This is a genomic window from Vibrio kyushuensis, from assembly GCF_050337325.1.
GTDB classification, from domain to species: Bacteria; Pseudomonadota; Gammaproteobacteria; order Enterobacterales; family Vibrionaceae; genus Vibrio; species Vibrio kyushuensis.
In genome coordinates this window covers 1-57671 of sequence record NZ_JAKJSV010000007.1, presented here as the reverse complement: position 1 = coordinate 57671, position 57671 = coordinate 1, and the positions used below count along the sequence as shown (strand labels likewise).

General features: G+C 43.0%; 52 protein-coding genes and 1 tRNA gene (1 of these 53 running past the window's edge). 21 read left to right on the top strand and 32 right to left on the bottom strand.

Translation table 11 applies throughout. From position 1 onward, the window contains the following. Positions 1 to 293, bottom strand: the 5' portion of a protein-coding gene (proC, locus tag L4D20_RS15895; protein ID WP_428802592.1) for a pyrroline-5-carboxylate reductase. Its footprint begins 526 nt before the window's first position; the window shows 293 of its 819 coding nt (coding positions 1–293); the start codon lies at positions 291 to 293; its stop codon lies beyond the left edge, outside the window. 50 nt (positions 294 to 343) lie between these two features. After that, complete coding sequence (locus tag L4D20_RS15890; protein WP_428802591.1) at positions 344 to 1054, bottom strand: YggS family pyridoxal phosphate-dependent enzyme; 711 nt, start codon at positions 1052 to 1054, stop codon at positions 344 to 346. A gap of 23 nt (positions 1055 to 1077) precedes the next feature. Between L4D20_RS15890 and L4D20_RS15885 the strand changes: the two genes are divergently transcribed. Then, positions 1078 to 2115: a type IV pilus twitching motility protein PilT gene (locus L4D20_RS15885; RefSeq protein WP_428802590.1), complete on the top strand. Its 1038-nt coding sequence runs from the start codon at positions 1078 to 1080 to the stop codon at positions 2113 to 2115. Positions 2116 to 2165: 50 nt separating this feature from the next. Next, positions 2166 to 3272, top strand: a complete 1107-nt coding sequence (locus L4D20_RS15880) for a PilT/PilU family type 4a pilus ATPase (RefSeq protein WP_428802589.1) — start codon at positions 2166 to 2168, stop codon at positions 3270 to 3272. A 122-nt stretch (positions 3273 to 3394) separates the two neighbouring features. Here the strand turns inward: L4D20_RS15880 and ruvX are convergent, their stop codons facing one another. The 7 genes from ruvX to metK all read right to left on the bottom strand — a co-directional run bounded on the left by ruvX (position 3395) and on the right by metK (position 9245). After that, positions 3395 to 3820, bottom strand: coding sequence for a Holliday junction resolvase RuvX (gene ruvX / locus L4D20_RS15875; RefSeq protein WP_428802588.1), 426 nt, complete (start codon positions 3818 to 3820; stop codon positions 3395 to 3397). Between the two features lie 72 nt (positions 3821 to 3892). Continuing rightward, positions 3893 to 4456, bottom strand: coding sequence for a YqgE/AlgH family protein (locus tag L4D20_RS15870; RefSeq protein ID WP_428802587.1), 564 nt, complete (start codon positions 4454 to 4456; stop codon positions 3893 to 3895). 48 nt (positions 4457 to 4504) lie between these two features. After that, positions 4505 to 5452, bottom strand: coding sequence for a glutathione synthase (gene gshB / locus L4D20_RS15865; protein ID WP_428802586.1), 948 nt, complete (start codon positions 5450 to 5452; stop codon positions 4505 to 4507). A gap of 13 nt (positions 5453 to 5465) precedes the next feature. Beyond that, on the bottom strand, positions 5466 to 6197 hold the full coding sequence (gene rsmE / locus L4D20_RS15860; protein ID WP_428802585.1) for a 16S rRNA (uracil(1498)-N(3))-methyltransferase: 732 nt from the start codon (positions 6195 to 6197) through the stop codon (positions 5466 to 5468). Positions 6198 to 6306: 109 nt separating this feature from the next. After that, positions 6307 to 6798 carry a SprT family zinc-dependent metalloprotease gene (locus L4D20_RS15855; protein WP_428802879.1) on the bottom strand — a complete coding sequence of 164 codons (492 nt, stop codon included), beginning with the start codon at positions 6796 to 6798 and terminating at the stop codon, positions 6307 to 6309. A gap of 128 nt (positions 6799 to 6926) precedes the next feature. Then, positions 6927 to 7724 carry a DUF2189 domain-containing protein gene (locus tag L4D20_RS15850; protein WP_428802584.1) on the bottom strand — a complete coding sequence of 266 codons (798 nt, stop codon included), beginning with the start codon at positions 7722 to 7724 and terminating at the stop codon, positions 6927 to 6929. A gap of 366 nt (positions 7725 to 8090) precedes the next feature. Continuing rightward, positions 8091 to 9245, bottom strand: a complete 1155-nt coding sequence (gene metK, locus L4D20_RS15845; protein WP_428802583.1) for a methionine adenosyltransferase — start codon at positions 9243 to 9245, stop codon at positions 8091 to 8093. Positions 9246 to 9587: 342 nt separating this feature from the next. Here metK and tkt point away from each other — a divergent pair, with 342 nt between their 5' ends. Both tkt and L4D20_RS15835 read left to right on the top strand, forming a co-directional pair. After that, positions 9588 to 11582, top strand: a complete 1995-nt coding sequence (tkt, locus tag L4D20_RS15840) for a transketolase (RefSeq protein WP_428802582.1) — start codon at positions 9588 to 9590, stop codon at positions 11580 to 11582. Between the two features lie 130 nt (positions 11583 to 11712). After that, the gene (locus L4D20_RS15835) at positions 11713 to 12552 is read left to right on the top strand and encodes a glycosyl hydrolase 2 galactose-binding domain-containing protein (protein ID WP_428802581.1); all 840 of its coding nucleotides are present in this window, start codon (positions 11713 to 11715) and stop codon (positions 12550 to 12552) included. Between the two features lie 7 nt (positions 12553 to 12559). On the opposite strand, the gene L4D20_RS15830 is transcribed toward L4D20_RS15835, so the two are convergent. The 5 genes from L4D20_RS15830 to argR form a co-directional block, all read right to left on the bottom strand. Further along, on the bottom strand, positions 12560 to 12961 hold the full coding sequence (locus L4D20_RS15830) for a DUF2061 domain-containing protein (protein WP_428802580.1): 402 nt from the start codon (positions 12959 to 12961) through the stop codon (positions 12560 to 12562). Between the two features lie 205 nt (positions 12962 to 13166). Then, positions 13167 to 13604 (bottom strand): universal stress protein, encoded by a 438-nt coding sequence (locus L4D20_RS15825; RefSeq protein WP_428802579.1) that lies wholly within the window; start codon positions 13602 to 13604, stop codon positions 13167 to 13169. Positions 13605 to 13721: 117 nt separating this feature from the next. Continuing rightward, positions 13722 to 16301, bottom strand: coding sequence for a TRAP transporter permease (locus tag L4D20_RS15820; RefSeq protein WP_428802578.1), 2580 nt, complete (start codon positions 16299 to 16301; stop codon positions 13722 to 13724). Between the two features lie 217 nt (positions 16302 to 16518). After that, positions 16519 to 17487 (bottom strand): TAXI family TRAP transporter solute-binding subunit, encoded by a 969-nt coding sequence (locus L4D20_RS15815; RefSeq protein ID WP_428802577.1) that lies wholly within the window; start codon positions 17485 to 17487, stop codon positions 16519 to 16521. Positions 17488 to 17816: 329 nt separating this feature from the next. Then, entirely contained in the window at positions 17817 to 18287 is a 471-nt protein-coding gene (gene argR / locus L4D20_RS15810; RefSeq protein WP_428802576.1) for a transcriptional regulator ArgR, read from the bottom strand. Positions 18288 to 18612: 325 nt separating this feature from the next. On the opposite strand from argR, the gene mdh reads away from it, so the two are divergent. Further along, a complete protein-coding gene (gene mdh / locus L4D20_RS15805) occupies positions 18613 to 19548 on the top strand; it encodes a malate dehydrogenase (RefSeq protein ID WP_428802575.1) in 936 nt (311 codons plus the stop codon). Positions 19549 to 19747: 199 nt separating this feature from the next. Here mdh and ispB read toward each other — a convergent pair whose 3' ends face one another. Continuing rightward, the gene (gene ispB, locus L4D20_RS15800; protein WP_428802574.1) at positions 19748 to 20719 is read right to left on the bottom strand and encodes an octaprenyl diphosphate synthase; all 972 of its coding nucleotides are present in this window, start codon (positions 20717 to 20719) and stop codon (positions 19748 to 19750) included. 268 nt (positions 20720 to 20987) lie between these two features. Between ispB and rplU the strand changes: the two genes are divergently transcribed. From rplU to folA, 6 genes are all read left to right on the top strand, one after another. Continuing rightward, positions 20988 to 21299 (top strand): 50S ribosomal protein L21, encoded by a 312-nt coding sequence (rplU, locus tag L4D20_RS15795; RefSeq protein ID WP_428802573.1) that lies wholly within the window; start codon positions 20988 to 20990, stop codon positions 21297 to 21299. A 19-nt stretch (positions 21300 to 21318) separates the two neighbouring features. After that, a complete protein-coding gene (gene rpmA / locus L4D20_RS15790; RefSeq protein ID WP_102404997.1) occupies positions 21319 to 21576 on the top strand; it encodes a 50S ribosomal protein L27 in 258 nt (85 codons plus the stop codon). A 241-nt stretch (positions 21577 to 21817) separates the two neighbouring features. Further along, complete coding sequence (cgtA, locus tag L4D20_RS15785; protein ID WP_428802572.1) at positions 21818 to 22993, top strand: Obg family GTPase CgtA; 1176 nt, start codon at positions 21818 to 21820, stop codon at positions 22991 to 22993. 145 nt (positions 22994 to 23138) lie between these two features. Next, positions 23139 to 23906, top strand: a complete 768-nt coding sequence (locus tag L4D20_RS15780; protein WP_428802571.1) for a threonine/serine exporter family protein — start codon at positions 23139 to 23141, stop codon at positions 23904 to 23906. Beyond that, a complete protein-coding gene (locus tag L4D20_RS15775) occupies positions 23888 to 24370 on the top strand; it encodes a threonine/serine exporter family protein (protein ID WP_428802570.1) in 483 nt (160 codons plus the stop codon). Before L4D20_RS15780 ends, L4D20_RS15775 begins: the two co-directional genes overlap by 19 nt. 21 nt (positions 24371 to 24391) lie before the next feature. Then, the gene (folA, locus tag L4D20_RS15770; protein WP_428802569.1) at positions 24392 to 24871 is read left to right on the top strand and encodes a type 3 dihydrofolate reductase; all 480 of its coding nucleotides are present in this window, start codon (positions 24392 to 24394) and stop codon (positions 24869 to 24871) included. Between the two features lie 72 nt (positions 24872 to 24943). Here the strand turns inward: folA and apaH are convergent, their stop codons facing one another. The 6 genes from apaH to lptD form a co-directional block, all read right to left on the bottom strand. Beyond that, complete coding sequence (gene apaH, locus L4D20_RS15765; protein ID WP_428802568.1) at positions 24944 to 25762, bottom strand: bis(5'-nucleosyl)-tetraphosphatase (symmetrical) ApaH; 819 nt, start codon at positions 25760 to 25762, stop codon at positions 24944 to 24946. A gap of 9 nt (positions 25763 to 25771) precedes the next feature. After that, positions 25772 to 26152, bottom strand: coding sequence for a Co2+/Mg2+ efflux protein ApaG (gene apaG, locus L4D20_RS15760; RefSeq protein ID WP_428802567.1), 381 nt, complete (start codon positions 26150 to 26152; stop codon positions 25772 to 25774). 101 nt (positions 26153 to 26253) lie between these two features. Beyond that, a complete protein-coding gene (gene rsmA, locus L4D20_RS15755) occupies positions 26254 to 27057 on the bottom strand; it encodes a 16S rRNA (adenine(1518)-N(6)/adenine(1519)-N(6))-dimethyltransferase RsmA (protein WP_428802566.1) in 804 nt (267 codons plus the stop codon). Positions 27058 to 27086: 29 nt separating this feature from the next. Continuing rightward, positions 27087 to 28079, bottom strand: coding sequence for a 4-hydroxythreonine-4-phosphate dehydrogenase PdxA (pdxA, locus tag L4D20_RS15750; protein ID WP_428802565.1), 993 nt, complete (start codon positions 28077 to 28079; stop codon positions 27087 to 27089). Next, on the bottom strand, positions 28069 to 29364 hold the full coding sequence (gene surA, locus L4D20_RS15745; protein ID WP_428802564.1) for a peptidylprolyl isomerase SurA: 1296 nt from the start codon (positions 29362 to 29364) through the stop codon (positions 28069 to 28071). Before surA ends, pdxA begins: the two co-directional genes overlap by 11 nt. Positions 29365 to 29428: 64 nt before the next feature. Continuing rightward, positions 29429 to 31792 (bottom strand): LPS assembly protein LptD, encoded by a 2364-nt coding sequence (gene lptD, locus L4D20_RS15740; RefSeq protein ID WP_428802563.1) that lies wholly within the window; start codon positions 31790 to 31792, stop codon positions 29429 to 29431. A 144-nt stretch (positions 31793 to 31936) separates the two neighbouring features. Between lptD and djlA the strand changes: the two genes are divergently transcribed. Then, positions 31937 to 32776 carry a co-chaperone DjlA gene (gene djlA / locus L4D20_RS15735; protein ID WP_428802562.1) on the top strand — a complete coding sequence of 280 codons (840 nt, stop codon included), beginning with the start codon at positions 31937 to 31939 and terminating at the stop codon, positions 32774 to 32776. A 112-nt stretch (positions 32777 to 32888) separates the two neighbouring features. Here the strand turns inward: djlA and L4D20_RS15730 are convergent, their stop codons facing one another. The 5 genes from L4D20_RS15730 to L4D20_RS15710 all read right to left on the bottom strand — a co-directional run bounded on the left by L4D20_RS15730 (position 32889) and on the right by L4D20_RS15710 (position 37680). Beyond that, positions 32889 to 33278: a RidA family protein gene (locus L4D20_RS15730; protein WP_428802561.1), complete on the bottom strand. Its 390-nt coding sequence runs from the start codon at positions 33276 to 33278 to the stop codon at positions 32889 to 32891. A gap of 182 nt (positions 33279 to 33460) precedes the next feature. Next, positions 33461 to 33922, bottom strand: a complete 462-nt coding sequence (gene pyrI, locus L4D20_RS15725) for an aspartate carbamoyltransferase regulatory subunit (protein WP_428802560.1) — start codon at positions 33920 to 33922, stop codon at positions 33461 to 33463. Positions 33923 to 33942: 20 nt separating this feature from the next. Continuing rightward, positions 33943 to 34872 carry an aspartate carbamoyltransferase gene (gene pyrB / locus L4D20_RS15720; protein ID WP_428802559.1) on the bottom strand — a complete coding sequence of 310 codons (930 nt, stop codon included), beginning with the start codon at positions 34870 to 34872 and terminating at the stop codon, positions 33943 to 33945. 269 nt (positions 34873 to 35141) lie between these two features. Next, complete coding sequence (gene argF, locus L4D20_RS15715; protein WP_428802558.1) at positions 35142 to 36146, bottom strand: ornithine carbamoyltransferase; 1005 nt, start codon at positions 36144 to 36146, stop codon at positions 35142 to 35144. A gap of 157 nt (positions 36147 to 36303) precedes the next feature. Next, entirely contained in the window at positions 36304 to 37680 is a 1377-nt protein-coding gene (locus tag L4D20_RS15710) for a PhoH family protein (RefSeq protein ID WP_428802557.1), read from the bottom strand. A 447-nt stretch (positions 37681 to 38127) separates the two neighbouring features. Between L4D20_RS15710 and rapA the strand changes: the two genes are divergently transcribed. Further along, a complete protein-coding gene (rapA, locus tag L4D20_RS15705; RefSeq protein ID WP_428802556.1) occupies positions 38128 to 41034 on the top strand; it encodes an RNA polymerase-associated protein RapA in 2907 nt (968 codons plus the stop codon). Positions 41035 to 41125: 91 nt separating this feature from the next. Here the strand turns inward: rapA and L4D20_RS15700 are convergent, their stop codons facing one another. Further along, the gene (locus tag L4D20_RS15700) at positions 41126 to 42403 is read right to left on the bottom strand and encodes an NRAMP family divalent metal transporter (protein ID WP_428802555.1); all 1278 of its coding nucleotides are present in this window, start codon (positions 42401 to 42403) and stop codon (positions 41126 to 41128) included. 192 nt (positions 42404 to 42595) lie between these two features. Here L4D20_RS15700 and rluA point away from each other — a divergent pair, with 192 nt between their 5' ends. Continuing rightward, a complete protein-coding gene (rluA, locus tag L4D20_RS15695) occupies positions 42596 to 43333 on the top strand; it encodes a bifunctional tRNA pseudouridine(32) synthase/23S rRNA pseudouridine(746) synthase RluA (RefSeq protein ID WP_428802554.1) in 738 nt (245 codons plus the stop codon). Positions 43334 to 43384: 51 nt separating this feature from the next. Continuing rightward, entirely contained in the window at positions 43385 to 44362 is a 978-nt protein-coding gene (locus tag L4D20_RS15690; protein WP_428802553.1) for a D-2-hydroxyacid dehydrogenase, read from the top strand. 61 nt (positions 44363 to 44423) lie between these two features. On the opposite strand, the gene L4D20_RS15685 is transcribed toward L4D20_RS15690, so the two are convergent. The 4 genes from L4D20_RS15685 to pepA all read right to left on the bottom strand — a co-directional run bounded on the left by L4D20_RS15685 (position 44424) and on the right by pepA (position 50918). Then, positions 44424 to 45605: a dicarboxylate/amino acid:cation symporter gene (locus L4D20_RS15685; RefSeq protein WP_428802552.1), complete on the bottom strand. Its 1182-nt coding sequence runs from the start codon at positions 45603 to 45605 to the stop codon at positions 44424 to 44426. A 291-nt stretch (positions 45606 to 45896) separates the two neighbouring features. Then, the gene (locus L4D20_RS15680; protein WP_428802551.1) at positions 45897 to 48770 is read right to left on the bottom strand and encodes a valine--tRNA ligase; all 2874 of its coding nucleotides are present in this window, start codon (positions 48768 to 48770) and stop codon (positions 45897 to 45899) included. A 108-nt stretch (positions 48771 to 48878) separates the two neighbouring features. Beyond that, positions 48879 to 49328 carry a DNA polymerase III subunit chi gene (locus tag L4D20_RS15675; protein WP_428802550.1) on the bottom strand — a complete coding sequence of 150 codons (450 nt, stop codon included), beginning with the start codon at positions 49326 to 49328 and terminating at the stop codon, positions 48879 to 48881. A gap of 81 nt (positions 49329 to 49409) precedes the next feature. After that, complete coding sequence (pepA, locus tag L4D20_RS15670) at positions 49410 to 50918, bottom strand: leucyl aminopeptidase (protein WP_428802549.1); 1509 nt, start codon at positions 50916 to 50918, stop codon at positions 49410 to 49412. Positions 50919 to 51109: 191 nt separating this feature from the next. Between pepA and lptF the strand changes: the two genes are divergently transcribed. Both lptF and lptG read left to right on the top strand, forming a co-directional pair. After that, positions 51110 to 52222 (top strand): LPS export ABC transporter permease LptF, encoded by a 1113-nt coding sequence (gene lptF / locus L4D20_RS15665; RefSeq protein ID WP_428802548.1) that lies wholly within the window; start codon positions 51110 to 51112, stop codon positions 52220 to 52222. Then, entirely contained in the window at positions 52215 to 53285 is a 1071-nt protein-coding gene (gene lptG, locus L4D20_RS15660; RefSeq protein ID WP_428802547.1) for an LPS export ABC transporter permease LptG, read from the top strand. The genes lptF and lptG overlap by 8 nt, the downstream gene beginning before the upstream one ends. A 68-nt stretch (positions 53286 to 53353) precedes the next feature. Here lptG and L4D20_RS15655 read toward each other — a convergent pair whose 3' ends face one another. Then, positions 53354 to 53830 (bottom strand): RDD family protein, encoded by a 477-nt coding sequence (locus L4D20_RS15655; protein ID WP_428802546.1) that lies wholly within the window; start codon positions 53828 to 53830, stop codon positions 53354 to 53356. Positions 53831 to 54021: 191 nt separating this feature from the next. Here L4D20_RS15655 and L4D20_RS15650 point away from each other — a divergent pair. From L4D20_RS15650 to L4D20_RS15635, 4 genes are all read left to right on the top strand, one after another. After that, positions 54022 to 54106, top strand: a tRNA-Leu gene (locus L4D20_RS15650). A 419-nt stretch (positions 54107 to 54525) separates the two neighbouring features. Next, positions 54526 to 55221: a VC0807 family protein gene (locus L4D20_RS15645; protein WP_428802545.1), complete on the top strand. Its 696-nt coding sequence runs from the start codon at positions 54526 to 54528 to the stop codon at positions 55219 to 55221. Between the two features lie 266 nt (positions 55222 to 55487). After that, positions 55488 to 55895 (top strand): VOC family protein, encoded by a 408-nt coding sequence (locus tag L4D20_RS15640; RefSeq protein WP_428802544.1) that lies wholly within the window; start codon positions 55488 to 55490, stop codon positions 55893 to 55895. Positions 55896 to 56003: 108 nt separating this feature from the next. Beyond that, positions 56004 to 57257 (top strand): HD-GYP domain-containing protein, encoded by a 1254-nt coding sequence (locus L4D20_RS15635; protein ID WP_428802543.1) that lies wholly within the window; start codon positions 56004 to 56006, stop codon positions 57255 to 57257. Positions 57258 to 57671: the final 414 nt, after the last annotated feature.

Below are 57671 nucleotides of genomic sequence, written 5' to 3'. Positions count from 1 at the left end.
GCGGCAATAGAGATAACCAACTTGTCACTGTAATCAACAGTGCGAAGATCTTGGCTAACTGACGCCATTAGCTGAGGTTTAACTGCCATTACAACGACATCGGCATCTTGCACAGCACTTAAGTTATCAGATTGCGTATTGATGCCATATTGCTCGCTCAGGAAATCAAGTTTAGGTTGGCTTGGATTTGTCGCCGTGATTAGCGCTGCTGGGTAGCCACTTGCTACAAGGCCCGCAATAATTGAGCGCGTCATATTTCCTGCGCCGATGAAGGCTATTTTCTTCTGTTCCATTTCATTCAACCTAAATTATGTGAGCGTTATTTAGTTTACGTTTAATCGTGCTAAGACTTGTTTGAGTAGTCTCGTGCGCCAAAGATAGCAGTTCCAATCCGTACCATCGTACTGCCGGCATGAATTGCTGCATCCATATCACCACTCATGCCCATAGAAAGAGTATCGATGTGGTCATATTTTTCAGCCAACTGCTGTTTCAATGTGGCCAGCTTTTCAAACTCCGCTAATTGAGACTGATAGTCGGGTACATTGGCTGGAATCGACATCACTCCTCTTAATGTGAGGTTTGGTAGCGATGAAATCAACTCAGCTAACGCAAAAACTTCATCACTATTAATACCCGATTTACTTTGTTCACCACTGGTGTTGACTTGAATAAGTACTTGAAGTGAACCCATACTTTCAGGTCTTTGATCATTGAGCCGCTGCGCAGTCTTAGTTCGATCAATGGTATGAACCCAATCAAAGTGTTCAGCAACAAGGCGTGTTTTATTGGACTGAATTGGGCCGATAAAATGCCACTCTAAATCAAGTTCAGAGTGAGTTTGGTTAAAATGTTTAACCTTATCGACGCCTTCTTGCACGTAATTTTCGCCAAAAGTGCGTTGTCCACACTTAGCAGCATCGAGAATTGCTTCTATAGGCTTAGTCTTGCTCACTGCTAAAAGTTGCACGGACTCTCGAGGTCGTCCACACTTTTGTTGTGCGCTTTCAATCTGTGAGGTGATATGTTCAATATTTTGTTGAATACTACTCATGGCTACTTTACTAAGGAAATTTAATGGATATCGCAGAGTTACTGGATTTTAGTGTAAAGCATAATGCTTCAGATCTACACCTTTCTGCAGGAGTACCTCCAATGGTACGTATAGATGGTGAAGTAAGAAAGCTTGGTGTGCCTGCTTTTAGTCATGCGGATGTACATCGACTCGTTTTTGAGATCATGAACGATTCTCAGCGCAGTGAATTTGAAGAGAAGCTTGAAGTGGATTTTTCCTTTGAATTGCCAAACGTAGGGCGCTTTCGTGTTAATGCCTTTAACCAGTCGCGTGGTAGTTCAGCTGTTTTTCGTACCATCCCTGTACATATCCCAACGTTAGAACAGATTGAAGCGCCAGAGATCTTTGAGAAAATATCCAACTATGAGAAAGGTTTGGTGCTTGTCACTGGTCCTACAGGTTCAGGTAAATCGACAACTCTGGCAGCAATGGTTGACTACATTAATCGTAATCACAATAAGCATATTTTGACTATTGAAGATCCGATTGAGTTTGTTCATGAGAATAATAAGTGTTTGATAAACCAACGTGAAGTTCACCGAGATACGCATAGTTTTAAAAACGCATTGCGAAGTGCTCTGCGAGAAGATCCCGATGTAATCTTAGTGGGTGAGCTTCGAGATCAAGAGACGATCAGTCTTGCGCTGACAGCAGCAGAAACAGGACACTTAGTCTTTGGTACGCTCCATACTAGCTCCGCGGCTAAAACGGTAGATAGAATTATTGATGTGTTCCCTGGTAGTGATAAAGACATGGTGCGCTCTATGTTGTCTGAATCGATGCGAGCGGTGATAGCACAGAAGCTGCTAAAGCGTGTTGGTGGCGGCCGAGTGGCGTGTCATGAAATTATGCTAGCAACACCGGCAATACGTAACCTGATTCGAGAAGACAAGGTTGCCCAAATGTATTCGATTATTCAAACGGGCGCGGCTCACGGCATGCAGACCATGGAACAAAATGCCAAGCAGCTCATTGCTAAGGGTGCAGTTGACCCTGAAGAAGTACAAAAGAAAATTGAAGTAGAAACGTCGCTATTTTAATGAGAGTGAACGGCGATCAGTGCTTAAATCAAAATTAATGAGAACCTAAAATGGAATTGAACCAGTGTTTGCAAGGCATGATCAACGAGAAGGCATCGGATGTATACATTACCGTTGGTGCACCTATTCTATTTCGTGTTGATGGTGAGTTAAGAGCGCAAGGTGATAAGCTTAATGAAGAGCAAGTAAAGCAGCTGTTAACATCGATGATGGATGCAGATCGCGCTCTAGAGTATAAGCAGACTAAAGAAGCCAATTTCGCCATTGTGCGTGATATTGGGCGTTTTAGAGTGAGTGCTTTTTATCAGCGTGAGCTTCCGGGTGCGGTTATTCGCCGCATTGAAACCAATATCCCAAGCTTTGATGATCTTAAGCTGCCTGATGTTCTGCAAAATCTCTCGATTGCTAAACGAGGTTTGGTGTTGGTGGTTGGAGCGACAGGCTCAGGTAAATCGACCACCATGGCCGCGATGACGGGTTATCGAAACAACCACCGTACGGGTCATATCCTTACGGTTGAAGATCCGATCGAGTTTGTTCATGAACACAACCGCTGCATCGTGACTCAGCGAGAAGTTGGGCTTGATACGGAAAGTTATGAAGTAGCATTGAAGAACTCATTGCGCCAAGCGCCTGATATGATTTTGATTGGTGAAATTCGTAGTAGAGAAACCATGGAATACGCCATGACGTTTGCTGAAACAGGGCATCTATGTATGGCGACACTTCATGCGAACAATGCAAACCAAGCGTTAGAACGTATTTTGCACCTTGTTCCTAAAGAGCAAAAAGAGCAGTTCCTGTTTGATCTTTCTATGAACCTGAAGGGCGTGATCGGCCAACAGCTCATTCGTGATAAGAATGGTCAAGGGCGTCATGGGGTGTTTGAAGTGCTATTGAATAGCCCAAGAGTTTCGGATCTTATTCGCCGTGGTGATCTTCATGAATTAAAAGCAACCATGGGTAAGTCGAAAGAGATTGGTATGCAGACATTTGATCAAGCGCTTTATCAATTGGTGATCGACGATAAGATCAGTGAGCAAGATGCGATGCACAGTGCGGATTCAGCGAACGATCTAAGGTTGATGCTGAAAACTCAGCGTGGGGAGAGTTTTGATTCCGGTAAGTTAAGTAACGTTAAAATCGATATGGACTAATTCCCTTTGCACTAGAGTCTGAAACTCCAATTACTTTGGGGCTATATTCTGGAATTGAGATAATTTCTGCAATAAAAAAGCTTGGTATCAACCAAGCTTTTTTATTGATTGAGAATAATCGGCTATTCACTCCATTGGGTTTCAAACCAACTTTCTAAGATAACCACGGCTGATTGGCAATCGACATTGCCTTTACTCAGTGCTTTATAACCACCCATGCTAAACAGATCAGAGCGAGCTTCAGTGGTTGAAAGCCTTTCATCATGAAGTTCAACTGGAACCCCATAGCGGCCAAACAGTCGATTGGCAAACTTCTTCGCTCTAGGCGTAATCGTCGCTAAATCTTTTCCATGTAGGTCTGTTGGTAAACCTACAATGATTAAATCGGGCTGCCACTCTTTAATTAGCTTTTCAATATCATCCCATTGGGGGATGCCATCTTTCGCTTTAAAGGCCTTGAGAGGCGAGGCGGTACCAGTAATATCTTGGCCAATTGCGCTGCCGATACTTTTTGTACCGTAGTCAAAAGACATAATTGTTCGAGACATTTAATATTCCAAAATGAGCTTGGCTCTGTTGCTACTAAAAAGCTTGTTTCTAATAAACTTGTGTCTAATGAACTAAGCGTGACCCGTTTGAGTTGATAATTGCGCGGCATCGATGCCTAGCATTTGAACCGCAGCACGCCAGCGTTCACGAATAGGCGTATTGAAGATCACATCGGGATCCGCTTCCATTGTTAGCCAAGTGTTTTCTGCAAGTTCTACTTCTAACTGGCCTGCTTCCCAACCTGAATACCCTAGAGCAATAACATAACTGTTGGGTTCAGCGTCGGTGCCGAGTACTTCTAGAATATCTTTAGAGGTTGTTACAGAGATTTGATCGGTCATTTTTATGCTTGATTCATATTCATCTTTTGGTTGATGAAGAATGAAGCCACGATCTTCAGAAACAGGGCCACCGTTCAATACGGGTTTTTCTAAGCTATTGGTGTTGAGTTGAGGCTGAGTGGGTTCGATATCAACCTTTTTGAGCATACCGCCGACCGTAATATCAATAGGGGCATTGATCACAAGTCCCATAGCACCGTCTTGATTGTGTTCGCACACATAAATGACTCGATGCTGAAAGTAGGGATCTTCCATTCCGGGCATGGCAACTAAGAAATGATTTGTTAGGTTCATAACAACTCCAATCATGAAGTGGGCAGTTAATAAGCTGCCCAAATACAGTTACGCTTTCAAGCGGCGCTCAATTGCGTCCATCAATTTGCCTGTGATTGAAATACCGAATGCAGCTTCGATCTCTCGAATACAAGTCGGGCTGGTTACGTTAATTTCAGTCAGCCTATCGCCAATTACGTCTAGGCCTACAAAGATGAGACCCTTTTCTTTTAATGTTGGAGCAACCGCCAAAGCAATCTGTCTATCGGTTTCACTCAGTGGACGAGCTTCGCCACGACCACCCGCTGCAAGATTGCCACGTGTTTCACCTTTTGCCGGGATACGAGCAAGCACGAATGGCATTGGTTCACCATCAACGACTAAAATACGTTTGTCACCGATGGTAATATCGGGAACAAAAGTTTGCGCCATAGCGTAGTTCTGGCCGTGGTTGGTTAATGTTTCAATGATGACATTAACGTTAGGATCACCCGCTTTAACACGGAAGATTGACGCTCCACCCATGCCATCAAGCGGTTTTAAAATAACATCGCCGTGCTCTTCTTGAAATTGCTTAATCTTTTCAGCTTTACGCGTCACTATTGTTGTTGGTGTTAGCTCAGGGAACCAAGCAGTAAAAAGCTTCTCATTACAGTCACGTAAGCTCTGTGGCTTATTGACGATCAGAGTCCCTTTCTCTTCCGCTCTTTCTAAAATATAGGTCGCGTAGATGAATTCAGTATCAAAAGGAGGATCTTTACGCATCAATATAGCATCTAGCTCTGACAGTTTGATGGTTTGCTCTGATTTAAACTCATACCACCCGTTTGGATCTTCTTTGAGCTCGACTACTTTGGTGTCAGCAATGGCTTCGCCTTGATCTAAGTGTAGATCATCCATCTCCATATAGTGGATTTCATAGCCTCGACGCTGAGCTTCTAGCATCATGGCAAAGCTTGAATCCTTTTTAATGTTAATGGATGAGATCGGATCCATCACAATACCCAGTTTAATCATTGAAATTCTCCAGTTAGCCGAGATCGCCAAAACGAACTTGTAAGGCGGTAATTGCAGTCAACGCTGCGGTTTCTGTACGTAATACTCGTGGACCAAGTAATGTCTCTTCGAATTGATACTCTTGTGTCATATCAATCTCTTGTGAAGAGAGTCCACCTTCCGGACCAATCAGTAATCGAACTTTGCTAATTGGCTCAGGGAGCGTGTTTATAGAGTAGTTAGCTCTTGGGTGAAGATTGAGCTTAAGGGCTTCAGTTTGTTCAGCACACCACTGCTCAAGCTGCATAATGGGACGAATTACAGGAATGGTGTTTCGACCGGATTGCTCGCAGGCACTGATGGCGATTTTTTGCCACTGAGCCAGTTTTTTCTCAAAGCGCTTCGCGTCCAGTTTCACGCCGCATCGCTCTGATATGAGAGGGGTAATAGTGTTGACGCCAAGCTCAACCGATTTTTGAATTGTAAACTCCATTTTATCGCCACGAGAAATAACCTGGCCTAAATGAAGATCTAAAGGAGACTCGCTGCTGCGTTCAATGCGTTTAGTAAGCTCAACACTCACACGCTTTTTACCCACTTCACTAAGGACTGCTGGAAACTCTGCGCCACTGCCGTCAAAAAGAAGTACTTCTTGACCCGCTTTCATTCGTAAAACACGTCCAATATGGCCTGCTGCATCGTCATCAAGATCGAGCATACCCAGTTGTGAAATCGGATGTGAGTGATAAATACGAGGGGTTCTCATAGAGAGTTCCTAAGCGAGGAATAGTTAGACCCTAACATGGATGCTTTAACGTGAAAAAACAAGGTTTGATAGGGATTAAACTATTTAATGATGTGAATTTCTAAGTGAGCTACAGAGCAGCAAAGGTCAGTGTTTTTTGACATGACTGACAACGATAGGTGGCTTGTTGTCTCATCACTTTATTGTGACGTCGAATTGATAGGGCATGATTGGTACAGCCACAGTTATATTCGAAGGTTTTTCCTTGTACTGAATTCACCGAAAAGTCGTGTGTTGTTTTAGCATCCAAGCCAAAAACTTGCTGCATGACTGTTTGCCACTCTTTACCGTGAGGTCGGACTTTACCAAATTGATGGAAGGTAATTAAGTGAGCGACTTCATGGGCGATAACTTCATTGAGGAATGCTTGTGGGTTTTCTGAAAAAAGAATGGGATTTAGACGGATCTCCCAACGATTAAGAAATGCCTTACCTGCTGCTTTACCACGAAGCTTATAGTTCAATGTAGGCAGTTTAAAAGGGTGTTGAAAGTAAGCTGAGGCTTGGTCCATGCAGGTTTTTAACTGAGCTTGTGCTCGGTAGTTAAGTTCAAAATCTTTCACTGTCGTTCCTTGCTGCCACTTACTGATTAAACATGCATATTTACTATCGACTAATAAAAAGCCCCAGCGTGAAAGCTGAGGCGATGATAGTAACATTAAATAATGTCTAGAAGATAAGGTAGGAGAGCTTATATGTGGTGTTTCTTTTTGATGGTTTCATGATAACCATGCCAAGTCGCGTAGCCTAGAATTGGCATAGTAAAGAACATCCCAATACCGTAAGTAGCAAAACCAATGAGAATACCGCCTGTTATAACTAGAGCCCAAACGATCATTGCGGGCACATTACTTTTTACGGCATTAAAGCTTGAGAAGACCGCTGTCATCATGTCGACGCGTTTTTCCATCATCAATGGAATAGAGAACGCAGACATACTGAATATAACGGCTGAAAAAATAAACCCGACTATTGAGCCAATAATCAAAAATGGTGCAAACTCTTGAATAGGAGCCCCTTGAACGGATGGGTATAAAGCATGGATTAACGCTGCAACACGCATCCAAAATATCATCGCAACGGTTAGCAGAACGGCAAAAGCCCACTGTGAGGTTGAGTTACGAGAGATTGCCCGCATGGAGTGCATTAAGCTTGGGTTATGGCCTTTCTCTCTCTCCCAACTGGCGTCATACATACCGAGTGCAAGGAAAGGGCCTATGAGCATATAAACAATCAGGCTTGGCATGACTACAAGGTGTGTTCCTTGCCACTGTACCAATAACACAATCCCAATTGCGGCAGCCATAAAGCAGGCTCCATAAAACATGCTTATTACAGGCATTCGTATAAAGTCATTTAAACCTAATGATAGCCAGTGAAAGGGAGCTGATACGCTCAACTGATTGCAGGGTAGTGTTCGAGCATATTCACTATCAGGAATTTTCTTATCTTTTGTTTCAAACTCTGATGGGTTTACCGTACGAGGCATACACCCTCCTTGATCTATTCTCGTTAATTGTTGCCGACTTTCACTTGCCGACTGACGAATTTGAGGTGGTTTATCAAAGTAGTAGAACGTTTGAACTCTTGCTCTGCAATACAATCCACATCAATTGTTGTGTTTTAAGTAACCATTATATTTAAAGTAATAGCTTGATATTGAAGTAATAGGCTGAGGTTAAAGTGTGACTCACCAATGGCAGTATTTCTGCTTAAGAAGAAAGTACATTTAACACTTTATTAACTATTGGTGGGAATAGAAAAAAACACAAATTATTTGATGAAAAATTAAGCTAAAACAAGAAAGCCCCTGCAAATATGCAAGGGCTCTATGTTTTGAGTCGGTAGTTGCTAGTTACTTAAGACCAGCGAACTCACGTAGCATTGCTGCTTTATCTGTCGCTTCCCAAGGGAACTCTTCACGGCCAAAGTGACCGTATGCTGCCGTCTGCTTGTAGATAGGTTGAAGAAGGTTAAGCATTTCTTGTAGGCCGTATGGGCGAAGATCGAAGTTTTGGCGAACCGCTTCAACGATGATTTCTTGTGATACTTTTTCAGTACCAAACGTTTCAACCATGATTGATGTTGGATCAGCAACGCCGATTGCGTAAGACAGTTGGATTTCACAACGATCAGCCATGCCAGCCGCAACGATGTTTTTCGCAACGTAACGCGCCGCGTATGCTGCAGAACGGTCTACTTTTGATGGATCTTTACCAGAGAATGCACCGCCACCGTGACGAGCTGCGCCGCCGTAGGTATCAACGATGATCTTACGACCTGTTAGACCACAGTCACCCATTGGGCCGCCGATAACAAAACGACCAGTTGGGTTAATAAAGAAGTTAGTCTCTTTATTGATCCACTCTGAAGGAAGTACTGGCTTGATGATCTCTTCCATTACCGCTTCACGTAGATCGGGTGTTGAAATATCATCACTGTGCTGAGTTGAAAGAACAACAGCATCGATACCAACAATTTGACCTTGGTCGTATTGGAACGTTACTTGAGATTTCGCATCTGGACGAAGGAAATCAAGTTTGCCGCTCTTACGTACTTCAGCTTGCTTTTTAACAAGAAGGTGAGAGTAAGTAATTGGTGCAGGCATTAGAATTGGTGTTTCATTCGTAGCGTAACCAAACATGATGCCTTGGTCGCCAGCGCCTTGATCTTTAGGGTCTGCTTTATCAACGCCTTGGTTAATATCAGGAGACTGCTTACCAATCGTGTTAAGTACAGCACATGAATCGGCATCAAAGCCCATGTCTGAACCCGTGTAGCCAATTTCACGAACGGTTTGACGAGTGATCTCTTCGATATCAACCCAAGCTGATGTGGTAATTTCACCGCCAACCATAACCATACCGGTTTTTACGTAAGTCTCACACGCTACGCGAGCTTTTGGATCTTGTTCGATGATGGCATCAAGAACAGCATCAGAGATTTGGTCTGCAATTTTGTCTGGATGACCTTCTGAAACAGACTCAGAAGTGAATAGGTGCTTAGCCATGAGAGCTCCACTAGTTTGGTTGTTTATGATGAATTTTAGCATTCACCACAATAATATTTGATAATTAATTGTAGGTGTTTCTACATCTAGACGGCTATTCTAATTTTGCAGCGGCTAATTACAAGTTCTTTTTTGGATATATCATAACTAAACGTTTGCGTATGAAAATTGGGATTTGATTGGGTGAATGTATAGAGTTGTGAAAATAGTTGGAAATTTGAGCGAAATCTCCAGTAAAACGTTTGCAGTCAATAGGGGGCTTTGAGAGAATATGACGCCTGAATTCGACGAATAATTCAGATTCCACTATTTTTTAAATCGCATACGCACTCAGGAGCAGACATGCCTTCTCGTAAAGATCTAGCCAATGCAATCCGCGCACTTAGCATGGACGGCGTTCAACAAGCAAACTCAGGTCACCCTGGCGCACCTATGGGTATGGCTGACATCGCTGAAGTTCTTTGGCGTGGTCACTTGAACCACAACCCACAAAATCCAGAGTGGGCAGATCGCGACCGTTTTATTCTTTCTAACGGCCACGGCTCAATGCTGATTTACTCTCTGCTTCACCTAGCAGGTTACGAGCTTTCGATTGAAGATTTGAAAAACTTCCGTCAACTGCACTCTAAGACTCCTGGTCACCCTGAGTATGGTTACGCACCTGGTATCGAAACGACAACTGGCCCACTAGGCCAAGGCATCACGAATGCTGTTGGTATGGCGTTGGCTGAAAAGTCTCTAGCAGCGCAATTCAATAAAGAAGGTCACGACATCGTTGATCACTTCACCTATGCATTCATGGGTGATGGCTGTCTGATGGAAGGTATCTCTCATGAAGCATGTTCTCTAGCGGGTACGCTGGGTCTTGGTAAGTTGGTTGCTTTCTGGGATGACAACGGCATCTCTATTGATGGTGAAGTTGAAGGTTGGTTCTCTGACGATACACCTAAGCGTTTTGAAGCGTACGGTTGGCACGTAATCCCTGCTGTTGATGGTCATGATTCTGAAGCGATTAATGCCGCAATCATCGCTGCTAAAGCTGATCCTCGTCCTACGCTTATTTGTACTAAAACAGTGATTGGTTTTGGTTCTCCTAATAAAGCGGGTACGCACGACTGTCACGGTGCTCCACTAGGCGCTGATGAAATTGTAGCGACTAAGAAAGCACTAGGTTGGGCACATGGTCCTTTCGAAATCCCAGCAGACATCTCTGTTGAATGGGATGCGAAAGAAGCTGGTGCTGCAAAAGAAGCAGCTTGGAATGCTAAGTTTGACGCATACGCTGCAGCACACCCAGAGCTTGCTGCAGAATTCAAACGTCGTGTAAATGGCGAGCTTCCAGCACAGTGGGAAGAGAAGACAAGCAAAATCATTGCGGACCTTCAAGCGAACCCTGCAAACATTGCATCACGTAAAGCATCACAAAATGCATTAGAAGCATTTGGTCAAATGCTTCCTGAGTTCATGGGCGGCTCTGCTGACCTTGCACCATCTAACCTAACTATGTGGTCTGGTTCTAAGTCACTGACTGCTGATGATGCTTCAGGTAACTACATTCATTACGGTGTGCGTGAGTTCGGTATGACGGCTATCATGAACGGTATGGCTCTGCACGGTGGTTTCGTACCATACGGCGCAACGTTCCTAATGTTTATGGAATACGCACGTAATGCAATGCGCATGGCTGCTCTGATGAAAGTTCAGAACATTCAAGTTTACACGCATGACTCAATTGGTCTTGGCGAAGATGGTCCAACACACCAACCTGTTGAGCAAATTGCATCACTGCGTCTAACACCAAACATGAGCACATGGCGTCCATGTGACCAAGTTGAATCTGCAGTAGCATGGAAACTAGCAGTTGAGCGTAAAGATGGTCCTACATCTCTAATTTTCTCTCGTCAAAACCTTGCACAGCAAGAGCGTACAGAGGCACAAGTTGCTGACATCGCTAAGGGTGCTTACATCCTGAAAGATTGCGAAGCTAAGCCTGAGTTAATCTTAATCGCAACAGGTTCTGAAATTGAACTTGCTGTAGCGGCAGCGGCTGAACTGACTGCGGAAGGTAAGCAGGTACGTGTTGTTTCAATGCCATCAACAGATGCATTCGATAAGCAAGACGCAGCATACCGTGAAGCGGTACTTCCATCAGATGTAACAGCTCGTATTGCTATCGAAGCGGGTATTGCTGACTTCTGGTATAAGTACGTTGGTTTTGGTGGCAAGATCATCGGTATGACAACATTTGGCGAATCTGCACCTGCAGGTGAGCTATTCAAGATGTTCGGTTTCACAACTGAGAACGTTGTGAATACAGCAAAAGAGTTACTGGCTTAATTTAAGCGAGATTTCTGATATCGAAGGCCTAGCAGTTTGCTAGGCCTTTTTTGTTCTATTCATTTTTGCTATATCTTTAACCTTAGGTATTCCTTATACTCTACGAACTTTGATCTAGCGCAATTTTATTATGCAAATCTCTCTAGCTGGCCTCTGGCAATTATCCCCATTGACTGATCTGTCAATTCCTCAAGAAGACATTCTTTTTCCTGCCCCATTGAGTACAGTTTTACCTAATGATCTGTCTGAAGAAGTAATTGCAGAGCAAGAGTGGCATTTGATGCACGATATTGAGGTAGACGAAGCGATGCTGGCTAACTCAGCTATTGATCTCGTCATCTCAGGCATTGGTTATCATGCCGAAATTAGAGTCAATGGAGAGGCGGTGTTTGATTGTGAAGAGTTTCATGAGAGCTATCGAAAAGATATTCTGCCGTATCTTCAATTAGGTCGAAATCGATTTGAAATACTGTTTCTTGAACAAGAAGAAGATTGGCTACTAGAGGATGACGAGGAAATCGACACACCATTTTCTCTTAATGAGTCAATAGAGCCTGAAAGTCGTATCGGTATTTGGTATACGCCCTATTTAGAGGTGTTACCGTCCGTTCGTATCGATGACGTCAAAACGGAACTGGTCAATCACCAAGTGGGTGGTTGTGAGGTGTTAGTGCATCTTAATTTTACCGCCTTTAAACCGGGTCTAATTTCAGCTCTGATTAAATTCAATGGCATGACGTATCGCCTTCCTATTGATGTGCGAGCATCCAAAACAAATGCGGTCTTCCAACTAGACGCTCCTATTTTTCTTAACATCGACAATTATAATGAATCACAATGTTATCTATTGGACGTTCAGTTAGAAAACAGCCATCGAACGTACCATGTCGGTTTAATTGATGAGGCCGAATATCCAACTTATGCTCAGCAAGTCATGCAAGAGATCCATAATTACATCCCGTTAAACTGATTCAGTACTAACATCTGTGTGCGCATTGCCAAGTTGAATCGTACTTTGTAGCGTGTTTACGCTGCCAAGATTTCTCGTGGAAATAGTAAGCACAAGTGTTAAACGCAGGCTCTATGGTTGCCATGATTCCGCCAACCAATGCATCTCCAGTCAATAAATAGACAACACTAAAAGCAACGCTAAAGTGCACGATAGCAAAGCTGGTGGTTTTTATTTTAGTCGAACGAGCAAACTGTTGTAACGACTTCCATTGGTTCCATATCTTTTCGTGGAAGTAGAATGCAAATGTATTGACAGTAGGCTCGATCATCGCAATCAAGCTGCCAATGAGAATATCTCCAGTAAGTATATAAGCAACACTAAAGGCAATCATAAAATGTATTGTGGCAAAGCTCAGTGTTTTTCTCATGGTCATTCTCAATTTGGTCATTGTCTCGATAGGGCTATTATTGAGAATTAGTCGCATTAAGTGAAATTGAGTTTGTCTATTAGTCTAATCAGAATTTTCGATGTCGAGCGTTCATTCTCGGGTTATGACACCGAAAAAGAAAAACGCAGTATTCTGAGAGAATACTGCGTTTTAGTATCGATATCGTTGAACGAGCAAATTAATATTAGCCTTGAGGCTTAACCACTAATACGTTGATTGGTGAGTTCTGTACTACTTTGCTCGCGACTGAGCCTAGTACTGCATTATCAAGCTTTGAACGTTTATGGCTTGGCATAACTATCAAATCAGCTCCAAGCTTTGCAGCATGCTCCAAGATCGTTGAGTATGGTTTACCTTCTGCAACATGAACCTTGTAAACAATTTTCTCGTTGATGTGCTGGTCAGCAAATTTTCTTAGTTGCTCTTTCACATCTTCTTTCATCTTCTGTGCTGCATCTTTCGGGAAGTAAGTCGCCACCATAGACATGTGGATTCCCGGCAGTACATTAAGAAGATGTATCTGTGCTTTTGAGTGCTTAGCATGCCAAACGGCAAGTTGAACGGCTTTGTCAGAAAAGCCTTTGTCATTTAAATCTACAGGAACAAGGATTTGTTTATACATTATTTGTCTCTTTATATTTTAACCAAGTGGCTAAGCGAATCCTTTTTAAAAATTGGCCTTATCTAACTAAACTCACGAGAAAAACTAAAGCTTAGGTATTAAGATAAGGCCATCTCTTTACGCGCTCAACTGTTCCTTTCGAGCTCGTCTTCTTTGGTTTAATCCTAGAACAATTAGAATCAACAGTGCAGGAATAAATACCCATTCTTTCATTGGTCTATCTGCATTTTGGATAACTGATTTTATTTCCCAATCGAAATCAATACCAGCGGCTTCCGCAGGGCTGCCAAATTCAACCATATCAACAATCATTTTGCCTTCGGTTTTAGTTAGCATTAAGCCCATAGATGCAATCCGCTCTTCACTTGTGGATGCTGAATCTTCGAATGGAAGGCGAACTGTTTTTTCAGAATAGTTACCTTCTAAATTTTCTCCTCCCACTCTTAATTCAAGCGATTGTCCCACTGATAGGTTTCCAGTTATTTGAGCAACCTCAATACCTGGTGAAAGAACCTTCTCTGGATAGACCATGTCCCACCAGAAACCAGGACGGAAGAAAGAAAAAGTCAATGCGATAAGCAGAACTGTTTCCCACCATTTATTCTTAGTGAACCACCAGCCTTGTGTGGCCGCAGCGAAAATCAAAACAGCTGTTACTGATGAGAAAATAGTCAGAACCAAATGCCACCAAGAATCAATGCCCATCAATAGTAACTGCGTATTGAATATAAACATAAACGGCAATATTGCCGTTCGAATATCGTAGGTAAAGCCTTGAATACCTGTCCGTATTGGATCGGATTTTGCGATGGCTGCAGCAGCAAAGGCCGCGAGACCTACAGGGGGAGTATCATCAGCCAGAATACCGAAGTAGAACACAAATAAGTGAACAGCGATAAGAGGAATAATAAGCCCGTGCGCAGCACCAAGCGTCACGATAACTGGAGCCATTAAGGTTGATACAACGATGTAGTTTGCTGTAGTTGGTAAGCCCATCCCCAAAATTAAGCTAATCACGGCAGTAAATAGCAACATCAATATAATGCTACCGCCAGAGATAAACTCAACAAAGTCAGTCATGACAAGACCGATACCCGTTAAGGTAACAACCCCTACAACCGTACCTGCAGCCGCCGTTGCGACACCAATACCTATCATATTACGAGCGCCAGAAACCAAGCTCTCAGCAAGGTCGACAAATCCTGCTTTTACTTGCTCAGAGACATTGTCTGACTTAGACATAATTGCCATCAGTGGACGTTGGGTTAGCAAGATGAAGATCATGAAGACAGTCGCCCAGAATGCGGATAAACCCGGAGAGAAACGCTCTACAGTTAAACACCAAACTAAAACAACAATTGGAAGTAGGAAGTGCAAACCAGACTTAATCGTAGGGCCTGGGTCAGGCACTTCTGTAAGTTCGGCATCGAGATCTAGTCCACCTTCTTCTGCATATCGCGAAGAGACACGGACTAAACCAACATAAGCTAATAAAAGGGCAATGGTCACTATCGGTGTTGCGGCATCACCAAAGACACCTTTTGTCCAACCAACGCCATAGTAAACAATCGCACTCATAACGCCTAAGCCAATAATGGTGCCACTGAATGAAAGAATACTCTGAATCCATGTTGGTGTATGACGACGCGGAAGGCCTGTCATCCCAGCCTTACAGGCTTCTAGGTGAACAATATAGATAAGAGCGATATATGAAATAAGTGCAGGTAGAAGCGCGGCTTTAATGACCTCAACGTATGAGATACCAACGTATTCAACCATCAAAAATGCCGCAGCACCCATGATTGGTGGCGTTAACTGACCATTAGTTGAAGCGGCAACTTCTACGGCTCCAGCCTTTTCTCCTGAAAAGCCAACACGTTTCATCAGAGGAATGGTGAAGGTACCAGTTGTTACTACGTTAGCGATGGAAGAGCCGGAAACCAATCCTGATAGGCCAGATGCAACAACTGCTGCTTTTGCTGGGCCGCCTTTCATGTGACCCAGTAAGGAGAACGCGACTTTTATAAAGTAAGCACCCGCTCCAGCTCTTTCTAGCATGGCACCGAAGAGAACGAATAGGAAAACAAACGAGGTTGAAACACCAAGTGCAACGCCGAATACCCCTTCAGTAGTTAACCAGAGGTGCGACATCGCTTTGTTTAAGCTTGCCCCTTTGTGGGCAATAACATCTGGCATGTGGGGCCCGCCAAATGTATAAAGCAAAAATACCGCTGCAACCACCATCAATGGTGGACCCAATGCGCGTCTTGTTGCTTCTAAAAGAAGCACCATGCCTGTTACTGCTGCGACAATATCCGCGGTAGTCGGTGCACCAGAACGTTCGGCCAGTTCGGTATAAAAAAGGAAAATATAGGCAGCAGAAAAACTTCCGGCTAGCGCCAATAACCAGTCGACAACTGGAATATGATCGCGTGAGGATTTTTTCGATGCTGGATAAGCCGTAAAGGCTAAAAAGATAGCAAACGTGAGGTGAATAGCACGAGCTTGAGTGTCATTAAGTACAGCAAAATTAAAAATGAACGGTAGCGGAGATGCATACCAAAGTTGGAACAGTGACCAACACAGTGGAACAAACCAAAGAACACGCCCGGGAATACCCTTTGGATTACGTGCACCTGTATCGGATTGTGCCACCATTTCTTGCACATCTTGAGACGGTGTTGTTGTCTGCGTCATGTACTTTGTCCTTATTATCGATGGTCTGGTTTATCTTTAGTGCGCTTCTGCGAATAGATCATTCAGAATAAATATAGACTGAAATCTATTTAAACGGCACTAAATGGTAGTCATTATAGATGTTAAATGGGGTTGATTTTCTAGCAGTGAAAATCAAAATAGGGGTGTAACAATCAAGGAGGCATGACGCCTCCTTGATTTATACTCAGTCATTCACTTACTTAAGTAAGCCAATTTCCTTGTAGTATTGCTCAGCACCTGGGTGAAGAGGGATAGAAAGACCCGCTTTCACCATGTCTTCTTTCTTCAGGTTAGCAAATGCAGGGTGAAGACGTTTGAATGTATCAAAGTTTTCAAATACTGCTTTAGCAACGTTATAAGCAATTTCATCAGAAACATCTGTTGTTGTAACCATTGTAGCGGCTACACCAAAGCTGTTTACATCACCATCAGTACCGCGGTACATACCGGCAGGAACTGTGCTGTATGCATAGTATGGGTTATCAGCAACGATCTTATCGATTTGCGGACCAGTTGCAGAAACTAGCTTAGCGTCACATGATGTTGTTGCTTCTTTGATTGATCCATTTGGGTGACCAACCATGTAGATGAACGCATCAATCTTGTTATCACAAAGTGCTTGTGAACGCTCAGAACCTTTAAGTTCAGATGCTAGTTTGAAGCTATCGTTAGTCCAACCAAGAGCATCCATTACCACGCCCATTGTTGCACGGTCACCAGAGCCTGGATTACCGATGTTAACGCGCTTACCTTTTAAATCTTCAACGCCATTAATACCAGCATCAGAGCGGGCGATAATGTTGAATGGTTCTGTATGTAAAGAGAACATTGCGCGTAGTTTTTTGTACGGACCTTGTTCAGTAAACTTACTTGTACCGTTGTAACCGTGATATTGCCAGTCAGACTGAACAACACCAAAGTCCAATTCACCAGCGCGAATAGTGTTGACGTTATAGATTGAGCCACCCGTTGATTCTACTGAACAACGAATGTTGTGGTCTTTACGGCCTTTATTCACAAGTTTACAAATTGCACCACCCGTTGGGTAATAAACACCAGTTACAGAACCAGTACCAATAGTGATGAATTCTTGAGCGTTGACAGCGCCTGCGCCCATTACTGCAGCGGCAATTACACCGATCTTAATAAGTTTATTAAATGCCATGAATATTCCTTCCTTAATTCATTATTAACCCCAAAACAAGTGTAGTCGTTTTGAGAGTTTCCTCGTTTGGAAACGGCATCTTTTCCAATCCATACACTGGAAAAGTGGCTGAATAATAGCAAAAAAAAGGAGGATAATTATATCAATGTTAAGAAATGTAGTTAAATACACTAACTTGTAACGAATGGGTTAAGGCTTTTGTTTGGTGTTAAATCTATGCATTTCAAAGGCTTAAGTTGAATTTTTTGAAGCGAGGTAACATTTCTGAGATGTGAACTTGGTCACGATTAGTGGAATAATATCGTGACCAATATAACAGCTAAATCTATTTACCCGGTGTATTCAAACAGGTCGCACACGGATTCAAACAGTTGTTCGGTGGTCACAGATAGCGTTGGAGTGATAAAAATTGTATCGTCTCCAGCAACGACGCCTAGGATACCTTCAGATTTTCCTAATGAGTCCAACAATCGAGCAATTAATTGAGCAGCACCTGGACCGGTATGAATGACGACGATGGCAGCGTTGCGGTCTATATCGAGTACTAACTCTCTAAGTGAGCTAGAGACTGTCGGAACGCCAAGTTCTGCTGGTAAGCAGTAAACCATTTCCATTTTTGCATTACGGGTTCTGACAGCACCAAACTTGGTAAGCATTCGAGATACTTTGGATTGATTGATGTTCTCGAAACCTTCATTTTTCAAAGCATCAACAATATCGCCTTGAGAACCGAATCTTTCTTCTTTTAGAAGGGATTTGAAAGCCCGAACTAGGTTATCTTGTTTCTCTGTATTGCGCATGATTTAGATTCTTTGGTTGATTTGAACGTGCATATCTTCGCATAGCTATGCATATTACGCCAAACCCTAGCGATAAATTCTGTCTAAGCGGTCACTGTAAACTATTTTTAACCCGCATTGTGATGTGGGTTAAGTTATTGTCATTTAAGGTTATTGCGTGGATAATCTGGTCTTTTGTGTAGCACGTATTTATTGAGTTGCGCTAGGTCGCAAAGCTAACGTTAATTGATTGTAATCAAGTTATGAATATTATATTTTTTACCTTAAATGATTGCAAAATACCCTACATAACTTTTATAAGAGATCCAATCTCAAGGAGACAACAATGAAAGTAGCCGTAATTGGTGCCGCTGGTGGCATCGGCCAAGCTTTAGCCCTTCTTCTTAAAAACCGCCTTCCAGCGGGTTCTGACTTAGCTCTATATGATATTGCTCCAGTAACACCGGGTGTTGCTGCAGATTTAAGCCATATCCCAACACCTGTTTCTATTAAAGGTTACTCAGGTGAAGACCCAACACCAGCACTTGAAGGTGCCGATGTTGTTCTAATTTCTGCAGGTGTTGCACGTAAGCCAGGAATGGATCGTGCGGATCTATTTAATGTGAATGCAGGGATTGTTAAGTCTCTTGCTGAAAAAATTGCTGTTACCTGTCCTACCGCGTGCGTGGGTATCATTACGAACCCAGTAAACACAACGGTTCCTATTGCTGCTGAAGTACTAAAGAAAGCAGGCGTTTATGACAAGCGTAAATTATTCGGTGTGACAACTCTGGATGTGATTCGCAGTGAAACTTTTGTTGCGGCTTTAAAAGACAAAGATCCTGGTGACATTCGTGTTCCTGTTATTGGTGGTCACTCTGGCGTAACGATTCTGCCTCTACTATCTCAAGTAGAAGGTGTAGAGTTTACTGCTGAAGAAGTGGAAGCACTAACGAAGCGTATCCAAAATGCGGGTACAGAAGTTGTTGAAGCTAAAGCCGGTGGCGGCAGTGCAACACTTTCAATGGGTCAAGCAGCATGTCGCTTTGGCTTGGCACTTGTTAAAGCGCTACAAGGTGATGACTCTGTGATTGAGTGTGCTTATGTAGAGGGTGCAGGTGAGCACGCTCCATTCTTTGCTCAACCAGTTAAACTGGGTAAAGATGGTGCAGAAGCTATTTTAAGCTATGGTGAGCTTAGTGATTACGAAAAAGCGGCACTTGATGGCATGCTTCCAACACTGAATGGCGACATTGAAATTGGTGTTGAATTTGCCAAGTAGTGTTCATATTTAGGATGATGTTCAGCCTTATTGTAAGGTAAGTCATCTAGAAAAGAGAAAAGCTGATCTATGGATCAGCTTTTTTATTGTTTGAAGGTTTTACCTGATCTTCTCTCTCAATATAGGGCATTTTAATCGTTGCTCTATATAAAGAGGAAAGTCGACTTGTTAGATCTCGGCTACTTTGTTCGTTTAACGGTTATTTTGTTCGCTTAACAGATAGGTGAGCAAGGGCTATTAGCGCTTGCTTATATTCTGACTCAGGCAAGATTGATAATTCAGCAATGGCTTTATCTGCCTCTGCAAGGGCTTTATCTGTTGTGTACTCAAGAGATCCACTCTCTTTCATTGCTGCGAGGATATCGTCAAGACGCTCCATACCATTCGAGTGTTCAATCGCATCTCGAATCATAAGAGCTTGCTCCTCATTGCCATGACGCATTGCATGAAGTAGCGGTAGGGTAGGCTTACCTTCTGTAAGATCATCACCTACATTTTTGCCCATCTCCTTACCGTCTGAAGTGTAATCCATCACGTCATCGATAAGCTGGAATGCTGTTCCTAGGTATTTTCCGTAGTTCTGTAGTGCAACTTCAATTTCTTTTGGAGATTCATTTAAGATAGCCCCAATTTGAGTCGCGGCTTCAAACAGGCGCGCAGTCTTCGAGTAGATGACCTGCATGTAGCTCTCTTCAGTTGTGTCGGGGTCATTACAGTTCATTAACTGCTGAACCTCACCTTCTGCGATAACATTCACTGAGTCGCTCATCAGTTCAAGGATCCTTAAAGATCCTAGCGTTGTCATCATCTGGAAAGAGCGGGTATAGATAAAGTCACCAACTAAAACACTCGCTGCATTTCCAAAGGCGGCGTTGGCTGTTTCTTTGCCGCGGCGCATATCAGATTCATCGACGACATCGTCGTGCAACAAGGTAGCAGTGTGGATAAACTCAATAAATGCAGCAGCGGTTGTATGAGCTTCGCCTTTGTAGCCGAGTGCACGTGCCGATAAAATAGCGAGCAGCGGGCGTAGGCGTTTGCCACCACCACTGACGATGTAGTATCCCAATTGGTTGATTAAAGATACATCAGAGTTGAGTTGAGCTTGAATAGTTTCATTAACTTTTGCCATGTCTTTGGCAGTAAGCGCTTGGATAGCAGTAAAATCCATTATAAATCCGGCTGAGGTTAGACCCTGTAAGGTATTCTTATCTTCTTTAGTAGCTGAATAATACACTAAAAAACGTTGATTAATACATCACTAAAGGGCATGATTGCCGCACTTTTCTTTGGCGAACACCTTTTCGCCAATTATTTAAAAATATGGCTTGTCATAGCCGCATGATTCCCGTAGAATCTGCGCCCTATTGATTAGTTTAGCGCACACCCGAGTTGTTCAAATAACAACCAAAGGCTGTGCGGAAAAAGCGGAGTAAAATATGTACGCTGTTTTCCAATCTGGTGGCAAACAACACCGAGTTAGCGAAGGTCAAACCCTTCGTTTAGAGAAATTAGACGTTGAAACTGGTGCAACTGTAGAATTTGATAAAGTTCTTCTTGTTGCTAACGGCGAAGAAATCGCTGTTGGTGCACCTCTTGTTGAAGGTGGCAAAGTTACTGCGGAAGTAGTACAACACGGTCGTGGCGATAAAATTAAAATCGTTAAGTTCCGTCGTCGTAAGCACTCTCGTAAAGAGCAAGGTCACCGTCAGTGGTTCACAGAAGTGAAAATCACTGGCATTAACGCTTAAGTATTAGGAGAGTTTAACAATGGCACATAAAAAAGCTGGTGGTTCTACTAATAACGGCCGCGATTCAGAAAGCAAACGTCTTGGTGTTAAGCGTTTCGGTGGTGAATCTGTTCTTGCAGGTAACATCATCGTTCGTCAACGTGGTACTAAGTTCCACGCTGGCACTAACGTTGGTATCGGTAAAGACCATACTCTTTTCGCTCTTACTGAAGGTAAAGTGAAATTTGCAGTAAAAGGTCCTAAAAACCGTAAATTCGTTAGCATCGAAAGCGAGTAATTAAGCAGCTGCTTAGTTATATTAGCTTTTAAGCTGAATTCAAAAGCCCTGCCGATTCGGCGGGGTTTTTTATTTGTAGATAGCATGGGTTTATAAATATTACCTGTTTATAGGCGCAATTAATTTATAAGCGCTACTGCTTTACAGACGCTATACCCTAGGCCCTAGTTCACAGTGGGATTTATGGTCTAACGTCTACTAGAATAGTAGTGATTTCCCACGTGCATGAGTGGAGTGTAAAATGAAATTTGTTGATGAAGCAACGGTTAAAGTTGAAGCCGGTGATGGCGGTAATGGAACCGTAAGTTTTTGGCGAGAAAAATTCATCACCAAAGGTGGACCTGATGGTGGTGATGGCGGTGATGGCGGTGACGTTTATTTACAGGCTGATGAAAACCTAAACACCTTGATTGATTATCGCTTTCAACGTTTTTACGACGGTGAGCGCGGCGAGAATGGCCGTGGCGGAAACTGTACGGGTAAGCGCGGTAAAGACAAAGTTTTACGAGTGCCTGTTGGTACTCGTGCTGTTGATATCCATACCAATGAAATTGTTGGTGAAGTGGCTGAACACGGCAAAAAAATCATGGTCGCAAAAGGCGGTTGGCATGGTTTAGGTAATACTCGTTTTAAGTCTTCAGTTAACCGAGCGCCTCGTCAAAAGACGATGGGAACTAAAGGTGAAGTTCGTGAACTTCGTCTAGAGCTACTGCTATTGGCTGATGTTGGTATGCTTGGCTTGCCAAATGCAGGTAAGTCTACCTTCATTCGTTCTGTTTCTGCGGCAAAACCGAAAGTAGCGGACTACCCATTTACAACGCTAATTCCTAGTTTGGGTGTGGTAAGTGTCGTTCCTGGAAAGAGCTTCGTTGTTGCTGATATCCCTGGTCTAATTGAAGGCGCAGCGGATGGTGCAGGCCTAGGTATTCGTTTCCTTAAGCACTTAGAGCGTTGTCGCGTTCTGCTACATATGATTGATATCATGCCTGTGGATGGAAGTGATCCTGCGCAAAACGCGCTAACGATCATCGATGAGCTTGAGCAATACAGTGAAAAGCTTGCTGGTAAGCAAAGATGGCTAGTATTTAACAAAGTCGATCTTATGCCAGAAGAAGAAGCGGATGAAAAGATCCAAGAGATCTTAGAAGCGCTTGCTTGGGAAGATGATTACTACAAAGTTTCAGCACTCAATAAGCAAGGCACGAAAGAGCTTTGTTATAAACTGGCTGACTTTATGGAGCAGTTACCCCGCGAACTTGAAGAAATTGATGAAGAAGATAAAGTCGACTTCATGTGGGATGATTACCATAAAGATGCAATGAGTGGCGATAACGTTATTACCGAAGACGGTGACGACGATGATGATGATTGGGACGACGAAGAAGATGACGGTCACGTTATCTACGTTCGAGACTAGTTTCGATTAAACTCTAAACGCATCAGTTAACTCTATCTAGAAACCGCAACCCTTAGGGCTTTGCGGTTTTTTTGTGTCTAAATCATATTGTTACCCCAATTTATTTGGCACTATGAAGAGTCAAAAATCATACTGGAAAGGACTCATGGTATTAAATCAAAGAGCGGTCTCTCGGCTGATCGCTCAAGCAGGGCAGATGTTGCTTGCTCATGGTGCTGAAAGCACGTTAGTAGGGAGTATTACCCATAGGATTGGAATCGCAAGTGGCATGGATGAAGTAGAAGTTTCACTCTCTGCCAGTTCACTTGTCGTTACCACTGTCTATCAAGATCACTGCATTACCACTGCAAGACGAAGCCCGGATCGCGGCATTAATATGCGAGTCATAACCCAAGTACAGCGCATTTGCATTATGCTCGAAAAGGGAATTTTAGATTATGAACTTGCTCAGAAAAAGCTCAATGAGATAACACCGGAGCGCTATAATCGCTGGCTAGTGGTAGCGATGATTGGCTTGTCATGCGCAGCATTTAGTCGCTTAGCTGGAGGTGATATTGGTGTCTTCATGATGACCTTCTTAGCATCATCGATTGGCATGGTGGTTCGCCAAGAGATTGGCCATCGCCATTTTAATCCGATGGTTAATTTTGCGGCTACCGCATTTGTTACCACCATTATTTCAGCTCAAGCCGTGACATTCTCTATTGGTAATCAACCGACACTCGTCATGGCATCATCGGTATTGATGCTTGTTCCCGGTTTTCCATTGATCAACTCTGTCGCCGATATGATCAAAGGCTACATCAATATGGGGATTGCTCGTTTTGTTATGGCAAGTCTTCTGACTTTAGCGACTTGCTTAGGCATTGTTGGCGCGATGAGCGTGGTAGACGTATGGAGCTGGGGGCTATGATGGAACTTCTATTGGGCCTTGCCCACGACATGCTATTTGCTGCTATTCCGGCTGTTGGGTTTGCGTTAGTTTTTAACGTACCGCAGAAAGCGTTAATCTATTGCGCTTTAGGTGGTGCTATCGGTCACGGGTCTCGTTACCTCATGATGCACTTTGGAATACCTATAGAGTGGGCAACTTTCTTTGCTGCAACAATAGTTGGAATGATCGGCGTTCACTGGTCACATAGATTTTTGGCCCACCCTAAGGTATTTACTGTCGCCGCGATGATACCAATGGTGCCCGGTGTCTTTGCTTTTAAAGCGATGATTGCCATGGTCGAAATTAACCAACTTGGCTATTCGCCCGAGTTAGTGGCAACGTTGCTTGAAAATTTCTTGAAATCGATGTTTATTATCGCAGGTCTTGCTATTGGCTTAGCTGTGCCGGGGCTGTTATTCTATCGACGTAAACCCATTGTATAGAATCGATTAGGAAAAAAAGAGATGATCATCAGTATGATTGCCGCGATGGCAGACAATCGAATTATTGGTAAAGATAATCAAATGCCGTGGCACCTTCCTGCTGATTTCGCATGGTTTAAGCGTTGTACCATGGGTAAGCCGGTCATTATGGGAAGAAAGACCTATGATTCCATTGGGCGTCCATTACCGGGTCGGTTAAATATTGTGATCAGCCGTGACGCCAATTTGAAAATCGAAGGTGTGACAACAGTGACTTCAATTGATGCTGCATTGACTGTTGCTGGAGATATAGAAGAGGTGATGATCATTGGTGGTGGCGCGATTTATAGTGCCTGCTTAGAGAAAGCGAATAAACTCTATGTCACTTATATTGATGCTCAGATTGATGGAGATACTCAGTTTCCACAATGGAGTAGTGAGTTTGTCGAAATCCATGGAGAGAAGTATTCCGCTGATGAAAAAAATGCCTACAACATGACGTTTACAATATTAGAGCGGTAGCTATTTATTAATTTGTTTAATTTAATAAAGGCTAGATGATTCTAGCCTTTTTGATTTATATCGAGGTGGTTATTAACTTGAGAGTGCTGGTTGCTCAAAGTATTGTTTATCTTCCCAGCGTAACATCGTAAGACTTCCACCCCAGACACAACCAGTATCCAAGCCAATCGCTTGCTGGTTCTCGTAGCCTTCTAATGCAGCCCAGTGACCAAAAATAACTGGTTTTTCTAGCTTAATACGAGATTCGAGTTTGAACCATGGGATAAGCTCATTGCTCTCTTGCTGTTCTAAATGGCTAGGTGGGAGTTTGCATGCCATATCTAGGCTTGAATCAGCAAAGCAGTATCTCATTCTTGTCAGCGCATTAATGCTATAACGATAGCGTTCAATACCCTGTAAATCTGTTTGCCATAAGGATGGGCTGTTACTGTACATGTTCTCTATAAGCCATGGCCAACGATCACTTCTCAGAATCTGTTCCACTTCTTCGGCTGCACTTCTCGCTTGTGCTAAATCCCATTGAGGGGAGATCCCTGCATGGGTCATCACAAAATCATTGTGTTCAGCCAGTAGCGGTTGATGTCTTAGCCAAGTCAGTAGCTCGTCTTTATCTTCGGCAACAAAAATCGGAGCTGTTTGATCCCTATCTTTTATTTTATGAATTCCTATTGATACTGCCAGTAGGTGTAAGTCATGGTTACCCAATATTATTTGCGCAGAGTCACCAAGTCTTTTGATAAAGCGAAGGGTTTCTAGGGACTTAGGGCCACGAGCGACGAGATCTCCGGTAACCCAGAGTTCATCTTCGATAGGGTTGAATTTAACTTGATCTAGCAAGCAAATAAGTTCATCAAGACAGCCTTGAAGATCACCAACAATATAGGTAGACAAGATTACTCCTTAGTTAAGGATGTTAGGAATCGCGAGACGAAATGGGGTTATCTCAGTGGTAAATTGATTGCCATTTTCATCAAGGAAAATGTACTGTCCCTGCATTACGCCGAAAGGTGTTTCGATAGCGGTTGCGCTGGTATAACTATATTCGTCATCACTTTTGATGTGAGGTTGCTGCCCAACCACACCGTCACCTTCAATCGTCAGCTGTTTTTCATTGGCGTCGGTAATTAACCAGCGGCGGCTCAATAGCTGCACAGTTTGGTTGCTTAGGTTTTTTATGGTGATGAGGTACGCGAAAATATAGTGGTTTTTTTCAGGGGTAGATTGTTCTTCCACGTATTTAGTTTGCACGTGAATTTGGATGCTAGGAATAGGCTCAATCATGATCACTCCCGATCAGTCGTGCGCTTATAAAATTCAGCCCTTAGCTATTAATAACGATAGTAGCTATCAATAATAATAGGAAAAGGGCTGAGTAAAGAGGTTTAGTGGTTCGCTTCTAACCAGTTTGCCATATCAACAAACTGTTCTAAGGTTAGATTTTCCGGGCGTACACTAGGGTTGATACCAAGCTCTTCAAGTATTTCTTTATCAATTAGGCCTTTATAACAGTTACGAACTGTTTTTCTGCGTTGATTAAAGCCTTCACGACAGACACGATCTAACCACTTCAAGTCTTTTGCTGGATAAGGAAGAACCTCATACGGCATCAAACGAACAACGGCTGAATCTACTTTTGGTGGCGGAATAAACGCCGTTGGCGGTACTTCTAGCACTGGCGTTACTTTACAGTAGTATTGAGCCATTACCGTAAGACGGCCATAAGCTTTGCTACCAGGACCTGCAGCTAAACGATTAACCACTTCTTTTTGAAGCATAAAGTGCATGTCTTGGATGTCTTTATGAAACTCAAAAAGGTGAAACATCAACGGTGTCGAGATGTTATACGGTAGGTTACCGAAAATACGTAACTTATTGTTAGGCTTAACGAGCTGCTCGAAGTCAAACTTCATTGCATCGCCTTCATGAATCGTTAGCTTATCTGCTAGGTCTGGGTGGTTACGCAGACGTTCTGCTAGATCTCTATCTAATTCAATTACGGTAAATTTGTCGACAAGCTTACCAACAGGTTCTGTTATTGCACCTAAACCAGGGCCGATCTCTACTAGGTTTTGACCTGGTAAAGGGTTTATGCCTGAAACGATACCATCAATAATATATGGATCATTTAGGAAGTTTTGACCAAAACGTTTACGCGCTTTGTGCCCTAAGTGGACATCATTTCTCATATTTTTCTCGAGTTTCGTGCTTAATCGCATTAATTAGATTGTTTATCTACCAATTCAATCGCGTGAGTAAGAGCGGTTTTAAAGCTCCCCGTATCCGCTTTGCCAGTCCCTGCAAGGTCGAGTGCAGTACCGTGATCAACCGATGTTCTTATAAAGGGTAGACCAAGAGTAATGTTTACGGATTGACCGAAGCCTTTGTATTTCAATACAGGGAGGACTTGGTCATGATACATGCCTAAGACAGCATCAGCTTGCTCTAAGTATTTCTCATTGAAGATGGTATCGGCAGGTAGTGGGCCGATTAAGTTAATTCCATCTCTTTGACGAATTTTATCTAGTGTTGGTGTTATTGTTTCTATCTCTTCACGGCCTAGGCAGCCATCTTCGCCTGCATGAGGGTTCAAACCACATACATAAATAGAAGGTTTCTCTATTGCAAACTTTTCGACTAAATCTTGATGAAGGATATGAATGATCTTTTCAAGTCGCTCTTTTGTCACTGCTTTTGATACGTAAGCTAAAGGTATATGCGTTGTTACTAGTGCAACTCGCAAGCCTTCAGTTGCTAGCATCATCACCACAAGTGGTGTATTTGATTTCTCAGCAAAGAATTCGGTGTGCCCACTAAAAGCAACACCTGCTCGATTAATCACCCCCTTGTGAACAGGGCCGGTGACAATAGCATCAAATTCACTATTCATACAGCCTAATGCGGCTCTTTCTAGCGTTTTTAATACGTAGTGGCCATTGGCTTCATCAAGCTTTCCTGCTTCACAAGGTGAATTGAGTGCAATATGATCGATAACGAGCGAACCTGCTTGCTGAGGTTTAACTGGAAGATCAGCATTGTAATCGACTAGCTGTACATCGATAGCAAGCTGCTTTGCTCTTTGTTCAATCAGAGACTTATCGGCACAAACAACAATTTGATGTCCCCAATTCTCTCGCGATAGGGCTAAAACGAGGTCGGGGCCAATACCAGCTGGCTCACCCGCTGTGACCACGATACGTTTAATTGTCATCGTTATCTGCCTCAACCATCTCAACAAAGGCACTTGCACGTAGCTCTTGCAGCCATGCGCTCGCTTCTTCATTGAACTTACGGTTAAACAAAATACCGTAGGCTCTATTTTTCAGTGCGGAATCGGTTCTATCGACTTCACGTCGGTCGATGACTTCAACAATGTGCCAGCCATGAACGGTTTTAAACGGTTCGCTGATTTGGCCCACTGGTAGAGTTTCAACTTGGTGCTTGAATTCAGGCACGTATAGGTCTGGTGTTTGGTAGCCCAGCTCACCGTCTTGAACGGCCGAGCCTGGATCTTGACTGTATTGTTGAGCCAAATCGCCAAAGGTCGCTTCACCACTTAGCACCTGTCTTGTAATTTCAAGAAGATCACGCTGTACGCCTTCATCACTTAAGATAACTGTTGGCTTAATAAGAATATGACGAGCATTTACTTCTGTCACCGCGACAACTTCTAGGCCTTTAACATCGTCAATTTTTAGAATATGGAAACCAATTCCACTACGGAAAGGACCAATAATGCTGCCTTTGTTTTGCAGTTTTATTTGGTCGGCGAAAATGGTTGGCATCTCTTCTTTACGCATCCAACCCCAATCACCGCCTTCTAGAGCTTTTGGCCCTTTAGAGTAGGTGTATGCCATGGTCTTAAAGTTTTCACCATCATTGAGTTGCTTAACCAGATCATTTGCCTGCTCTTCTAGCTCTGATTTCTCTTGTTCATCAGTAAAACGAAGCTGAATATGACTTACTTTATATTGAACCGTTGCGTTGGTTTCTTGCGCCAAGATATCAGCAAGATTCTCAACTTCTGCCGGAAGGATATTGATACGGCGGCGCACGAGTGCATTACGAGCTTCACTAGCGGCAATCTCTTTACGAACTTGCTCACGAAAGGCTGCGTAAGTGAGACCTTCTTTCTCAACCGATGCAGTAAGCTGTTCGATTGTTTGCTCGTTTTTCTCTGCAATATCTGCAATAGCTTCATTCAGGCGATTATCATCAATACGAACGCCAAGACGCTCAGCCTCTTGTTGCTGAATAGTATCGACAATCAGTTTCTCTAGTACTTGCTCTCTCAATATATCTTCATCAGGCAGTGCTTGCTCGCTATCTTTTGCATTTGCGTGAAGTGTTTTAAAGGCAGTATTGATATCACTTTGTAGTACAACGCCTTCATTAACGATAACGGCAATTTTATCCAGTGCCACAGGCTCTGCATTTACACTTGCAGCAGTTATACTCGTGATGCTGCCAAGCAGGATCTGTTTCCACAGTTTCATTTGAAATCCTATAAGTCATTACTGGCTGCGGGTAAATATCCACGTCAGCCAATATTTAATATTATTAGTTATTTAAGAAGAATGGTCGACCGTAAACTAGTGCATTACCTGCGCTTGCAGCACCCGCGGCACTTGAATCTGAACCAATAGTGGTACCAAAGCCGACAATGCCGAAGTTGATACTGATATTCTCTTCATAGACAGGAGTCGCGTTTGGATTTGTAACGAAGTCACCATCCCAGCTAATTATCTGATTACTGAAAGTAAAGCCGATGTACCAACAATCAGATCGGTAGCGAATATTAGCTAACCACTCTAAGTTCTCTTCGGTGGTTAAGTCATAAAAGTACTGTGCGCTTGCATTCCACTTTCGGCTAATTTGGTAACCACCTAGTAAGCCAACCTGAGATATACCATCTTTGGTGATTGAATCAACGCTGAAATCTACAGTATCTTCCAAATACTCTTTCGTTACATAACGATAGTTGGTTTGCAGATACCCACCATTAAAGCGGTATTCTAGTGTGCTGTTACCTAGTTGCACCTCACTGGAGTCGATATCGTACTGAATACCACCATGATAGAAGAGATAATCGTCGTAGTTAAAATCTACCTCCACAGCCCAAGCTGAATAGTTTGATGGTGATGCTTCTACTTCTGAGTCGCTTAGTGAAGAGTTTTTAGTCTCTTTGTCTAGATAGAAAATTTGCCCAAAAGAGACATTTAGACGTTCTTTATAGGAATCATCAAAAAATCGAGATGAAGCGCCATAGCTAAATTGATTGGCTGCAGCGATTTTATCAACACCACTATACTTACGACTACGAAAAAGGCCGTAGTAATCAGTTTGAAGTAGTGTTGTATCATAGTCTCCAATAGCGCTTTGATCTTCTTCTGGTACATATAAATACTGTACTTGAGGCTCAAGTGTTTGGGTGTAGCTCTCAAAGATCGTGGTATCGCGCTCTAGTACAACTCCTGCATGAGTTCGAAATTCTGGTATTAGTCGTGACACACTTTCTTCTAAATCTGGATTTGATACATCATCTAGATTTTGTTGATAATAAGTACCTAAAAGCCTAGCTTCCGTAGTCCAAGTGCCCCAGGTATTAGCAAGAGGTACGGTTACTCCTGGCTCAATGTGAACACGTACTGCGGAAGGACTGTCATCCGCATCGGTTTCAAATCGAGAGATATGGCTAATTAAATCAAAGTCAAGGTGCTTCATCACTTCTGGTGCGTAGTAGTTAAATTCTACTTGAGGCATCAAGCGATAGGGTAAGTTTCCACTAGTGGTAAGAACCTGAAAATCTCGAACCAATACAGAAGCATCCCAAGACTCGCTACGGTAAGTAGCTTGCCCCTCTTGAAGAAGTTGCCCATCTTCACGGTTGCCAATACCTGAAGATATGTGACTGAAGTAATAGATGTCACTGACTTGAGAGTAGTCTATTTCAAATTTCCAAGCCTCTTGGAAGATACCGCGGTGCTCATACTGAAAGCCCCAGCGATCGCCATAATCGGTGTACTTTTTATCATCAGGTAGATATTCAGATTTGATATTACCTGTACCCAAGTCAGACAGGTATCTAAATTCACTGTTTAGCTGCGTGCCACGTTCCTGCATATAGTGAATGGTGGTCTCTAAATCATAGTTTGGCGCTAAGTTCCAATAAATTGGAACTTCCATCTCAAAGCCATCGCTAGAACCATAACTGACAGTTGGGTATAAGAAGCCCGTTTTACGTGTATCACCAATAGGGACTGTTAAAAATGGGAGGTAGAAAACGGGGACACTTTGGATCTCAAAACGTGGATTATAAAATGTTGCTATCTCTTCATTCTGGTCAATATCGATACTAGTAGCACGCATTCTCCAAGCGTTATCACCTTCTGGACACGAGGTAATACTGCCATCTTCAATCTCATAAACCGCCTTGCCCGTTTTAGCCATATACACGGCTTCGCCACGACCAGGTTCACAAAGGAAGTTATATTGGGTGTTTTCTGCGGTCAACTCATCGGTCGTTAGGTCATTGGTTGCTTTATCTGAAATGGTTTTAATTTCACCATCGCTGAAGTGTACATTTCCTTTGGCTACAACAATATTATCGACTTGGTGAAGCGTTACTTCATCAGCGGTCATACGTTTTTTACCTTGGGTAATAATCACATCGCCTTTATAGACTGATTTTTGATTATTTAGTGCTTCAAGGCTATTCGCTTCAACATCAATTGGCAGTTCATTTGGATTTTCTGCCTCAGGTCGATTGACCAAGCATTGGTCAATAGGGTCTAATATTTGGCATTGTCCGAAAGCAGGCATTTCTTGCACGTCATCATCGAGTACTGTCTCAGCATGAGTCTGAGGCACTAACATGGCAGTACTGATTGAAGCGGCTAATAAAGTGCGGGGAAAAAATGGCATCGAGTTTTACTGTCCTGTTGAACTTGATTTATCCGGTGAATGGGTTCCGAATATAAAAATACGGTCCTATCATAAAGGAATTTCATGCTTACGGCACTATCAGACCACTTAGTGGCAAAAAAATTCACAGATTGAGAGCACATAATGCATATTTTTGGCAAATTCCTCGGCGCTTTTTTTGGCTTCTTGTTTGGTGGCGTGTTTGGATTGTTTTTTGGACTGTTCATTGGCCATCAGTTTGATAAAGCCCGACGTTTAAGCCGTGCTGGTTTTAGAGGTGGAGCTTTTGGTTCTGGCCCGAGTCAAACAGAACGACAAAACGAGTTCTTTAAAGCGGCTTTTGCTGTCATGGGGCATGTCGCTAAAGCAAAAGGCCAGGTGACAGCTCAAGAAATTCAATTAGCGACCACGATGATGGAACGTATGAACCTTCATGGTGAGCAACGCCGAGCGGCACAAAATGCGTTTCGTGAAGGTAAAGAATCTGGATTTCCATTAGATAGTGTTCTTGAGCGAGTTAAAATTTCCGCCGCTGGACGTTTTGATTTATTGCAGTTCTTCCTTGAGCTTCAAATATCGGCAGCGTTTGCAGATGGAGAAGTTCACCCAAGCGAGCGCAATGTTCTACATAAGATAGCTCAAGGCTTAGGCTTCTCTTCAGCGCAACTTGAACAGCGTCTACGCATGCAAGAAGCTGCTTTTCGCTTTCAACATGGTGGGCACGGAGGTCATCAGCAGTCAGGTAGTTGGCAACAAGAAAACCAAGCTGATCATTTAGCCGCTGCTTATGAAGTATTGGGTGTCAGTGAAACTGCGGAATCGAAAGATATAAAGCGAGCCTATCGTAAATTAATGAATGAACATCACCCTGATAAGTTGATGGCAAAAGGTTTACCACCTGAGATGATGAACGTAGCAAAAGAGAAGTCACAGGAAATTCAGAATGCCTATGATTTGGTTAAAAAGGTAAAGGGCTTTAAATAAGCTATTTGGCGTTTTAGATAAACCGCTACTCAGATAAAATAAAGGCGAGCATTCTATATAAAATAGTGCTCGCCTTTATAATTTCTATTGTTCGTAAGAACTGCAGAATTGATTATTTTCGAACAGCAGTCGCTTCAATTTCGATACCAACATCTTTTGGCAAACGAGCAACTTCAACACATGAACGCGCTGGGTAGTGAGCCACATTGTGCTCATCAAAGAATGCTCCGTAAACTTCATTCACTGCGCCAAAGTCATTTAAGTCTTTTACGAAAACCGTTAATTTTACGATGTCTTTTACGGTTAAGCCTGATGCTTCAACTACCGCTTTAACATTTTCCAGAGACTGACGAGCCTGCTCTGTGATTTCAGGAGAAACTTCACCCGTTACTGGGTTTACTGGGATTTGACCTGAAGTCAGAACCATGTTGCCAAGGTCAACGCCTTGAATGTATGGGCCAATTGCTGCAGGAGCTGAATCAGTATGAAGAACTTTAGTCATGTTATTAATTCCGTCAGTTGAGGAGGGTGTAAGCGGTCAGTTTGCCGTGAAATAATTGGTTCGTAAAGGGAAACGGCGTAAAGAAAAATCCCTTCTGTATTCATCACTCTTTTGAGTAGCGAATAGAGAAGGGATTTAATTGATGGCTTACAGTAATGTTAAAGCTAACGAGCCTGAACTAATTACCTTTCTGTCACGACTTCTCGTGAGAATACCTTTTCACAGTATTTACACTTTAGGCGAATCTCTGCATTTTTCTCAATGACACTGAAGCTACTTTCTACAGGCTCATTGTGAGTAATACAGTTGCTGTTAGGGCATTCGAATACATCGTTGACTTGTTTTGGTAATTCTAAAACTAGCTTCTTCGCTACTTGGTATTCTTCAATTTGGTTCACGGTCGCGTGGGGTGCATAGAGTGCAAGCTTGCTCGCTTGGTCTTCATTGATAAAAACATTCTCAATCTTAAGCAGATCTTTCGCGCCTAACGCTGATGATGGAAGGTTTAGACCCACCGTAACGCGCTGATTCGAGTTGTGCATATCAAACAGTCGTAAAACCTTGATGCCAATTTGAGCTGGGATATGGTCAATAACGGTGCCATTTTTAATTGCTTCAACCTGCAATTGAGTTTCTTTCGACATGGTAGTTTCCTCTATTACAGTTAAAGTGATTCATTAAGAACGAGAGCAAGTAGCGCTTCACGAGCGTAGACACCATTTTCAGCCTGCTCAAAGAAGTAGGCGTGCGGCGTTTTATCGACATCAGTGGTGATCTCGTCCACACGTGGTAGCGGGTGAAGAACTTTCAAGTTCTCGCGTGCGTTTTCAAGCATGCTTGCTTTTAGGATGTACGCGGATTTGATGTGTGCATATTCCGATTCGTCAAAACGCTCTTTTTGCACACGAGTCATATAGAGAATATCAAGCTCAGGAATCACTTCCTCCATATCGATATGAAGGCTGTAGTTGATACCTGCTTCGTCTAGTTCTTCACAAATATAATCAGGCATAGCAAGCGCTTCAGGCGCGACAAAGAAGAAGCGTACATTGGTAAACTTAGCGAGCGCTTGAGTGAGCGAGTGAACTGTACGACCATATTTTAGGTCACCAACAAAAGCGACGTTAAGGTTATCTAGTCGACCTTGAGTTTCGGCGATACTAAACAGATCAAGAAGAGTTTGAGTTGGATGTTGGTTTGCACCGTCACCAGCGTTAATAACTGGCGTACCATTAGAAAACTCAGAAGCAAGGCGAGCTGCACCTTCTTGAGGGTGACGCATGACAAAGGCATCAACGTAAGAGGAAATTACCTGCACTGAGTCAGCCAGAGTTTCGCCTTTTTTCGCTAGAGAAGTATTACCGCCACTATCAAAACCGATAACATCGCCACCAATACGTTGGATAGCAGTTTCAAATGACAGACGTGTACGAGTCGAAGGCTCAAAGAAGCAGCTAGCGACGACTTTGTTTTTAATCAGTTCAGGCTGAGGATGAGATTTCAACTGACCTGCTGTATCAACTATCAGTTCCAGTTCTTCACGAGAGAGTTCTGGAATAGAGATAATGTGCTTATTATAAAGCGTGTTTGTCATGTTCTTCTTCCCTATCTTGAATGTTCTTAAAGCCACAAAAAAGCCCCCCAATAATGGGAGGCTTTAAAAATCGAGAGAATTACAGAAAGCAATGACTGCGAAGCTAGGCTTGGAAACCCATCGTAGCTTGCGGTTTTTATATCGCTGAATTGTGCACGACATCGGTGCCATCATTTCATAATCCTCTGACAAATTGCCGAGCATTATACGCCTTCGTTTTGTCAGCGCAAGCGATTACGTCAAGCTTTCCTTTAGTAGATGCTACTCCACTAATTGCCTAATGTGGCAACCATGATCGCCTTAATTGTATGCATGCGGTTCTCCGCTTCATCGAACACAATAGAGTGCTCTGATTCAAACACTTCTTCCGTTACTTCTAGTCCGTTCATGCCGTATTTCTCTGAGACTTCTTTACCAATGACAGTTTCATCATTATGAAATGCAGGTAGGCAGTGCATGAATTTCACATCCGAATTTTCAGTCAAGGCTAAGGTTTGGCTATTGACTTGATAAGGCGTCATTTTTGCTACACGCTCATCCCACGCTTCTGCTGCTTCACCCATAGAAACCCAAACATCAGTGTAAAGGAAGTCACACTCTTTCACGCCTTCTTCGACGTTCTCAGTCAAGGTGATTTTTGCTCCAGTCTGAGTGGCGATTTCTTGGCAAGTCTTTACCAGTGAGGCTTCAGGCCAAAACTCTTTGGGTGCAACAAGGCGAATGTCCATGCCCATTTTAGCGGCGCCAACCATGAGTGAATTACCCATGTTGTTACGAGCATCACCCAGATAAGCAAAACTGATTTGATGCAGGAGCTTTCCTTTGCCGTGCTCAAGCATAGTGAGGAAGTCAGCCAAAATTTGGGTTGGGTGGAATTCATCCGTTAAGCCATTCCATACAGGAACGCCAGCGTGAGCGCCCAACTCTTCAACAATTTCTTGGCCAAAACCGCGGTACTCAATACCATCGTACATGCGCCCTAAAACTCGTGCTGTGTCTTTCATTGATTCTTTTTGGCCGATCTGAGAGCCAGAAGGACCAAGGTAAGAGACCTGAGCGCCTTGGTCAAAAGCGGCTACTTCAAAGGCGCAACGAGTTCGTGTTGAGGCTTTCTCAAAGATCAGAGCAATGTTCTTTCCATTCAGCTTCTTTTGTTCGGTTCCTGAGTACTTTGCTTTTTTTAAATCAGCAGAAAGATCGATCAAAAACTGAATTTCTTTAGGTGTAAAGTCGAGCAGTTTAAGAAAGTTACGATTACGTAGATTGAAAGCCATTGGGTTAATCCTTAAGAGAGCTGTTTCTTGAGGAACAGTAAAACATATAAATGCATTAAATGTGAATAATTATTTTAAAATAAAGCGAGATATTTTATGTAGTAGATAAATATCTCGCTTATTGTTTACTGATGAGCCAATGCTACTTGGTTTTAAATTACATATTCTCTTCAGCAAACTCGGCTAAGCGGCTACGAACGACGCCATTTAAGTGGATATTGGCACTGCCTTCAAAGTTCTTAAATCTCTCCACCATGTAGGTTAGCCCAGAGGTAACAGGGGTGAGATAGTGGGAGTCAATCTGAGCAAGATTTCCTGAGCAGACTATCTTAGTTCCTTCGCCACAACGTGTAATGATGGTTTTTATCTGAGAAGCGGTTAGGTTTTGACACTCATCCAATAAGACAAAGGCATTCTGAATTGAACGGCCACGCATGAAGTTAATCGACTTAAATTGAATGTTTGCTTTATCGCATATGTATTTCATTGACCCTTCAGTGCAATGATCATGCTTGTGCAGCGCTTCAAGTGTATCAGTGACGGCGGCGAGCCAGGGCATCATCTTCTCTTCTTCACTACCGGGTAAGAATCCAATCGACTCACCGATGTCTGGCGTATTCCGAGTAACAATGATTTTATCGAACATTTTGTTTTCTATGGTTTGTTCTAGTGCGGCAGCCATTGCCAGTAGAGTTTTACCACTTCCCGCAGCTCCAGTTAAGATTACTAGATCAATATCAGGGTCAAGTAAGGCATCCATAGCCATGCCTTGATAGATATTTTTCGGTGTAATGTCCCATGCTCGTTTGTGCATCATGCGCTCACGGCTAAGGTCTTGCAATGTGAGACTATCGTCGGAAATCTCAGCGACTCTGGCTGCAAAGTCACTCTCTTGATCGATAATGTATTGATTGATAAAGGTCGGTTCAAAAGGTTCTCTACTAAGAGTATGGAAGGTCTTCCCACCTAGAGACTTACTTTCTACTTCTTCAACATCATCCCAGAATGCGCCTTCACGTTGTTGAAATCCTTTGGTGAGGTATTGAACGTCATCAATGAGTTGATCAGTACGGTAATCCTCAACAAAACGTACCCCCGCACCTTTAGCGCGTAAGCGCATATTGATGTCTTTGGTGATTAAGATGACTTCGCGTGGAGCGTGCTTGGTTTGTAAATCGAGCACCGCGTTGAGAATGCGATTATCTCCGGCTTTATCAGCAAAGGCTTTGACCGTTTCTTGCAACTCAAAGTCAGCCACTATGGAAATCGTACCCGTTGCCGAAATGTCTTTTGAGAAACGAATACCTTCTGAAATCTCATCGGGTGAGGCATCGCGGAAAAGGTCTTCTAAAGCGCGAATAGCGACTCGAGCATCACGAGCCACGTCTCGCTTACTGTCTTTAATTCGGTCAAGCTCTTCGAGGACGGTCATTGGAATGAGCACGTCGTGCTCTTGGAAGGAGTATATGGCAAAAGGTTCGTGAAGAAGGATGTTGGTATCAAGGACAAACAGTTTCCGATCGGTATCAGTCATAAGCGTCTCCTTGCCGAAGTTCGGCATTGCTTTGCAATCATTGCTTGCAGAAGGGGACAGAGTCATAACGCGCTTTGTAGGTGTGTCGCTCTGTACACTAACATCTGCAAATCCGTGTTGATCTATTTCTATACCTATGAACAGCATGTTTTGTGCCAAAGTTGAACATTTAGACTCAAAATTATGCGTATTCATTAACGAGTATAGCAACACTCAAATACACAAATGACATGCTTTTCTTACAGTTTGATGGCGGACTAACTTCTGTCAAAAAATCCGAGGATACCTCGTGACCTACATCACAGCTTCAAGTAAGATTAGCGACCTTTTTGGGTGCGGAATTTTCACTATTATTATCTTTTGATAATCCTTTTTTATACTCGCATCGAAATACAAACTAAAATAACAAAGAATATTTTCAACTTAGAATAATGAGGTAGTCGATTCATGACATTTGCTTTGGGCCAGCGTTGGATTAGCGATACGGAAAGCGATTTAGGTTTAGGTACCGTGGTAGCAATGGATGCTCGTACAGTGACAGTAATGTTTGCTGCAGCAGAAGAGAACCGAGTCTATGCGCGCAGTGATGCTCCCGTAACCCGAGTGACATTTAATGTCGGTGATGTCGTTGAAAGCCAAGAAGGCTGGTCTGTTAAGGTTGAACAAGTTGAAGAAAATAAAGGCATTTATTTTTATCTTGGTACACGAACGGATAACGAAGAAGAGGTGATGCTAAGAGAGATCATGCTCAGCAATAATATCCGCTTCAACAAGCCTCAAGATAAGCTGTTCGCTGGCCAAGTTGATCGTATGGACAACTTTGTGCTGCGTTATAAAGCATTAACCAACCAGTTTGAGCAGCACAAAAGCCCAATGCGTGGTTTATGCGGTATGCGTGCAGGGTTGATCCCTCACCAGCTTTACATTGCCCATGAAGTGGGTCGTCGTCACGCTCCTCGCGTTTTACTTGCCGATGAAGTTGGCCTAGGTAAAACCATTGAAGCAGGTATGATCATTCATCAGCAAGTGCTATCGGGCAGTGCTGAACGTATTCTTATCGTTGTGCCAGAGACACTTCAGCATCAATGGCTTGTTGAAATGATGCGTCGCTTCAACCTACATTTCTCTATTTTTGATGAAGAGCGTTGTATTGAAGCGTTTGCAGAAGCAGAGAACCCATTTGATACTCAGCAATACGTATTGTGTTCTTTGGACTTTATCCGTAAAAGCCGTCGCCGCTTTGAACAAGCATTGGATGCAGACTGGGATCTTCTGGTTGTTGATGAAGCGCACCACCTAGAGTGGAGCCAAGAAAAACCAAGCCGCGAATATCAAGTAATTGAAGGGCTAGCTGAAAAAACAGCAGGGGTACTTCTACTTACCGCAACACCTGAACAACTAGGTCGTGAAAGTCACTTTGCTCGTTTACGTCTACTTGATCCTGACCGTTTTTATGATTACGACACCTTTGTTCAAGAAGAAGATCAGTACGCACCTGTCGCAGATGCTGTCTCAGCACTTTTCTCTGGCCATAAATTAGAGAATGAAGCGAAGAATCAGATTACTGAGCTGTTATCTGAGCAAGATGTCGAGCCATTGTTCCGCATTATTGAAAACGATGAACATGAAGAAGCGAAAGCTACAGCTCGCCAAGAGCTGATTGATAACCTAATGGATCGCCATGGTACGGGCCGAGTACTGTTTAGAAATACTCGCGCCGCGATTAAAGGCTTCCCTAAGCGAAATGTTCACCTGCTTCCTATGGAGATCCCTTCTCAATACGCGACGTCAATGCGTGTATCTGGCTTGATTGGCGGCAAGATGTCACCTCAAGCACGCGCATTAAAAAATCTTTATCCAGAAGAGATCTTCCAAGAATTTGAAGGCGATGATGCAAGCTGGTGGCAGTTTGATTCACGTGTGAATTGGTTGATTGAAAAGGTGCAGGAAAAACGCAGCGAAAAAATCTTAGTCATTGCTTCTCGTGCAAGTACAGCTCTGCAGCTTGAACAAGCTCTGCGTGAGCGTGAAGGCATTCGTGCAACGGTTTTCCACGAAGGTATGTCGATTATCGAACGTGATAAAGCAGCGGCTTACTTTGCTCAGGAAGAGGGCGGTGCACAAGTTCTCCTATGTAGTGAAATAGGATCTGAAGGGCGTAACTTCCAATTTGCTAATCAGCTTGTAATGTTCGATCTACCGTTTAACCCAGACTTGCTTGAGCAGCGCATTGGTCGCTTGGACCGTATTGGTCAAGAGCGCGATATTGATGTTCATGTGCCGTATCTACAAGGAACGTCTCAGGCGATCCTTGCTCGTTGGTTTGATGAAGGCTTGAATGCGTTCAGAGAAACTTGTCCAACAGGGCGCGCAGTGTACGACAAGTACTCTGATGCACTCGTTGATATGTTAGCTTCAGGTAACATTGAAGAGCTAGACGACGTTATTTCTGAATCTGCCAAGTTAAATAAAGAGCTTAAATCTCAATTAGAACATGGCCGTGACCGACTGCTTGAGATGCACTCGAATGGTGGTGAAAAAGCGCAGGCAATTGTCGATACTATTTCAGCGACAGATGGCGATACTAATTTAGTAAGCTTTGCACTTAGCCTGTTCGATACGATTGGTTTAAACCAAGACGATAAAGGTGAAAATGCGTTAGTTGTTACTCCTTCTGAACATATGATGGTGCCAAGCTACCCAGGCTTACCTTATGAAGGCGCGACGATAACTTTTGATCGTGAAACTGCACTGTCACGTGAAGATATGAACTTTATCAGTTGGGAGCACCCAATGATTCAAGGTGGTATCGATCTGCTGATGAGTGAAGGTGTTGGAGCCTCTGCGGTATCGCTTTTGAAAAATAAAGCATTACCTGTTGGTACGCTACTGCTTGAGCTAATTTATGTTGTGGATGCACAAGCACCAAAACGTAGTGGTATTACGCGATTCTTACCTCAAACGCCAATTCGTCTGATGATGGATGGACGTGGTAACGATCTCTCTGCTCAGGTTGAGTTTGATAGCTTTAACCGCCAGCTAAGTCCCGTTAATCGCCACCTAGCGAGCAAGCTTGTCTCTTCGGTACAAAATGAAGTACATGCGTTGATTGACGCGGGTGAAAACCTTGTAACTGATAAGGTGGAAGCGGTTCGTGAGCAAGCGCAGCAAGATATGCAAGCGAGCCTTAATGGTGAGCTAGAGCGTTTGCAGGCGTTGAAAGCAGTTAACCCGAACATTCGTGATGAAGAAATTGAAGCGATTGATGCGCAAATTAAAGAGCTAACGGTCTACATCAGTAAAGCTCAGGTTCAATTAGATTCGCTACGCTTGATTGTGGTTTCTCACAACTAGCCATCAATTTTTAAGCGATATAAATTTAAGGCCTTCTCATCTAAATTGAGAAGGCCTTTTTGTTTTTAAACGTTCTTATATGAAGTAATGACTAGATCAGCCACTTCCACCAAACAAATAGAGCGAGGAAGCCAAAGAGATAAACTAGACCAACAATAGAAAGCCATTTGAGTTTTTTACCGACTGCTAATTCAGTTGGCAATGGCGTTTTCGTTACCAATATGTAATTGAGAAGGGCAAAGAATGGGGTGGTGATAAAGGCCATTATCATGGCGAAATTAAGCATTGGCATCAATGCTGAAGCCCAAAAAACAATGATCGCGAGCGCACTCATCGAAATGAATACCATCCAAGCCTGTGTGACTTTTGGGTTTGTTTCTGGTTGATTTTTAAGTAGTCGCTGAGATTCAGAGATGACTCTAGAGTAACCATCGATAACGGTAATAGTACTGCCAAAAATACAGAAGAAAGCGATAACTGCAATTAAGTAGCGAGACCATTCACCAATGGTAGACGCGTACATTCCTACTAGCTGATGTGAAAAGCCAATGCCTGATTGAGCGAGCTCTACACCTGTTCCATTCAATACTAATGCTCCCAAGGCCAGAAACACCATCGCTAATATCGCCGTACCTATATAGCCAACATTAAAATCGAACAGTGCAGATTGAGCAGTTACATTAGTATGCTTCCTTTGACTCTTTAACCACATCGAGGTCAGGCTTGATATCTCAATAGGAGCAGGCATCCACCCCATAGTGACAACAATGAAACCAATCGCTGCCAGTGTCCAAGGAGATGGAGAGTCAGCAGCAATAGTTGTGGCAGTTGGATCTGAACTCGTGAAGGCGATGCTGACGGCAATGAGGGTTGATATCGTTAACGTTGCCATGATCAGTTTGGAAAGCGTATCTAACGCTTTGTAATGACCTGCAAGTAAAATTGTTAAACAGGTGACGAGTACAATACCGCTAAGCACCGGCATCGAGAGATCTACTGGAATAAAGTATCCAAGTAAACTCGCACTAAAAAGTAATAGAGCCGCGGTATTTACAACAGCAGAGATACTACTGAGAGTAACAAAGGCCCATAAATATGGTCGACCTAATTGAGAGTAACCTTCTACTAAGCTTTTTCCCGTCCCCATCGTATATTGGACACCTGAGCGGAAAAATGGATATTTTAGAAGGTTAACGAGCAGTATTAGCCCAGCAAGTTGCCAACCGTAAATGGCGCCAGCTTTGGTTGACGCAACCAAGTGGGAACCTCCGACGGCCGCTGCCGCCATCATAATACCTGGCCCTAGCGAGCCTAGCAGCTGTGATAGAGATGCTTTGTTTTTATTTGGAGCCGTTATTACATCATCCATATTGATGGTTTCCTCATAATCCTTTGAATTTAAAATGCTTTGACTATTAACCTGTCAATAGATGATATAAATATCACGATTGCTTATTGTGTCAATTAAATTTTACAATTATGTAAGGGTTGATATAAACATTCAGGCCTTAGCGAGGAATTGTTATACTCCGCGCGATTATTTACTGTAGAGAAGTTCCTTATGGCTATGCTTGAATACACGCCGCCGACCGACCCTTGGATTGATGTTGTCTATGAAGATGACGAAATCTTGGCTGTTAATAAACCACCGGGTTTGTTATCCGTTCCCGGTCGACTTGCTGAGCACTACGACAGTATGTGGAGCCGTTTGGTGGTGGAGTATCCCGAGATTCAAGTGGTGCACCGCTTAGATATGTCGACTTCCGGTCTAATGTTGCTGGCAAAAAATAAAGACGCCGAGCGCTCGCTGAAGAAGCAGTTTCAATATCGTTTAACACATAAGATCTATTATGCTCGTGTGTGGGGAAACGTAGATCAAGATGATGGAGAAGTGGATCTACCGCTTATCTGTGATTGGCCAAACAGACCAAGGCAGAAAGTCTGCTTTGAGGATGGTAAACCGTCCCAAACAAAGTATCAGGTCGTTGAGCGTGAAGAGAAGACGTCGATAGTTAGACTTCTTCCTATTACAGGGCGTTCTCATCAGCTTCGTGTTCACATGCAAGCGTTGGGCTATTCCATCGTTGGTGATGAGTTTTACGCTCCCCCTGAGGCGCTTGAATTCAGCCCTCGCTTGGAGCTTCATGCTGCAGAGTTGAGTTTTTACCATCCAGCGACGAATAAACGGCAAAGCATTTTTGTTCCGTGTGATTTTTACCAAGATGCTGAAGCTCAAATTTGGCAACACTTTGAGTGCCCAGAGGTACTTCCAGACTACAAAACACTGCCACGCTGTTAGTCTTAGATTTAGTATCAATTAAATGCCTGTAACCAAAAATAAGGAAGTGATATGACCGTGCCAGTAGTGGTGTTTTTAGATAGAGCGACGATCCCAACTCAGATTAAGCTGGCTACGCTGTCGTTTGAACATCAGTGGATTGAGTATGATTACACTACGCCTGATGAAGTCTTTGAACGATTAGAGAATGCGGACATCGTCATCGTCAATAAAGTGGTATTGAATGCGGACGTTCTGGCTAAATTACCTAACCTGCGTTTAATTGCGGTATCGGCAACAGGTTACAATAATATTGATACTGAGTTCTGCCAAAGAGCGGGTATAGCCGTGACTAATGTTCAAGGTTATGCCACTCAATCGGTTCCTGAACACGTCATCGCTATGTTATTCACACTAAGACGTAACTTAGTTGGTTACCATCAAGACATCGCAGCGGGTGAGTGGCAGCGCAACAAGCAGTTCTGTTTTTTTACTCATTCAATTGGTGATATTGCTGGCACGACACTGGGCATTATTGGCAGTGGTGCATTAGGGCAAGCGACGGCTGCGTTAGCTAAAGCTTTAGGAATGAAGGTACTGTTTGCGGAAAGAAAGAGCTCATCTCAAAAAGGGATGATGGATTGCCGTGAGGGTTATCTTCCTTTTGAGTTAGTATTGCAGCTTTCTGATGCGATTACACTTCACTGCCCACTCAATGATCAAACTGAAAACCTTATCTCTGCTGCTGAACTCAAGAAGATGAAGTCCAATGCTATTTTGATTAATGCGGGGCGAGGCGGTCTCGTCGATGAGCAAGCGTTGGTGGACGCATTAAAGTCTGGTTTGATCGCTGGTGCTGGTGTTGATGTTTTTACTAAAGAGCCTGCCGATGAAGATAATCCGTTACTAGCGAACATGGACATGCCTAATCTATTGCTGACACCTCACGTGGCGTGGGGTAGTGATTCTTCGATTCAAAAGTTAGCCGATATTTTGATGGATAATATTGCTGCCTTTGAGTGCGGCGAACAACAAAATCGAGTCGTATAGAAAACAAAAATGCCAGTCGAGAGACTGGCATTTCTATTTAATATTCTTGTAGCAAGGTGGATTAGCTGGTTGTAACTGGCTGCTCAACTTTTGTTGAATCTTCACCATCAGCAGTTTTGTCCACTAACATAGAGATAGCGCCATCACCGGTAATATTACACGCAGTACCAAAGCTGTCTTGTGCCATGTAAAGAGCGATCATTAGCGCAAGCTCTGCTTCACCGAATCCAAGCATAGAAGCCATTAAGCCTAACGCTGCCATTACTGCGCCACCCGGAGCTCCCGGAGCGGCAATCATGGTGATACCTAGCATCATGATGAATGGAATCATGTTAAAGAAAGAAACCATTTCGATGTTGGTACTCAATGCCATTACTGCCGTTGCACAAAGTACAAGAGTGATGGTTGAACCTGAGAGGTGAATAGTCGCACATAGTGGGATGGTAAAGTTAGCGATTGGCTCTTTTACACCGTTCTCTTTGGTCTGCTTTAGCGTTACAGGAATAGTTGCCGCTGAAGACATGGTACCCAGTGCCGTAAAGTAGGCTGGTAGCATCGTCTTTAGTGCTTGGACTGGAGACTTACCGCTCACCATACCTGCAACAATGTACTGAATGCTGATCCAGATCCAGTGTACAACAATCGCGGTCACTAAAACTAAGCCGAACGTCTTTAGCGTAGTGAATACTGTTCCTTCTGCAGCCATGTTAGCGAAAACACCTGCGATGTAGATAGGTAGCATTGGGATGATGATTTTGGCTAACAGTAGGTCGATGATACTGCGTCCATCATCCGCTAACTGCTTTAGCGTTTGGCTACCAGTAACCGAAATACCGATACCAAATAGGAATGCTAGCGCTAGCGCTGTCATTACGCCAAAAATAGCAGGGATTTCTAGGCTAATGAATCCTGATAGTGAACGCTGCGCTTCAACGTCAGGAGCCGAAGCTGGCGATAACCCTGATAGTACGATAGTCGCGGCTAGGAAAGCTAAACAGCCCGCAATAACGGTAGAGCCGTAAGCAAGACCTACTGTTTTTCCAAGAAGGTTACCTGAGTTTTTTGGTAGGCTCGCAATACCACTGGTGATGTAGAACAAAATGATCAGTGGAATGGCAAAGCCAATTAACTGACCACCTACCTGTTGAAAGGTTAGAAATAGGCGAACGAGAATATCTGGTGCGAATGATCCGACTAATATACCGCCGACAATACCGGCGATGAGTTTTACGACAAGGTTCATTATTGAACTCCTAGTTGAATTTATTATTTTGTAGGGCTTCGTTATCAAGTGATGGTTAATCACTAATTTTTTATGTCGTGGAGTATAGGGTTTATCGATTGATTATTTTGTGATTGGAGTTCTTTGCTTACGATTTGTAACGGTTTTGTTTGTTATTGTTGGTAGGATGTTTTGTTTTTATGGTTTTGGTTGGATATTCGTTTCACTATGTTTTAGTGAGAAGTGATAGATAAAAAAATAGCCGGCTTAATAGCCGACTATTTGATGTTTAGATACAGTTATTAATGCTAATTATAAAGCGGCAATCGTTGCCTTTTGCTCTTCAAGCTTAACCAAAGTCTCTTTATAGCTTTCAAGTTTTTCACGCTCTTTAGCGATAACCACTTCAGGCGCTTTAGCAACAAAACCTTCGTTACTTAGTTTACCTTCGATGCGCTTTACTTCACCTTGAGTTTTAGCTACTTCTTTATCTAGACGAGCAAGCTCTGCATCTTTGTCGATAAGGCCTGCCATTGGGATCATCAGCTCAGACTTACCAACCAGTTTAGTCGCACAAGCAGGAGTCACTTCGCCATCGGCAAGAACTTTAATATCGTCTAGCTTTGCTAGAGAGTTCAAAACGATCTTGTTCGCTTCAATACGAGCAGCATCTTGCTCATCAGCGACTTTGATCATTACTTCTAAGCCTTTGCTAGGTGCAATGTCGTATTCTGCACGTAGATTACGGATAGCGGTAATGAAAGTCTTTACCCATTCGATGTCATCAACGATCTCAGCATTGAAGTTCGCTTCATTAAACTGAGGAAGTGCTTGAGTCATGATTGTCTCGCCTTCTACACCGTCAATTAGCGGCTTAACGCTCTGCCAAATTGATTCCGTGATGTAAGGAAGAATAGGGTGAGCAAGACGAAGCGTTTTCTCAAGAACAGTGATCAGCATGTAGCGAGTAGCTTGCTGTTGAGCTTCTGTGCCTTTCCATAGAACAGGTTTGGTTAGCTCTAGGTACCAGTCACAGAATTGGTTCCAGATGAATTCGTACAGCGTGTTTGCCGCCATATCTAGACGGTAGTTGTCTAGGTGAGCGTTAAACTCTTTCGCTGCAACTTCAAACTGAGACTCGATCCACTTATCTGCTAGAGAGAATTCCATGTTTGCACGATCTTCAGCTGATAAAGTCATGCCACAGTCGTGCTCTTCTGTATTCATCAGCACGTAACGGCTTGCGTTCCACAGCTTGTTACAGAAGTTACGGTAACCTTCAAGACGCTTCATATCCCAGTTGATGTCACGGCCAGTAGAGGCCATTGCAGCAAGAGTGAAACGTAGTGCGTCAGTACCGTAGGGTTCGATACCATCTTCAAAGGTTTTACGTGTCGCTTTTTCAATCTTCTTAGCAAGCTTAGGCTGCATCATGTTGCCACAACGCTTCTCTACTAGCTCTTCAAGACCGATACCATCAATCATATCGATTGGGTCAAGTACGTTACCTTTAGACTTCGACATCTTGTCGCCGTTTTCATCACGGATAAGGCCCGTCATGTAAACCGTCTTAAATGGTACTTGTGCTTTGCCATCTTCATCTTTACAGAAGTGCATGGTCATCATGATCATACGAGCAACCCAGAAGAAGATGATATCAAAGCCTGATACCAATACATCTGAAGGGTGGAAGGTTTTCAGCGCTTCAGTATCTTCAGGCCAGCCTTGTGTGCCGAATGTCCAAAGAGCAGAAGAGAACCATGTATCGAGTACATCGTCGTCTTGGCGAAGTACAACAACAGGCGCTAGGTTGTTTTTCTCACGTACTTCTTCTTCTGTACGTCCAACATAGACTTTACCATCGTTGTCATACCAAGCTGGAATACGGTGACCCCACCAAAGCTGACGTGAGATACACCAATCTTGAACATCACGCATCCAAGCAAAGTACATATTCTCGTACTGCTTAGGCACAAATTGGATCTCGCCATCTTCAACTGCTTTAACTGCAGGTGCAGCAAGTGGTGCTGTGCGAACGTACCATTGGTCCGTTAGCATTGGTTCGATAACCACACCACCACGATCACCGTAAGGGACAGTTAGGTCGTGATCTTTGATTTCATCAAGAAGACCAAGTTCTTCAAACTCAGCAACGATTGCGCGACGAGCTGCGAAACGTTCCATGCCTTGGTATTTCTCAGGAAGTTCAGTGCTGTAGAAGTCGCTCTCTTCGCCATTGGTATTGAAGATTTCCGCCGCATCACGGATATCACCGTTAAAGGTCAGAATGTTGATCATTGGTAGGGCGTGACGTTTGCCTACTTCGTAATCGTTAAAGTCGTGGGCAGGTGTAATTTTCACACAACCCGTGCCTTTTTCCATGTCTGCGTGCTCATCACCAACAATAGGGATAAGACGGTTAACAACAGGAAGAAGAATCTCTTTACCGATAAGATCTTTGTAGCGAGGATCTTCAGGGTTGACCGCAACGCCAGTATCACCAAGCATGGTTTCTGGACGAGTAGTAGCAACAACAATGTAGTCTTTACCATCAGCCGTTTTAACGCTATTGGCTAGCGGATAACGGAAGTGCCACATGAAGCCTTTTTTATCTTTGTTTTCTACTTCTAGATCAGAAATCGCAGTGTGCAGTTTTGGATCCCAGTTAACTAGGCGCTTACCACGGTAGATAAGATCTTCTTCGAAAAGACGAACAAACACTTCTTGAGTTGCCGCTGATAGACCGTCATCCATAGTGAATCGTTCACGATCCCAATCGACAGATGCGCCTAAACGACGAAGCTGCTGGGTAATAGTGCCACCAGACTCTGCTTTCCAATCCCAAATCTTATCGATGAACGCTTCACGACCGTAGTCATGCTTCGTTTTGCCTTCTTCAGCGGCAATCTTGCGCTCAACAACCATTTGGGTTGCGATACCAGCGTGGTCAGTACCCACTTGCCAAAGGGTATTTTTGCCCTTCATTCGCTCGGCACGAATCAAGGTATCCATAATGGTATCTTGGAAGGCGTGACCCATGTGCAGGCTACCAGTAACGTTTGGTGGCGGGATCATGATGCTGTACGCTTCTTTTGAAGTGTCGCCGTGTGGCTTAAAGTAGCCTTTTTCTTCCCAAGCTTGGTATAGCGCTTGTTCGATAGATGTTGGGTTGTATGTCTTTTCCATAGTGCTCTTAAATCGGTACTGTGAATTAGTAAATGTGGTCAAACTTTATAAGTGAAGGATCTATGGCTGAAATGATTAGGCTAAGATCGCTTTAACTATAAGGTTTGACTATGGATGCTGTATCTCGATTGTTTGCAGATTAAAACCTGCTTGTCGGTAAATTTTATACCTTTCTCGAGCTAGCTGCTTGGCATTTTCCTCGCAAGGAACGAAGTCTACCACCTCTGAGAACTGCTTCGCAAAGGTTGTATTATTATCCGCCAAATTAATTACGATCTGACGATTCCACGTAGGCTTTACATTTTGGTGGCCAATCTCGATGTTGGTACCATATTTGGGTCCTTCACCAACGAGGTTATGAGCGACAAAGTGCTCTGGTTCTGATTGCCAAAAAAGTTCAGCGATACGTTCCGCGTGAATTTTATCATGGCCATTTAAATATACTTTGGCGCCTTGCTGAGCAAAGTGTTTACTGAGAAATAGCACATAATCATCAAAACCAGCTTGGCTTGCTTGAGGACTCTTAGGGCTGACGATGTAAAATGTAGCGTTGGCCATATTATTCTCAGTGAATGAGGTACATTACTTTTGATGAAATTAAAGATAATAAAAAAGGGCCTCGCGGCCCTTTTTTGAAGATTACTCTTCGCCTTCTTGGCCACTTCGGTTCAGTAGGAATTGGACAAGTAATGGGACTGGGCGACCGGTTGAACCTTTCGCTGCGCCAGATTTCCAAGCCGTTCCTGCAATATCAAGGTGTGCCCAGTGGTACTTCTTAGCAAACTTAGATAAGAAACAACCTGCGGTAATTGTACCTGCAGGACGTCCACCAATATTTGCCATATCAGCAAATGGGCTCTTTAGCTGTTCATGATACTCATCAGCCATTGGCATACGCCATGCGCGATCGCTCGCTTGCTCTGAGGCATTCACTAGTTCGTGAGAGAGTGGATTGTGGTTTGAAAGAACCGCACTGATGTGATGACCTAACGCCATAACACAAGCGCCGGTCAGCGTAGCCACATCAACCACACACTCAGGTTCAAATCGCTCAACATAAGTCAGCGCATCACAAAGAACCAAGCGTCCTTCCGCATCGGTATTGAGTACTTCGACAGTTTGACCGTTCATCGTTGTTAAAATGTCACCAGGGCGGTAGGCATTGCTACCTGGCATATTTTCACAACCAGCAAGTACGGCAGTTACATTGATTGGCAGGTTTAGCTTAGCCAATGCCTTCATGGTACCAAACACAGAAGCTGCACCACACATGTCATACTTCATCTCATCCATGGCTTCGCCTGGCTTAAGAGAAATACCACCTGAATCAAACGTCAAGCCTTTGCCGACAAGTACGATTGGTTTTGCATCTGGATCCGCGTGACCCTTATACTCCATGATGGACATCATTGATTCATTTCTTGAACCACGACCAACGGCTAAGTATGAAGTCATACCCAACTTCGCCATCTCTTCTTCACCAATGATCTTAGTGGTAACGGTTTCATAGTCATCGGCTAAGCGACGAGCTTGAGAGGCTAGGTAAGCAGGGTTTGCGATGTTAGGTGGCATGTTGCCAAGATCTTTCGATGCTTTAACACCTGAAGAGATCGCAAGACCATGAGCAATGGCTTTTTCACCTTGGCTTAGCTCACGACGTGTTGGTACATTAAATACTAACTTACGTAGTGGGCGGCGTGTTTCTGGCTTATTGCTCTTGAATTGATCAAACGTGTATAGGCCGTCTTTGGTCGCTTCAACCGCTTGACGAACTTTCCAGTACGTATCGCGGCCTTTAACGTGCAGTTCAGTTAAAAAGCAAACTGCTTCCATAGAACCTGTTTCGTTAAGTGTGCTGATGGTTTTTTGGATGATTTCTTTATATTGGCGTTCACCAAGTTCACGCTCTTTACCACAACCGACTAACAAAACACGTTCAGATAGAACACCCGGTACTTGATGCAGTAGTAGCATCTGACCTGGTTTTCCTTCAAGATCACCGCGGCGAAGCAATGAGCTGATATAGCCATCACTGATTTTATCCAGCTGTTCTGCTACTGGAGAAAGACGTCTTGGTTCAAACACTCCAACAACGATACATGCGCTGCGTTGTTTCTCTGGACTGCCACTTTTTACATTGAACTCCATGCGTACTCCTACATCCTGAAGACAAATAGAACTAAATGTTAGATAATGCGAGCTTACTTGTTGAATCCATACTTGGAACTACGTTTTAATTAAGCGAACTAACAGTTAGTGAAAATTTTAAAAATAAAAGGTTCAACGGGAAATTATAGTGATTCAACCAAAAAAACAAGTTTTCTATAGGTACTTTCAGCGTGATTATTGTTAGATATTTGATCCGCGAGACACTCAAAAGCCAATTAGCCATCTTTTTCGTGCTTTTTCTAGTGTTTCTCAGCCAAAAGTTTATCCGTGTACTGGCAGAGGCATCTGACGGTGAAATACCTGCACGTATGATTTTATCCATTGTCAGTCTTAATATGCCCACCATGGGTTTGTTGATGCTGCCGCTCAGTTTGTTTATCGGTATTTTGCTCACTTTTGGTCGTTTATATGCAGAAAGTGAAATAACCGTAATGAATGCGACGGGAATTGGTAATAAATTTCTGATTCAAGCTGCGCTGTACTTGGCAATTATTACGGGCTGTCTTGCTGCATTTAACTCATTTTGGTTGGCACCTTGGAGCCAAGAGAAAGAAACACAGTTAATGGAGCAGTTGGAATCGGAAAATACCGTAGACCTTCTGAAAAAAGGGACATTTCAGCGCACGCCTGATGGGTCATCGGTTGTGTTTATCGATGATATCCAAGATAAAAAGCTTGAAAATGTGTTTGTCGCTCAGCTTCGCCCGAGTGGCACGATCTTACCAAGTGTGATGTTTTCGAATTATGGTGATGTAAAAGAGACCAGCGATGGTCGACAAGTTATTACCATGCACGAAGGTATTCGCTATGAAGGTATTCCTACTCGCCTTGATTATCGTAATACAACGTTTGATGAATATGATGGATTAATTGGTCAACGAGACGTGAAGCCGAAAGGGCGTGACTGGGAAGCGAAATCAACATTAGCGTTAATAACAAGTGGCGATAAAAGAGCGCAGGCTGAATTGCAGTGGCGTATCTCTTTAGTGCTTTGTATACCACTATTAACCATGTTGGTGGTTCCGCTCTCTGCGGTAAACCCTCGTCAAGGCCGCTTTGCTAAAATGGGTCCTGCGATATTAATTTATCTAGCGTACTTTTTATCAATTAGTGCGACGAAATCCGCCATTGAAGATGGTTCTATCCCCGTGATGGTAGGTATGTGGCCAATTAACGCTGGATTACTCTTGGCTGCGATAGGGGCGAATATGATGGATAGTATTCCTGTTCGAAAATTCAAAGATCAGATCAGACAAAAAAAGGTGGCGAAAGCAAGTGTTTAAGATTTTAGACTTATACATCGGTAAAACGATTATTGCGACTACCTCACTGGTTTTGACTACCTTTGTTGGTCTGTCTGCCATCATTAAATATGTTGAGCAGTTAAGAAAGGTGGGCGACGGAACCTATGATCTTGTTCAAGCTTTACTGTTTGTAGCATTAAGTATTCCTCGCGATATTGAAATGTTCTTCCCTATGGCAGCGTTGCTTGGGGCGCTCATCGGATTGGGTATGCTCGCCTCAAGCTCTGAGCTTGTTGTTATGCAAGCTTCAGGTTTTTCAAAGCTCAATATCGGTATGTCGGTATTAAAAACGGCTGTACCATTGATGATTATTGTTACTTTATTGGGGCAATGGGGCGCACCACAAGCGCAAAAGATGGCGCGAGATTTACGTGCATTTGCAACCTCTGGTGGTCAACTGCTCTCGGTAAGAACGGGAGTTTGGGCTCGTGATGCTAACGACTTTATCTTTATTGGCAAAGTAGACGATGACGAGTTGCACTCATTGAATATGTGGAGATTTGATGCGGATAAGCAATTAGAAACGGTGGTTTATGCCAAATCTGCTGATTACCTCCAAGACAATGAGTGGCTGATGAGAGATGTTCAGGTGACGGATATGCGTGATGGTATCGAGTTATCTAAAGACACATTACCTGAATATCGTTGGACGACGTCACTTGAACCGGATAAGTTAGCGGTTGTAACCGTAAAACCTGAAGAGTTGTCTTTAACAGGCTTGTTTGACTATGTCGGTTATTTGAAAGCTTCTGAGCTTGATTCTTCTCGATATGAACTAGCACTGTGGCGTAAAGTAACTCAACCCTTCTCTATTGCGGTAATGATGTTGATGGCGTTGTCCTTTATATTTGGCCCATTACGGACGGTGACCATGGGCGCGCGGATACTTTCTGGTGTCGTTGCTGGTTTTACCTTTTATATATCTAGTGAGTTCTTTGGACCGCTAAGTTTGGTTTATGGTATTCCACCTATGTTTGGCGCTGTTGCACCAAGTCTCGTATTCCTCTCCGTTGCTTTGATGTTGCTGCGTAGAAAGCTCTAACAATCAAAACGCAATAAAAAAGGAAGCTAATTAATAGCTTCCTTTTTTTGTTTTTGGGGAGTGGTTATCTAATTTGCTTTTGGTAACACGACAACCTTTGTTTTCGCCCAGATATCTTGGAAACCACGCTTTTGGGGATCGAAAGGAACAGTAAGGTTCGCCAGACCAAATGCAGACGTCGCCAATCGAATTAAAGCCTGTGTCACGCTAATTGCACCACCTTGTTCATTTTGGATTTGAAGCTTCCAAGCTCGCATCCCTAATGTTTGCCCGGCACGAGTCCAAAAGAAGACAAAAAAGTAAACGGCGATAGCGACTAGGTAAAAGGTATAAATAGGGCTCCAGATAGGATGATTACCGAGTAAGTCACTGGCATCAATATAAGGTGTGTAATCCACAGCTCCAAGAGCAACCAAAGCCTCTAAGATTGCAACAATCAATCCTCCCGACATCATTAATATTGCCATCACAATTAGTGAGTCATAGAAAAGAGCACCGAAACGGCGCATTAGTCCTGCTGGTGGTAGGGTATTGGCTGTAGTCATAATTGATTCGTAAGTCTGTAAATACTGCGGCAAGAATATAGTGTTGAGCGAGCAGAGGGAAGAGAGCAAACGCACAGGTTGTTATTTCCTGGTGAAATTATCATCAAACAAAAGCTTTTCAATCTTTTAGGCTTGCGAAGAAAGCGATGTTACGTATAATGCCAACCATCGAAAGGGGAAACCCTAAAGATGCCGGTATGGTGAAATTGGTATACACGACGGATTCAAAATCCGTTGCCTTCGGGCGTGGCGGTTCAAGTCCGCCTACCGGTACCATATTTAAATGATAAAGCCTCAGTTAACGCTGGGGCTTTGTTGTATCTAGCACTTTCATTTTTGGCTTGTTGGCTAAATTAGTACGATATCTAAGGGGCTTATCTCCATTCTTTTTCGTGTAATAACGTACTAGGTGTAATTTGGTGTAATAAAAGAGGAAACTAAAGCTAACCCCCCAGTATTCCAGTCGTTCGACTCTTCATCTGTAATAACTTTAGAACCACCCCGTGTGCTAGCTATCGATATAGCGCGGTCATATTGACTTTAAGTACTAGCTAATGTCACATGTCGTTACACTGAGTGGAATTGTTGAAGCTTTACATCTAGTGCCAGACAATGAACAATCCTTGTATACTGAATAAAGTGCGTGAATAACATATTAAGCTCTAGGAAAAAATAGTGCCTTCAACTGGAAAATTATGACCAATACAGCAAACAAAAAATCTAATCCCTTATTCGAGATTGCCTTTAACGTTTTTCTTCCTTCCTTCATTCTGATGAAATTTAGTGGTGATGAGCATCTTGGTACCGTGATGGCGCTCGTTGTCGCTTTAGCCTTTCCCGTTGCCTATGGTGGAATGGAGCTAATTCGTAATAAGAAGTTCAACTTCATCGCCGCATTGGGTTTCGTTAGTGTGTTGTTGACTGGTGGCATCGGCCTGCTAGAGCTTGATACTCGCTGGTTGGCTGTTAAAGAGGCGCTAATTCCGGGCCTGATCGGTTTAGCTGTATTAATTTCTACCTTTACTCGTTATCCAATCGTAAAGAAAGTCATTCTAAACGATACAATATTGAACCTATCGTTAATCAGAGAGCGTTTATCGCAAAGAGGGAATGAAGCAGCATTTGAACGTTGCTTAGTGGTATCGAATTATTTATTTGCGAGTACCTTTGGTTTTTCATCAGTGATGAATTATTTTCTTGCCACTTGGATTGTGACCAGCCCTGCGGGTACTGTTGCGTTCAATGAAGAGCTAGGTAAGTTGACTCTATATAGTTACCCAGTTATCGCAATTCCAAGTATGCTGATGATGTTTGGTATCTTCTATTATTTGTGGCGTCAAATTCGCTCAATGACTTCATTGGATACGGATCAAATATTTCACGCTAACTAGTACTCTATTAGTTTTCATACAAAACAACAAAGCCTCGACTTCTTCGGGGCTTTGTTGTGTCTATCACTTAGAAACTACAACCTCAACATTGATGCGCTCAGATTAACCCAACACAGCCCTTTTATATGAAGAAGCGTATAGAGTGTTGTTATTTCACTTAAATTCGATGAGTGACCTATCTAACAGATGTCAAAAATAGCGACCAAGAACGTTTCGCTTCTGTTTTCTATCAGCTATCTTTTATTAATGCTTATAAGGAGATAGCTATGTTTCAACTTACCCCGTATCTGTTTTTTGCCGGTCGTTGTGAAGAGGCGTTGGAGTTCTATAGCCACTGTTTTGGTGGTGTGGCTACGTCAAAACAGTATTTTCGAGATGCACCTATGCAGATCCCAGGAGCTCAGCCAGATTGGATAATGCATGCCGAATTTGAGGCGTGTGGAATGAAGTTCATGATGTCAGATGGCGTAGTAGCAAGGGAAATGTCAGGGAATAATATTGCGTTATCGTTAGTATTAGATGATGTAGACCAACAGGCTCGTATATTTGATAAGTTAATGGAAGGCGGTCATGTGATGATGCCTATTTCAGATATCTATTCAGGTGCAAAATTTGGAAAAATCGAAGATATGTATGGTGTACGTTGGTTACTTTACTGTGAACTAGAGGCGTAACTATATTAATACCAAGGTTGCCCTCGCTTCTCTAATCATCTAATGGGTGTGTTTTCGGTTAAATTTCGTTAATATTTGAGTAGGTATCGATAATTAGTATGTATATTTGTGGCCAGTATTAAAATTTCGGTTGATAGACTTCAACCAGGGTTACATGTTCGACTGCCAGTGAAATGGAACGATCATCCCTTCTTATTTAATAGCTTTATGATTAAAAGCGAAGATCAGATCCGAATGATTAAACATTTGGGTATTCAACACGTCTTCATTAATACCTCCCAAAGCGAGACTCAGCCTTTACCGGCTAATCAGCCTGCAAAAGAGCCAACTGAAGAAGATGCACAGGTTGATATAGAAGCCAAAAAACTCTGGGAAGAAAAACAGAATAGGATAGAAGAGCTTGGGGCTTACCGTCGTAAAGTGATCAAGTGTGAAAAGGAATTTGAACGCTCACTTGCTCAAATGAGAGCGGTGATGAACAAAATTCGTAATAGGCCTGAAAAAGCGGTAGATGAAGCTTTGGCTTTAGTCGACGGTATTGTAGATAAGCTTCTTAATAATGAAGGTGTCACATTACATTTAATGAACAGTAAAAGTGAAGTTGAAGACATTTACTTCCACTCACTTAATGTTTCGGTCATCGCAATGATGATCGCTAAAGCAAAAGGCATGGATGCACAGCAGATTAAAGATATCGCTTTTGCTTCTCTTTTTCATGATATGGGAAAAATAAAGGTACCGGCTGCGATCATTCGAAAACAAACGCCTCTATCTACACCAGAAATCAACTACCTTAAGCTACATACTAAGTATGGGCTTGATTTAGCGATGAACATGGAGACCTTTCCTGAACCAGCAAAAATCGTAATTGAACAGCATCATGAACTCAATGATGGGTCAGGTTATCCTAATAAGCTAAAAGAGAAAGATATCGATGAGTTAACTCAAGTCGTCTCTGTTGCTAATGCGTATGACAATCTTTGCCATCCAATGAACCCTGCTGAGCAAAAAATTCCGTATATTGCGCTTTCCCACTTATATAAGAAGTGTAAGCACCTTTATAGTAACGATAACTTAAATGTACTGATTAAGTTTATGGGGGTGTATCCACCTGGAACCGTTGTTCAGCTGTCTAATGAAATGGTTGGGTTAGTCATTTCGGTAAACTCTAAGCACATCCTGTTTCCTAATGTTCTTATCTACGATCCATCAGTTCCAAGAACTCAAGCACCTATCATTGATCTAGCTGAGAAAGAGATAAAGATAGTGAATGCCATTTTACCTAATAAGTTACCTGATAAAGTTAAAGAGTATTTAAATCCTCGCTCAAGAGTGTCTTACTTTTTCGATAGCGATGATTAGATTTAATTCCAATAAGCTAATTTGATGTTAAAAACTCACGTTATCCACAGGGTTTTGTGAATAATCTGTGTGCGTGGGTGGAATAACTCGTGAGTAAATTAATGCCTGAATGATAAGTAATCGTTCAGGCTTTTTTATTGAAAAAAATGCTATTTACCTCTTGCCATCAACGTCGAACTATCTATAATGCGCATCCACTGACACGGCAGACGCCACAAGGCTTCAGCGGTAATCAGTTAGACGGAAAGTCAGAAAGAAATAAGTTTTAAAAAGTGTTTGACACTGTGACTTAAATCGCTAGAATGACCGTCCGCTTAGAGAGCTTCTTCTTAGAAAGAATGACTCAACAAGCAATGCTCTTTAACAATTTAAACCTATCAATCTGTGTGGGCACTCGTTGATGAAAATCCAAAA

Bases quoted from the DNA above. Each gene is read 5' to 3' on its own strand.
- L4D20_RS15890 (WP_428802591.1), bottom strand. From the start codon at position 1,054: ATGAGTAGTATTCAACAAAATATTGAACATATCACCTCACAGATTGAA.
- L4D20_RS15885 (WP_428802590.1), top strand. From the start codon at position 1,078: ATGGATATCGCAGAGTTACTGGATTTTAGTGTAAAGCATAATGCTTCA.
- L4D20_RS15880 (WP_428802589.1), top strand. From the start codon at position 2,166: ATGGAATTGAACCAGTGTTTGCAAGGCATGATCAACGAGAAGGCATCG.
- ruvX (WP_428802588.1), bottom strand. From the start codon at position 3,820: ATGTCTCGAACAATTATGTCTTTTGACTACGGTACAAAAAGTATCGGC.
- L4D20_RS15870 (WP_428802587.1), bottom strand. From the start codon at position 4,456: ATGAACCTAACAAATCATTTCTTAGTTGCCATGCCCGGAATGGAAGAT.
- gshB (WP_428802586.1), bottom strand. From the start codon at position 5,452: ATGATTAAACTGGGTATTGTGATGGATCCGATCTCATCCATTAACATT.
- rsmE (WP_428802585.1), bottom strand. From the start codon at position 6,197: ATGAGAACCCCTCGTATTTATCACTCACATCCGATTTCACAACTGGGT.
- L4D20_RS15850 (WP_428802584.1), bottom strand. From the start codon at position 7,724: ATGCCTCGTACGGTAAACCCATCAGAGTTTGAAACAAAAGATAAGAAA.
- metK (WP_428802583.1), bottom strand. From the start codon at position 9,245: ATGGCTAAGCACCTATTCACTTCTGAGTCTGTTTCAGAAGGTCATCCA.
- tkt (WP_428802582.1), top strand. From the start codon at position 9,588: ATGCCTTCTCGTAAAGATCTAGCCAATGCAATCCGCGCACTTAGCATG.
- L4D20_RS15835 (WP_428802581.1), top strand. From the start codon at position 11,713: ATGCAAATCTCTCTAGCTGGCCTCTGGCAATTATCCCCATTGACTGAT.
- L4D20_RS15830 (WP_428802580.1), bottom strand. From the start codon at position 12,961: ATGAGAAAAACACTGAGCTTTGCCACAATACATTTTATGATTGCCTTT.
- L4D20_RS15825 (WP_428802579.1), bottom strand. From the start codon at position 13,604: ATGTATAAACAAATCCTTGTTCCTGTAGATTTAAATGACAAAGGCTTT.
- L4D20_RS15820 (WP_428802578.1), bottom strand. From the start codon at position 16,301: ATGACGCAGACAACAACACCGTCTCAAGATGTGCAAGAAATGGTGGCA.
- L4D20_RS15815 (WP_428802577.1), bottom strand. From the start codon at position 17,487: ATGGCATTTAATAAACTTATTAAGATCGGTGTAATTGCCGCTGCAGTA.
- argR (WP_428802576.1), bottom strand. From the start codon at position 18,287: ATGCGCAATACAGAGAAACAAGATAACCTAGTTCGGGCTTTCAAATCC.
- mdh (WP_428802575.1), top strand. From the start codon at position 18,613: ATGAAAGTAGCCGTAATTGGTGCCGCTGGTGGCATCGGCCAAGCTTTA.
- ispB (WP_428802574.1), bottom strand. From the start codon at position 20,719: ATGGATTTTACTGCTATCCAAGCGCTTACTGCCAAAGACATGGCAAAA.
- rplU (WP_428802573.1), top strand. From the start codon at position 20,988: ATGTACGCTGTTTTCCAATCTGGTGGCAAACAACACCGAGTTAGCGAA.
- rpmA (WP_102404997.1), top strand. From the start codon at position 21,319: ATGGCACATAAAAAAGCTGGTGGTTCTACTAATAACGGCCGCGATTCA.
- cgtA (WP_428802572.1), top strand. From the start codon at position 21,818: ATGAAATTTGTTGATGAAGCAACGGTTAAAGTTGAAGCCGGTGATGGC.
- L4D20_RS15780 (WP_428802571.1), top strand. From the start codon at position 23,139: ATGGTATTAAATCAAAGAGCGGTCTCTCGGCTGATCGCTCAAGCAGGG.
- L4D20_RS15775 (WP_428802570.1), top strand. From the start codon at position 23,888: ATGGAGCTGGGGGCTATGATGGAACTTCTATTGGGCCTTGCCCACGAC.
- folA (WP_428802569.1), top strand. From the start codon at position 24,392: ATGATCATCAGTATGATTGCCGCGATGGCAGACAATCGAATTATTGGT.
- apaG (WP_428802567.1), bottom strand. From the start codon at position 26,152: ATGATTGAGCCTATTCCTAGCATCCAAATTCACGTGCAAACTAAATAC.
- rsmA (WP_428802566.1), bottom strand. From the start codon at position 27,057: ATGAGAAATGATGTCCACTTAGGGCACAAAGCGCGTAAACGTTTTGGT.
- pdxA (WP_428802565.1), bottom strand. From the start codon at position 28,079: ATGACAATTAAACGTATCGTGGTCACAGCGGGTGAGCCAGCTGGTATT.
- surA (WP_428802564.1), bottom strand. From the start codon at position 29,364: ATGAAACTGTGGAAACAGATCCTGCTTGGCAGCATCACGAGTATAACT.
- lptD (WP_428802563.1), bottom strand. From the start codon at position 31,792: ATGCCATTTTTTCCCCGCACTTTATTAGCCGCTTCAATCAGTACTGCC.
- djlA (WP_428802562.1), top strand. From the start codon at position 31,937: ATGCATATTTTTGGCAAATTCCTCGGCGCTTTTTTTGGCTTCTTGTTT.
- L4D20_RS15730 (WP_428802561.1), bottom strand. From the start codon at position 33,278: ATGACTAAAGTTCTTCATACTGATTCAGCTCCTGCAGCAATTGGCCCA.
- pyrI (WP_428802560.1), bottom strand. From the start codon at position 33,922: ATGTCGAAAGAAACTCAATTGCAGGTTGAAGCAATTAAAAATGGCACC.
- pyrB (WP_428802559.1), bottom strand. From the start codon at position 34,872: ATGACAAACACGCTTTATAATAAGCACATTATCTCTATTCCAGAACTC.
- argF (WP_428802558.1), bottom strand. From the start codon at position 36,146: ATGGCTTTCAATCTACGTAATCGTAACTTTCTTAAACTGCTCGACTTT.
- L4D20_RS15710 (WP_428802557.1), bottom strand. From the start codon at position 37,680: ATGACTGATACCGATCGGAAACTGTTTGTCCTTGATACCAACATCCTT.
- rapA (WP_428802556.1), top strand. From the start codon at position 38,128: ATGACATTTGCTTTGGGCCAGCGTTGGATTAGCGATACGGAAAGCGAT.
- L4D20_RS15700 (WP_428802555.1), bottom strand. From the start codon at position 42,403: ATGGATGATGTAATAACGGCTCCAAATAAAAACAAAGCATCTCTATCA.
- rluA (WP_428802554.1), top strand. From the start codon at position 42,596: ATGGCTATGCTTGAATACACGCCGCCGACCGACCCTTGGATTGATGTT.
- L4D20_RS15690 (WP_428802553.1), top strand. From the start codon at position 43,385: ATGACCGTGCCAGTAGTGGTGTTTTTAGATAGAGCGACGATCCCAACT.
- L4D20_RS15685 (WP_428802552.1), bottom strand. From the start codon at position 45,605: ATGAACCTTGTCGTAAAACTCATCGCCGGTATTGTCGGCGGTATATTA.
- L4D20_RS15680 (WP_428802551.1), bottom strand. From the start codon at position 48,770: ATGGAAAAGACATACAACCCAACATCTATCGAACAAGCGCTATACCAA.
- L4D20_RS15675 (WP_428802550.1), bottom strand. From the start codon at position 49,328: ATGGCCAACGCTACATTTTACATCGTCAGCCCTAAGAGTCCTCAAGCA.
- pepA (WP_428802549.1), bottom strand. From the start codon at position 50,918: ATGGAGTTCAATGTAAAAAGTGGCAGTCCAGAGAAACAACGCAGCGCA.
- L4D20_RS15655 (WP_428802546.1), bottom strand. From the start codon at position 53,830: ATGACTACAGCCAATACCCTACCACCAGCAGGACTAATGCGCCGTTTC.
- L4D20_RS15645 (WP_428802545.1), top strand. From the start codon at position 54,526: ATGACCAATACAGCAAACAAAAAATCTAATCCCTTATTCGAGATTGCC.
- L4D20_RS15640 (WP_428802544.1), top strand. From the start codon at position 55,488: ATGTTTCAACTTACCCCGTATCTGTTTTTTGCCGGTCGTTGTGAAGAG.